The 57671-nt window shown below is 32.1% G+C and carries 56 protein-coding genes (2 of these 56 only partly in view); 28 read left to right on the top strand and 28 right to left on the bottom strand.

Going from position 1 to position 57671, the window contains the following annotated elements:
• Nucleotides 1-1552 carry the 5' portion of a leucine--tRNA ligase gene (locus ACP15M_RS08115; protein ID WP_425076691.1) on the bottom strand. Its footprint begins 1418 nt before the window's first position, so 1552 of the gene's 2970 nt are visible here — the first part of the coding sequence; the start codon lies at nt 1550-1552; the stop codon falls past the left edge of the window.
• Between the two features lie 225 nt (nt 1553-1777).
• On the opposite strand from ACP15M_RS08115, the gene ACP15M_RS08110 reads away from it, so the two are divergent.
• The 6 genes from ACP15M_RS08110 to ACP15M_RS08085 all read left to right on the top strand — a co-directional run bounded on the left by ACP15M_RS08110 (nt 1778) and on the right by ACP15M_RS08085 (nt 5830).
• On the top strand, nt 1778-2656 hold the full coding sequence (locus ACP15M_RS08110) for a cell division protein FtsX (RefSeq protein ID WP_425076690.1): 879 nt from the start codon (nt 1778-1780) through the stop codon (nt 2654-2656).
• 76 nt (nt 2657-2732) lie between these two features.
• A complete protein-coding gene (locus ACP15M_RS08105; protein ID WP_425076689.1) occupies nt 2733-3092 on the top strand; it encodes a hypothetical protein in 360 nt (119 codons plus the stop codon).
• 9 nt (nt 3093-3101) lie between these two features.
• Nucleotides 3102-3365, top strand: a complete 264-nt coding sequence (locus ACP15M_RS08100; RefSeq protein WP_425076688.1) for a DUF3098 domain-containing protein — start codon at nt 3102-3104, stop codon at nt 3363-3365.
• Nucleotides 3366-3421: 56 nt separating this feature from the next.
• Nucleotides 3422-4213: an undecaprenyl-diphosphate phosphatase gene (locus ACP15M_RS08095; protein WP_425076687.1), complete on the top strand. Its 792-nt coding sequence runs from the start codon at nt 3422-3424 to the stop codon at nt 4211-4213.
• A 4-nt stretch (nt 4214-4217) separates the two neighbouring features.
• Nucleotides 4218-4913: a tRNA pseudouridine(55) synthase TruB gene (gene truB / locus ACP15M_RS08090; RefSeq protein WP_425076686.1), complete on the top strand. Its 696-nt coding sequence runs from the start codon at nt 4218-4220 to the stop codon at nt 4911-4913.
• A gap of 164 nt (nt 4914-5077) precedes the next feature.
• Nucleotides 5078-5830, top strand: coding sequence for a hypothetical protein (locus tag ACP15M_RS08085; RefSeq protein WP_425076685.1), 753 nt, complete (start codon nt 5078-5080; stop codon nt 5828-5830).
• On the opposite strand, the gene ACP15M_RS08080 is transcribed toward ACP15M_RS08085, so the two are convergent.
• Nucleotides 5827-6447, bottom strand: a complete 621-nt coding sequence (locus ACP15M_RS08080) for a thioredoxin family protein (RefSeq protein WP_425076684.1) — start codon at nt 6445-6447, stop codon at nt 5827-5829. The genes ACP15M_RS08085 and ACP15M_RS08080 overlap by 4 nt on opposite strands.
• Nucleotides 6448-6589: 142 nt before the next feature.
• Here ACP15M_RS08080 and ACP15M_RS08075 point away from each other — a divergent pair, with 142 nt between their 5' ends.
• The 3 genes from ACP15M_RS08075 to ACP15M_RS08065 are packed head-to-tail and all read left to right on the top strand — an operon-like array spanning nt 6590 to nt 8391.
• The gene (locus tag ACP15M_RS08075) at nt 6590-7153 is read left to right on the top strand and encodes a DNA-3-methyladenine glycosylase I (RefSeq protein ID WP_425076683.1); all 564 of its coding nucleotides are present in this window, start codon (nt 6590-6592) and stop codon (nt 7151-7153) included.
• Complete coding sequence (locus tag ACP15M_RS08070) at nt 7119-7724, top strand: hypothetical protein (protein ID WP_425076682.1); 606 nt, start codon at nt 7119-7121, stop codon at nt 7722-7724. The genes ACP15M_RS08075 and ACP15M_RS08070 overlap by 35 nt, the downstream gene beginning before the upstream one ends.
• Complete coding sequence (locus ACP15M_RS08065) at nt 7705-8391, top strand: DUF2490 domain-containing protein (RefSeq protein ID WP_425076681.1); 687 nt, start codon at nt 7705-7707, stop codon at nt 8389-8391. The genes ACP15M_RS08070 and ACP15M_RS08065 overlap by 20 nt, the downstream gene beginning before the upstream one ends.
• Here the strand turns inward: ACP15M_RS08065 and aat are convergent.
• From aat to ACP15M_RS08050, 3 genes are all read right to left on the bottom strand, one after another.
• Nucleotides 8388-9014: a leucyl/phenylalanyl-tRNA--protein transferase gene (aat, locus tag ACP15M_RS08060; protein WP_425076680.1), complete on the bottom strand. Its 627-nt coding sequence runs from the start codon at nt 9012-9014 to the stop codon at nt 8388-8390. The two genes, ACP15M_RS08065 and aat, sit on opposite strands and share 4 nt — an antisense overlap.
• Nucleotides 9015-9098: 84 nt before the next feature.
• A complete protein-coding gene (locus ACP15M_RS08055) occupies nt 9099-9470 on the bottom strand; it encodes a DUF3127 domain-containing protein (protein WP_425076679.1) in 372 nt (123 codons plus the stop codon).
• Between the two features lie 37 nt (nt 9471-9507).
• On the bottom strand, nt 9508-10377 hold the full coding sequence (locus tag ACP15M_RS08050) for a flavin reductase family protein (protein ID WP_425076678.1): 870 nt from the start codon (nt 10375-10377) through the stop codon (nt 9508-9510).
• Nucleotides 10378-10508: 131 nt separating this feature from the next.
• Between ACP15M_RS08050 and ACP15M_RS08045 the strand changes: the two genes are divergently transcribed.
• The gene (locus tag ACP15M_RS08045) at nt 10509-11678 is read left to right on the top strand and encodes a sensor histidine kinase (RefSeq protein ID WP_425076677.1); all 1170 of its coding nucleotides are present in this window, start codon (nt 10509-10511) and stop codon (nt 11676-11678) included.
• Nucleotides 11679-11687: 9 nt separating this feature from the next.
• A complete protein-coding gene (locus tag ACP15M_RS08040; protein WP_425076676.1) occupies nt 11688-12044 on the top strand; it encodes a hypothetical protein in 357 nt (118 codons plus the stop codon).
• Here the strand turns inward: ACP15M_RS08040 and ACP15M_RS08035 are convergent, their stop codons facing one another.
• A complete protein-coding gene (locus ACP15M_RS08035) occupies nt 12045-12434 on the bottom strand; it encodes an HIT family protein (protein WP_425076675.1) in 390 nt (129 codons plus the stop codon).
• 113 nt (nt 12435-12547) lie between these two features.
• Nucleotides 12548-13021 (bottom strand): transcription elongation factor GreA, encoded by a 474-nt coding sequence (gene greA, locus ACP15M_RS08030; RefSeq protein ID WP_425076674.1) that lies wholly within the window; start codon nt 13019-13021, stop codon nt 12548-12550.
• 172 nt (nt 13022-13193) lie between these two features.
• On the opposite strand from greA, the gene ACP15M_RS08025 reads away from it, so the two are divergent.
• Nucleotides 13194-13622, top strand: coding sequence for a hypothetical protein (locus ACP15M_RS08025; protein WP_425076673.1), 429 nt, complete (start codon nt 13194-13196; stop codon nt 13620-13622).
• A 61-nt stretch (nt 13623-13683) separates the two neighbouring features.
• On the opposite strand, the gene ACP15M_RS08020 is transcribed toward ACP15M_RS08025, so the two are convergent.
• From ACP15M_RS08020 to ACP15M_RS07985, 8 genes are all read right to left on the bottom strand, one after another.
• On the bottom strand, nt 13684-15900 hold the full coding sequence (locus ACP15M_RS08020; protein ID WP_425076672.1) for a TonB-dependent receptor: 2217 nt from the start codon (nt 15898-15900) through the stop codon (nt 13684-13686).
• A 336-nt stretch (nt 15901-16236) separates the two neighbouring features.
• A complete protein-coding gene (gene arfB / locus ACP15M_RS08015; protein ID WP_425076671.1) occupies nt 16237-16644 on the bottom strand; it encodes an alternative ribosome rescue aminoacyl-tRNA hydrolase ArfB in 408 nt (135 codons plus the stop codon).
• A gap of 1 nt (nt 16645) precedes the next feature.
• The gene (locus ACP15M_RS08010) at nt 16646-18205 is read right to left on the bottom strand and encodes a DUF4301 family protein (RefSeq protein WP_425076670.1); all 1560 of its coding nucleotides are present in this window, start codon (nt 18203-18205) and stop codon (nt 16646-16648) included.
• Nucleotides 18202-18768 (bottom strand): AAA family ATPase, encoded by a 567-nt coding sequence (locus tag ACP15M_RS08005; protein ID WP_425076669.1) that lies wholly within the window; start codon nt 18766-18768, stop codon nt 18202-18204. Before ACP15M_RS08005 ends, ACP15M_RS08010 begins: the two co-directional genes overlap by 4 nt.
• Nucleotides 18729-19361: a nicotinamide riboside transporter PnuC gene (gene pnuC / locus ACP15M_RS08000; RefSeq protein WP_425076668.1), complete on the bottom strand. Its 633-nt coding sequence runs from the start codon at nt 19359-19361 to the stop codon at nt 18729-18731. Before pnuC ends, ACP15M_RS08005 begins: the two co-directional genes overlap by 40 nt.
• A complete protein-coding gene (locus ACP15M_RS07995) occupies nt 19345-19605 on the bottom strand; it encodes a thiamine-binding protein (RefSeq protein WP_425076667.1) in 261 nt (86 codons plus the stop codon). The genes pnuC and ACP15M_RS07995 overlap by 17 nt, the downstream gene beginning before the upstream one ends.
• Nucleotides 19606-19607: 2 nt before the next feature.
• Nucleotides 19608-20333 carry a geranylgeranylglyceryl/heptaprenylglyceryl phosphate synthase gene (locus tag ACP15M_RS07990; RefSeq protein WP_425076666.1) on the bottom strand — a complete coding sequence of 242 codons (726 nt, stop codon included), beginning with the start codon at nt 20331-20333 and terminating at the stop codon, nt 19608-19610.
• A complete protein-coding gene (locus ACP15M_RS07985; RefSeq protein ID WP_425076665.1) occupies nt 20334-20960 on the bottom strand; it encodes a 4'-phosphopantetheinyl transferase family protein in 627 nt (208 codons plus the stop codon).
• Between the two features lie 133 nt (nt 20961-21093).
• Here ACP15M_RS07985 and ahcY point away from each other — a divergent pair, with 133 nt between their 5' ends.
• The gene (gene ahcY, locus ACP15M_RS07980) at nt 21094-22410 is read left to right on the top strand and encodes an adenosylhomocysteinase (protein ID WP_425076664.1); all 1317 of its coding nucleotides are present in this window, start codon (nt 21094-21096) and stop codon (nt 22408-22410) included.
• 336 nt (nt 22411-22746) lie between these two features.
• Here ahcY and ACP15M_RS07975 read toward each other — a convergent pair whose 3' ends face one another.
• Nucleotides 22747-23517: a hypothetical protein gene (locus tag ACP15M_RS07975; RefSeq protein ID WP_425076663.1), complete on the bottom strand. Its 771-nt coding sequence runs from the start codon at nt 23515-23517 to the stop codon at nt 22747-22749.
• 55 nt (nt 23518-23572) lie between these two features.
• Here ACP15M_RS07975 and ACP15M_RS07970 point away from each other — a divergent pair, with 55 nt between their 5' ends.
• The 3 genes from ACP15M_RS07970 (at nt 23573) to ACP15M_RS07960 (ending at nt 26084) form a co-directional block, all read left to right on the top strand.
• The gene (locus tag ACP15M_RS07970) at nt 23573-24715 is read left to right on the top strand and encodes a methionine aminotransferase (RefSeq protein WP_425076662.1); all 1143 of its coding nucleotides are present in this window, start codon (nt 23573-23575) and stop codon (nt 24713-24715) included.
• A 64-nt stretch (nt 24716-24779) separates the two neighbouring features.
• Nucleotides 24780-25256 carry a hypothetical protein gene (locus ACP15M_RS07965; RefSeq protein ID WP_425076661.1) on the top strand — a complete coding sequence of 159 codons (477 nt, stop codon included), beginning with the start codon at nt 24780-24782 and terminating at the stop codon, nt 25254-25256.
• A 48-nt stretch (nt 25257-25304) separates the two neighbouring features.
• Nucleotides 25305-26084, top strand: coding sequence for an amidohydrolase (locus tag ACP15M_RS07960; protein ID WP_425076660.1), 780 nt, complete (start codon nt 25305-25307; stop codon nt 26082-26084).
• Here the strand turns inward: ACP15M_RS07960 and ACP15M_RS07955 are convergent.
• Both ACP15M_RS07955 and ACP15M_RS07950 read right to left on the bottom strand, forming a co-directional pair.
• Nucleotides 26071-27678, bottom strand: a complete 1608-nt coding sequence (locus tag ACP15M_RS07955; RefSeq protein ID WP_425076659.1) for an Ig-like domain-containing protein — start codon at nt 27676-27678, stop codon at nt 26071-26073. The two genes, ACP15M_RS07960 and ACP15M_RS07955, sit on opposite strands and share 14 nt — an antisense overlap.
• An 85-nt stretch (nt 27679-27763) precedes the next feature.
• Nucleotides 27764-28339 carry a ComF family protein gene (locus ACP15M_RS07950; RefSeq protein WP_425076658.1) on the bottom strand — a complete coding sequence of 192 codons (576 nt, stop codon included), beginning with the start codon at nt 28337-28339 and terminating at the stop codon, nt 27764-27766.
• Nucleotides 28340-28513: 174 nt separating this feature from the next.
• Here ACP15M_RS07950 and ACP15M_RS07945 point away from each other — a divergent pair, with 174 nt between their 5' ends.
• Together ACP15M_RS07945 and ACP15M_RS07940 are read left to right on the top strand one after the other, a co-directional pair.
• Complete coding sequence (locus tag ACP15M_RS07945; protein ID WP_425076657.1) at nt 28514-29398, top strand: hypothetical protein; 885 nt, start codon at nt 28514-28516, stop codon at nt 29396-29398.
• 63 nt (nt 29399-29461) lie between these two features.
• Nucleotides 29462-31003 (top strand): glycine--tRNA ligase, encoded by a 1542-nt coding sequence (locus ACP15M_RS07940; RefSeq protein ID WP_425076656.1) that lies wholly within the window; start codon nt 29462-29464, stop codon nt 31001-31003.
• Between the two features lie 132 nt (nt 31004-31135).
• On the opposite strand, the gene ACP15M_RS07935 is transcribed toward ACP15M_RS07940, so the two are convergent.
• Nucleotides 31136-34546 (bottom strand): hypothetical protein, encoded by a 3411-nt coding sequence (locus ACP15M_RS07935; protein WP_425076655.1) that lies wholly within the window; start codon nt 34544-34546, stop codon nt 31136-31138.
• Between the two features lie 135 nt (nt 34547-34681).
• Between ACP15M_RS07935 and ACP15M_RS07930 the strand changes: the two genes are divergently transcribed.
• From ACP15M_RS07930 to ACP15M_RS07920, 3 genes are all read left to right on the top strand, one after another.
• Nucleotides 34682-35440, top strand: a complete 759-nt coding sequence (locus tag ACP15M_RS07930; protein ID WP_425076654.1) for an exodeoxyribonuclease III — start codon at nt 34682-34684, stop codon at nt 35438-35440.
• 49 nt (nt 35441-35489) lie between these two features.
• Complete coding sequence (locus tag ACP15M_RS07925) at nt 35490-36449, top strand: OmpA family protein (RefSeq protein WP_425076653.1); 960 nt, start codon at nt 35490-35492, stop codon at nt 36447-36449.
• A 334-nt stretch (nt 36450-36783) separates the two neighbouring features.
• The gene (locus ACP15M_RS07920) at nt 36784-37821 is read left to right on the top strand and encodes an aldo/keto reductase (protein WP_425076652.1); all 1038 of its coding nucleotides are present in this window, start codon (nt 36784-36786) and stop codon (nt 37819-37821) included.
• 110 nt (nt 37822-37931) lie between these two features.
• Here ACP15M_RS07920 and ACP15M_RS07915 read toward each other — a convergent pair whose 3' ends face one another.
• Nucleotides 37932-39473, bottom strand: a complete 1542-nt coding sequence (locus ACP15M_RS07915) for an Rne/Rng family ribonuclease (RefSeq protein ID WP_425076651.1) — start codon at nt 39471-39473, stop codon at nt 37932-37934.
• 310 nt (nt 39474-39783) lie between these two features.
• Nucleotides 39784-40074 (bottom strand): HU family DNA-binding protein, encoded by a 291-nt coding sequence (locus ACP15M_RS07910; RefSeq protein ID WP_028870804.1) that lies wholly within the window; start codon nt 40072-40074, stop codon nt 39784-39786.
• A 134-nt stretch (nt 40075-40208) separates the two neighbouring features.
• Here ACP15M_RS07910 and mutY point away from each other — a divergent pair, with 134 nt between their 5' ends.
• The 4 genes from mutY to gldD all read left to right on the top strand — a co-directional run bounded on the left by mutY (nt 40209) and on the right by gldD (nt 43713).
• Nucleotides 40209-41255 carry an A/G-specific adenine glycosylase gene (gene mutY, locus ACP15M_RS07905; RefSeq protein WP_425076650.1) on the top strand — a complete coding sequence of 349 codons (1047 nt, stop codon included), beginning with the start codon at nt 40209-40211 and terminating at the stop codon, nt 41253-41255.
• 78 nt (nt 41256-41333) lie between these two features.
• The gene (locus tag ACP15M_RS07900) at nt 41334-41765 is read left to right on the top strand and encodes a single-stranded DNA-binding protein (RefSeq protein WP_425076649.1); all 432 of its coding nucleotides are present in this window, start codon (nt 41334-41336) and stop codon (nt 41763-41765) included.
• Nucleotides 41766-41783: 18 nt separating this feature from the next.
• A complete protein-coding gene (locus ACP15M_RS07895; protein WP_425076648.1) occupies nt 41784-43091 on the top strand; it encodes a gliding motility-associated protein GldE in 1308 nt (435 codons plus the stop codon).
• Between the two features lie 46 nt (nt 43092-43137).
• Nucleotides 43138-43713 carry a gliding motility lipoprotein GldD gene (gene gldD / locus ACP15M_RS07890; RefSeq protein ID WP_425076647.1) on the top strand — a complete coding sequence of 192 codons (576 nt, stop codon included), beginning with the start codon at nt 43138-43140 and terminating at the stop codon, nt 43711-43713.
• 59 nt (nt 43714-43772) lie between these two features.
• On the opposite strand, the gene ACP15M_RS07885 is transcribed toward gldD, so the two are convergent.
• From ACP15M_RS07885 to ACP15M_RS07855, 7 genes are all read right to left on the bottom strand, one after another.
• Nucleotides 43773-46319, bottom strand: a complete 2547-nt coding sequence (locus tag ACP15M_RS07885) for a TonB-dependent receptor domain-containing protein (protein ID WP_425076646.1) — start codon at nt 46317-46319, stop codon at nt 43773-43775.
• 110 nt (nt 46320-46429) lie between these two features.
• Entirely contained in the window at nt 46430-48076 is a 1647-nt protein-coding gene (gene pgi / locus ACP15M_RS07880; protein WP_425076645.1) for a glucose-6-phosphate isomerase, read from the bottom strand.
• Entirely contained in the window at nt 48076-49374 is a 1299-nt protein-coding gene (locus ACP15M_RS07875) for a peptidoglycan DD-metalloendopeptidase family protein (protein WP_425076644.1), read from the bottom strand. Before ACP15M_RS07875 ends, pgi begins: the two co-directional genes overlap by 1 nt.
• A gap of 9 nt (nt 49375-49383) precedes the next feature.
• Nucleotides 49384-50316 (bottom strand): tryptophan 2,3-dioxygenase family protein, encoded by a 933-nt coding sequence (locus ACP15M_RS07870; protein ID WP_425076643.1) that lies wholly within the window; start codon nt 50314-50316, stop codon nt 49384-49386.
• A gap of 7 nt (nt 50317-50323) precedes the next feature.
• A complete protein-coding gene (locus tag ACP15M_RS07865) occupies nt 50324-51103 on the bottom strand; it encodes a DUF3108 domain-containing protein (protein WP_425076642.1) in 780 nt (259 codons plus the stop codon).
• Between the two features lie 238 nt (nt 51104-51341).
• Nucleotides 51342-52502 (bottom strand): 4-hydroxyphenylpyruvate dioxygenase, encoded by a 1161-nt coding sequence (gene hppD, locus ACP15M_RS07860; protein WP_425076641.1) that lies wholly within the window; start codon nt 52500-52502, stop codon nt 51342-51344.
• Between the two features lie 158 nt (nt 52503-52660).
• The gene (locus tag ACP15M_RS07855; RefSeq protein WP_425076640.1) at nt 52661-53818 is read right to left on the bottom strand and encodes a homogentisate 1,2-dioxygenase; all 1158 of its coding nucleotides are present in this window, start codon (nt 53816-53818) and stop codon (nt 52661-52663) included.
• Nucleotides 53819-54231: 413 nt separating this feature from the next.
• On the opposite strand from ACP15M_RS07855, the gene ACP15M_RS07850 reads away from it, so the two are divergent.
• The 3 genes in view from ACP15M_RS07850 to ACP15M_RS07840 are tightly spaced (at most 31 nt apart) and all read left to right on the top strand, a layout consistent with a single transcriptional unit that may run on beyond the window.
• A complete protein-coding gene (locus tag ACP15M_RS07850; RefSeq protein WP_425076639.1) occupies nt 54232-54558 on the top strand; it encodes a hypothetical protein in 327 nt (108 codons plus the stop codon).
• A gap of 10 nt (nt 54559-54568) precedes the next feature.
• A complete protein-coding gene (locus tag ACP15M_RS07845) occupies nt 54569-55324 on the top strand; it encodes a GLPGLI family protein (RefSeq protein WP_425076638.1) in 756 nt (251 codons plus the stop codon).
• 31 nt (nt 55325-55355) lie between these two features.
• Nucleotides 55356-57671, top strand: partial view of a carboxypeptidase-like regulatory domain-containing protein gene (locus tag ACP15M_RS07840; protein ID WP_425076637.1) — the 5' portion only. Its footprint extends 321 nt past the window's final position; only the first 2316 of its 2637 coding nucleotides appear in the window; it begins with the start codon at nt 55356-55358; its stop codon lies off the right edge, out of view.

Here is a 57671-nt window from a genome sequence, read left to right as displayed (position 1 = left end):
AAACGATTGGTAAATACTTAGCATCTATCATTTTCGGCTTACCATTCACATAATATACTGGAAATGGTTCGCCCCAATATCGTTGTCTGCTAAATACTGCATCACGTAATCTATAGTTTGTTTTTCCTTCGCCTTGACCTAATTGCTCTAATTCATAAATGGCACGTTTGGTCGCTTTTTTATAATTCATTCCGTTAAGGAAATCACTATTTGCAATTTTCACATTGTCTTTAGATGCAAAGGCTTCTTCAGAAATATCGACACCTTCAAAAATGTTAGGAATCTCAATATTAAAATGCTTAGCAAAATCGTAATCACGTTGGTCACCACAAGGCACAGACATCACAGCTCCTGTTCCGTAGCCAGCTAATACGTAATCACCAATCCAAATTGGAATTGGTTTTTTAGTAAAAGGATGCTCTGCATAAGCTCCAGTAAACACACCAGAAATGGTTTTCACATCTGCCATACGATCACGTTCGCTACGTTTAGCAGTGGCTTCAATATAAGCTTCAACCTCAGCTTTTTGTTCTGAAGTTGTGATTTGAGATACCAATTCGTGTTCTGGAGCTAAGGTCATAAACGACACTCCGAAAATGGTATCAGGTCTGGTGGTGAAGACTTCGATTGCATTAGATTCTTCGCTGCGCTCTGAATAACAATTCGCATTTGGAATGACATTGAAGGTTACACTTGCACCAACCGATCTACCAATCCAGTTGCGTTGACTTTCCTTTAGTGAGTCGGTCCAATCTATGGTTTCTAAACCTTGAAGTAAACGTTCAGCATAAGCCGAAATTCGCATGCTCCATTGTGTCATTTTTTTTCTAATCACAGGATGACCACCACGTTCTGATACACCATTGACGATTTCGTCATTTGCTAAAACGGTTCCGAGAGCAGGACACCAATTCACTTCTGTTTCAGCTAAATACGTCAATCTGTATTGTAATAAAATATTTTGTTGTTCTTCCGAAGAAAAATGCTTCCAATCTTCAGCAGTAAACGTTTCAACATCGTCATCGCAAGCTGCATTAATTTTTGAATTTCCTTCGATTTCAAACACCGAAATTAATTCAGAAATTGGTCTTGCCTTATCTTCATCATTACAATAATACGATTCAAACAACTGAATGAAAATCCATTGTGTCCATTTGTAATACTCAGGATTACTGGTACGTACTTCTCTACTCCAATCGAAAGAAAATCCGATTTGGTCTAATTGTCGACGATAGGTTTTGATATTCGTTTCGGTCGTGATTGCTGGATGCTGACCTGTTTGAATGGCATACTGTTCCGCAGGCAAACCAAAACTATCATAACCTTGTGGATGCAACACGTTAAAGCCTTTATGACGTTTGTAGCGTGCGTAAATATCACTTGCAATATAACCTAAAGGATGACCAACATGTAATCCTGCTCCACTCGGATAAGGAAACATGTCTAACACATAGTATTTAGGTTTCTCACTCGTGTTTGATGCTTTAAACGTTTGATGCTCTGACCAATAATTTTGCCACTTTTTTTCTATGTCGTTGAAGTTGTATTTCATAATCTATACTTAAAATGCTTGTCATTGCGAAGCAAATAAAATTTGCTGTGGCAATCTTATATTCAAATAAATAACCAAAAGATTACCACGTCACTTCGTTCCTCGTAATGACATATTTAAGGTCGCAAATTTAAAGGTATTACAACACAATTAAAAGTTTAAGCGTTGTAAACATTATACAAAGCGAATAGTTTTATATTTTTACGCCATACAATGTTCTAACTTATGAGTTCATCTTTTGACAGATATCAAAAACGAAAATTAATAACCTCTTACTTTTCTGTAGTGATTAGTATTGCTTTGGTTTTATTTTTACTAGGCTGTTTAGGCTTATTAGTCTTAAATGCTAAAAAAGTAGCCGATCATTTTAGAGAGCAGGTTGTGGTAACGATTTACCTCAACGATTCAGCTAAGGAAGTTGAAGTCGATCAACTGCAGAACACCTTAGCAATGGCAGATTACACCAAAGCCACTGAATATGTTTCTAAAGAGCAAGCTGCTGAATTGATGAAAGCCGAAACAGGTGAAGATTTTATGGATTTTGTGGGTTATAATCCGTTACAGAATTCGATTGATGTGTATTTGAAGGCAGATTATGTGACTAATGAAACTTTAGATGGAATTACTGAAGAACTCGCAAATAAAAAATTTATTGAGGATATCACTTACGATAACGATTTGGTAGAACTGATGAACAATAATGTTAAAAAAATCACTTTTTGGGTGTTATTGCTTAGCGCTATTTTTACAGTTATTGCTGTGCTTTTAATTAACAGCTCTATTCGGTTGGCAGTGTATTCTAAACGTTTTATTATTAAAACCATGCAAATGGTTGGTGCAACTAAGACTTTTATTAGACGTCCTTTTGTTTTTAAAAGTGTGCAATTAGGCATTATTGGTGCTATAGTAGCACTTATAGGCATGGGAATTGTATTGCATTATTTAAACCAATTCTTCCCAGAGTTAGAATTACTTCAAAACCCAATTTTGGTTGTCTCGTTGTTTGTTGGTGTTTTCTTATTGGGCATACTAATTACCTGGATAAGTACTTTTATTGCCACACAACGTTTTTTAAATTTGAAAACGGATCAGTTATATTATTAGCTGTTAGCTGTTAGTAAATAATAAAGCAATTAACTCAACGTTATTAAATCATCTACTAACTAAAACTACATAAGTCATGAAAAGGCTATTTGTTATTTTCTTATTTGCTGCCATTTTCACATTGACATCTTGTATTATTAATAACCCAAAACCTGAAGATTGTGTTATTAAAACTGTAAAAATCATTAAAATTACCGAAGGTGGTGTAAATGATATTGTCTTTCATGATGATGGTACAGATTTCTACTACATAAATCGTGGATTAGAAAAAGGACTAAATTTAGATACTCTTAACGCAAAAGTTTTAAATAAAACTGTTACTTTGCATCTAGCTAAAGTTTTAGGAGGAATTACCTCTGAGCATATTTCGCAAATAACTTTAGACGACGATATTATTTATACGGAGTTTTCTTTTGTTACTTCTAAAGGAAACTAAACTAAAATTATGGGAGAACAAAAACGTAAAGAAACTGCTAAAAACGAATTCATTTTCGGAAAGAAAAACTATAAGTTTATGCTTATTGGCTTAGGATTTATAGCGCTTGGCTTTATTTTAATGTCTGGTGGAGGAAGTGATGATCCTAATGTTTTTGATCCTTCAATTTTTAGTTGGAGACGTATTAGATTGGCTCCTGCTTTAGTCTTAATTGGTTTCGGAATTCAGGTGTATGCCATTCTTCTAAATCCTAATAAAGATTCAAAATCTTAATTATAAATTTCACTACATTTTCGTATTTGGTATTTCTATTTTGATATTTTTGCCTCATGGATATCATCGACTCAATTATATTAGGAATAATTCAAGGACTAACAGAATTTCTACCTGTATCTTCTAGTGGTCATTTAGAATTAGGTAAAGCCATTCTTGGTGATGAATCTATTCCAAAAGAAAGCTTATTATTTACAGTAGTGTTACACTTTGCAACTGCTTTAAGTACCATTGTTGTATTTAGAAAAGATATATGGTCTATTTTAAAAGGCATTCTTAAATTTCAGTGGAATGACGATCTTAAATTTGCATCAAAAATTGTAGTATCTATGTTGCCTGCTGCTATTATTGGCTATACTTACGAAAGTGAATTAGCTGAATTGTTTGGTGGCAACATCAAGCTTGTTGGTTTTATGCTCATTCTTACTGCTTTATTGTTATATCTAGCAGATAAAGCCAAAGATACTTCAAAAAACATTTCGTTTAAAAATGCAGTAGTTATTGGGTTTGCTCAAGCTATTGCTATGCTACCAGGTATTTCACGTTCTGGTGCTACCATTTCTACTTCAGTTTTGCTCGGAAATGATAAAACTAAAGCGGCTCGTTTTTCATTTTTAATGGTGGTTCCGTTAATCTTCGGAAAAATCGCCAAAGATATTATTGGTGGAGAATTGACCTATGATAGCGGAAACTTTATGTCTTTAAGCATCGGATTTATTGCTGCCTTTGTTTCAGGTTTATTTGCCTGCACTTGGATGATTAGCTTGGTTAAGAAAAGTAAACTCATTTATTTTTCTATTTACTGTGTTATTGTTGGTTTAATAGCAATTTATATCGCTTCAAAATAATAGTATGCGTACAGCTGAAGATTATCTTTCCGGACAAGTTTTACTTATCGATAAGCCCTTAACATGGACGTCCTTTCAGGCAGTAAACAAATTGCGTTGGGAAATTAGACAAGCCTTCAACATTAAAAAAATAAAGGTTGGTCATGCAGGAACACTAGATCCTTTGGCTACTGGTTTGTTGATTATTTGTACTGGTAAAATGACCAAACAAATCAATACATTTCAAGGTCAGGATAAAGAATATACTGGCACTTTTGTTATAGGAAGCACAACTCCTTCCTACGATTTAGAAACTGAAATTAATGAGACGTTTCCAACAGAACATATTTCTAAAGCTTTAATTCGCGAAACTACTCAACAGTTTATAGGAAACATCGAGCAATTCCCACCTGTATTTTCAGCCATTAAAAAAGACGGAAAACGCTTATACGAATTTGCGAGAGCTGGTAAAGAAGTAGACATAAAATCACGAACGGTTCGTATTTCAGAATTTGAAATCACCAACATTGAAGGCAACAACATCAACTTTAGAGTGGTTTGTAGTAAAGGTACTTATATTAGATCGTTGGCTCATGATTTTGGAAAAGCACTAAACTCTGGTGCTCATCTTTCGGTTTTACGACGTACAAAAATTGGTGATTTTCATGTAGATAATGCCATGTCTCCTGAAGATTTTATTGCTGAGTTAGCTTCAGAATAATTTGAAAGCTACCTCAGTCGCTTGCTTCACAATGTAGTACTCTTAATCAAAATATATTTTGAGTCGAAGCATCTCTTTGAGTTTTCAGATATTGAAATGAGTTTAATCTAAATCATCGCTATTAACGTATATCTTATACAACCTAAAACTAAACATTGACCTATTTGAAACTCTTAGACCAACATAAGGCCTTACTCATTACACTTTTGATTTCTGGAACTCTAGTGCTTGCTATGTTTAGTTTTCATATTTCAAAAAACACTCAATTTATTTCTGAAAGCTACTACGAAATCGAGCCGCAAACCATTGAAGAATTAAAAGCTTTGGAACAGCAACTCAAAGCTGAAGAAGCTTCAAAAGCTTCAACCAATGAAGCTTATAATGAAGATGAAGAATTTAAAGAAATGATGAAGAATTTTAAATCGATGGCTTCTAACGATTTTGAAAAAACCACTCAAGAGCAAGAGAATATTTCTGAAGAAGTTTCAGAAACACTTGATGATGTAATAACTTCCACTTCAAATTACAACAGTTCTAAAAGTTATGCTATAAATGAAAAAGAGCGTGAATCATTTAATAAAGCGAAAGCTGTTTTAGCTACTCAAGCTAATAAGAAAACAGATAACACTAGAGCAAACCGAAACAGTACTGTTTCATTCTCTTTAAAAAACAGAACCAAAGTTAAATTGCCTCCTCCTGTATATTTGTGTGAAACTACAGGAAAAATTGTGGTTAATATTACAGTAGACAGCAACGGTTTGGTTACTGATACTTATATCAATTCGTCCTCGTCGTCTAGCAACCAGTGTTTGATAGATCATGCTTTGGAATATGCCCAAAACGCTATTTTTTCGGAAGATGCAAACACTAAAAGTCAGCTTGGTTCTATTACCTATTATTTTAAAGGAAAGAATTAAACATCAAGCATTGCTAAGATGTCATCAACAATATTCTGCCCTTTATTTTTGTTGTACCAAACCTGTAAGTCTTCTTTAAATTCTGGTGTTAAAGATCCATGTTTTGTTTTATAATCAATAACCATTTGCGTAGCTTCACTAGGTCTTGGCCCAAATGTATTGAGAACTTCGCCAGTTGCATTATCAATCATAATCAACTTCGCAATTGCTCGTCCACCATTAGTTAAAAACTGATCCATTAGTTCAGGATTTTCATCTCTAAACACTAATTTAAAATCGATGTTTTCAGATTGTTCGGCAATTTTATTAAGTACAGGAACTACATGAGCAGCATCACCACACCAACTTTCGGTGATTACTAACCAAGTCACATTGCCTTTAAAATTAGAAATGCGCTCTTTTAGGTCTTCAGAAAGTTTAATCGTTTTGTCCCAACGCTTCATTCGTCTATCATTAAGCATTGTATAATTAACTAAGGCTTCCGTTTTGTCATTTCCAGAAGTTGATTCCTTTTCCACTAAATCACGAACAAGATTTCGATAATCTTTGTATGAAATTCCTTTTTTTAAACTGTCGTTTATAATGTGTTGTATTGTTGTTGTTTCCAAAGTTGCCATAATATTTTTGATGCAATTTAATGTAATCCTTAAAAAATAAAACTGACTTTAATCATGTAAATTAAAGTCTGTCACTATTTATCGTCATATAAGACGACATTTTAATTTAAAACTTACTATTTTTAGAATTAAATAGAATTTTATGGAAAAACACAGATGTGGTTGGTGTGTTGGAGATGCGTTATATGAAGCCTATCATGATGAAGAATGGGGAGTTCCAGTATATGACGATGACACTTTGTTTGAGTTTTTAATATTAGAAACCTTTCAAGCTGGCTTAAGTTGGATTACTGTTCTTAAAAAACGAGAAAACTTCAGAAAAGCACTAGATAATTTCGATTATAAAAAGATTGCAACATACAATCAGAAGAAGATTGATAGTTTACTTCAAAACGAAGGCATCATCAGAAACAAACTTAAAATAAAAGCGACCATAACCAATGCTCAGGCTTTTATGGATATTCAAAAAGAATTTGGTTCTTTTTCAAAATACATTTGGGATTTTGTTGATGGCAAACCTATTAAAAACAGTTTTAAAGACTACAAAAAAGCACCAGCAAACACACCTCTAAGCGATGCCATTAGCAAAGATTTAAAAAAACGAGGCTTTAAATTTGTAGGCACAACTGTTATGTATGCGCACATGCAAGCCACAGGAATGGTAAACGATCATGAAGTTAATTGCTTTAGATATGATGAAGTTTAAAATTATTAGTGTTTTTTTATTTGTATTTTCCATAAGTTGCTTTTCGCAAACTAAAAATGAAAAGGAATCGAGAATTCGACTTGATGCGTTTCCTGAAGCTTCAAAATTAGTTATTACTCCAATCTTATCAAAAGTAAAACGCATTCGGTATTATCGTGAAACCGATGGTAATCGTTCGAGTTTTGAAAGCAAATTCAAATACCACAAGTATTGGTATAGTATTGAGTTTGACAATAATGGCATCTTAGAAGACATTGAAGTAACTGTTAAAGAAAAACAATTGGACACATCGATAAGACTGAAACTAAATGCGTATTTAAAGAGACGTTTTAAAACGTACAATTACTTAAAAATTCAAGAGCAATATGTGTCGCCTAAAACGTTTGATGATATAAACTATCTAACGCATATTTTAGAACACCGAAACACAATACCATCCAACTATGAAATTGTTGTTGCTGTTGAAACTCATGATAACTGGGAAATAAGAGAGATGACCTTTAATTATTTAGGTAAATTTCTAAATGAACGTACAATAAAACAAGATAGCTATGAGTACATTATGTACTAGAATAATCTTAGTAATAGTTATTTTGTTTTTGGGTATAGATATGAATGCTCAAAACGACACTGAAATCTTTAATGAAAATGCTATTGCTATAAGACATAATCTTAGCAATACATATAGCATAAATTTTGAACTTAGTAACCGAGCATTTGTCTATACCAATGAAAACATAATCTACCAAATGCGACAAGTTCAAGTTAGTCATTTCTCGACCTTGAAATTAGACTTGAAACAAAGTATTGCTTTTGGATTAATGTATAGAAATCGAGATGCTTTTGAAGACTCTAGTAACGAATTTAGATTAACTCAACAATACAACACGAAGTCAATTTTTAAAACTTTACGTCTTGGTCATCGGTTTAGAAGCGAACAGCGCTTTTATGACAATTACACTGCGTTTAGGTTTCGGTATCGACTGGCCTTAGATTTGCCTTTACAAGGTTTAAAACTTGATGTTGGAGAAACCTATCTAGTCGTTACAAACGAAGCATTATTAACCTGTGCAACAATACAAAAACCATCAATTGCATATCGTTTATCACCATCGTTTGGTATTTTATTATCTAAAGACTTGAACATTGAATTTGGTGTTGAACTTCGTTTAGATGACATTACCATCAAAACTGAAGATACTATTTTTTTGAACTCCTCAATAGAGCTTAAAATTTAACCTAAGTGCTTAAGAAACTCTTGCCTAGACATCTCTTCTGCTCCTAAACTCTCAAGGTGATTCGTATATACTTGACAATCTATAAGCTTGTAATTGGTATTTTGAACAAACGAAATAAAGCCTACCTTACTAGCATTACTCACTTTACTAAACATACTTTCGCCACAAAACACACCATTATTTAAATCGACACCATATAATCCTCCTACCAATTCATTATCTAACCATACCTCAACCGATTTAGCAAAACCTAATTCATGCAATTTGATATAAGCTTCTTTTAATTCATTGGTAATCCAAGTGCCATTTTGACCAGCCCGTTTAATTTTTGAACAGTTATCAATAACGGCTTCAAAATCTTCATTTACTGTAATTCTAAAGTCTGAATTTCTCATTACTTGCCTCATGCTTTTAGAAATTTTCAACTTTTCTGGGAACAACACAAAACGAGGATCTGGTGACCACCACAAAATGGGTTCATCTTCTTCAAACCAAGGAAATATTCCATTTTTATAGGCTTCTAAAAGGCGTTCTATAGACAAATCTCCTCCAACAGCTAAAATACCTTCTTTTGAGGCTTTTGAAACCTCTGGAAACACAATATCATCACCTAGTAATTCCATATAAAATGGTATAATTTTTTATTAAAATACAAAAAAAGGCCTCAATATATTGAAGCCTTTTTAAATGGTTTGCTTTTCTCTTTCTTAGAAAGGAAGGTCATCGTGATCTTCTTCATTTAAATTTGTTGCTGGTTCAAATGCTTCAGCTGGTGCAGTAGGTGGCATATTATCTTGAGCAGCTTGAAGGTTTTCAATTCTCCAACCTTGAACCGAATTAAAATATTTTGTTTCTCCCTGTGGATTTACCCACTCTCTACCTCTAAGGTTGATATTCACTTTTACATTTTGTCCAACTTGATAGCTGTTTAACAAATCGGTTTTGTCCTGAACAAATTCAACCAAAATATGTTGTGGATATTGCTCTTCTGTAGTCACTACCAATTCTCTTTTTCTAAACCCATTGCTACCAAAGGTTTGTGTTTCTCCAATCATTTTGATTTTTCCTTGTACTTCCATTCTCGTAATACTTATAATTAATTTTTTGTTGTTGTTTTTAAGATAGTAATAGTTTCCATGCACTATTTACATCACCATAACTTAAATAGTTTCTGGCGATTTTATGTTTTTGTCTATGAGACATTTCTCTAATATTTGGATAACGCTCACTTACAGTGTTTAAAAATGCTTCCACTTCTTCATTGGTTGGTAATGCTTCAACATTACCTAACATACCTAAATCATTACCAGTTAAAATCATACTGTTTTTAACTTCAGAAGGCATACTATCTACACCTATTCCTAAAGTTGAAATAGGTTTTGGTATTTCAAAAAAACCATTTTTAGCTCTATTGTAATAGCTTCCTCCTGCTCTAGCTACCAAATCTAACTTTTCTTGAACGATAACTTGATTATCATCTAAAACTGCATCATCAATATGAAATTTAAGCACTTCGCAAATGATTAAGTTTCCAGCTCCTCCTTCGGTTCCTAATTCAATAATATCATTCACTTTACATTCAAATTGCACTGGAGATTCTGCTACTCGAAATGGTTTAATCGTATCAGATTCTAACATGGTTAAACCAGATTTCTCAAATTCATTTACGCCTTTTGCATACTCTGTACTACTCAAAGACATTTGTTGCACAATCTCATAATTAACTACATTAATGACCACTTCTTTGGTATCATATACATTTTCTAAAGTATGTTTAGTAGTATTATTTCTAACACGACGTGCAGGAGAAAATATTAAAATTGGAGGGTTTGCACTAAAGACATTAAAAAAACTAAAAGGTGACAGATTAGGATTACCATCTGCATCAATTGTACTAGCAAATGCAATAGGTCTTGGTGCAACAGCACTTAATAAATAGCCATGTAGTTTTGCTGTTGAAATGTCTTTAGGATCAAAAGATACCATCTAAAGTTTAATTTTAATAATTCAGAATGCAAATGTAACCATAATGCTAAAGTTATGAAAATGATTTGCTTGTCCTTAAGACAATATTATTAACATAAATCCTTTATATTTAAAATTCAAAATTAAACTTGATGGCTCTACCTTTAAACAGAAATCAAATACGATGGATTATCATTATCATTTCTTTAGTGATTATATCATTAATACTTTGGAATACCTACTTGTTTTTTCAAAGTTTTAAAGCCGAACAGAAAATGAAAATGGACATTTGGGCTGAAGCACAATCTGAATTTCAAAAAGGTTTTTTAACAGACAATGTTAATCCGATTGTAGACAAAATTATTCTTTCAGATAGTTTAATCCCGAAAATAATGGTAACTAAAAATGGTGATATTGCTACTAGAAATATTGACGAAAAACGAATTAATGATACGACTTATATTAATAATTTGATTAGAGAATATGAACGTCAAAACACACCTATAGAATTGTCGTACATTGATCCTGATACTAATAACAAGGTTCATATTGGCAAATTGTATTATGGCGACTCAATTGTGTTGAGTAAACTCAAATATTATCCATTAGCGCTTCTGGTTATCATCTTTTTATTTGCTGCTGTTGCTTATTTCTTCTACAAAAGTTCAAAAACAGCAGATCAAAATAAACTATGGACTGGTATGGCTAAAGAAACAGCGCATCAAATTGGCACACCATTATCTTCTCTAGTTGGATGGACTGAAATTTTGCGTTCTGAGCAAGTAAATCCTGAGTATTTAGTTGAAATTGAAAAAGACATTTCAAGGCTACAAACAATCACAGATCGTTTTAGTAAAATTGGTTCCATTCCAAAACTTGAAAAAACAGATATTGTTAAAGAAACTTTAGACTCCTACGAATACTTAAAAGCACGATCTTCGAAGCTGATTGATTTTGAAATTGCTACTCCAAACGATATTATAATGGTTAATCTCAATCAACAATTATACAGTTGGACGATTGAAAATTTGGTAAAAAATGCTATTGATGCTATGAAAGGAAAAGGCACATTAAAAATTGCCATTGATAGTGATTCTAAATTTGTAAACATTAAAATATCTGATACAGGAAAGGGCATTTCAAAACAGCATTTTAACACTATTTTTCAACCAGGTTACACCAGTAAAAAACGAGGTTGGGGTTTAGGTTTATCGTTAGCCAAACGCATTATTGAAGATTATCATGATGGAAAGATAAAGGTTTTAAATTCAGAAATTGACAAAGGAACAACCATGCAAATTGCTTTAAAATTATTGTTTTAAATTTAAGGTATGAAAACGCAACAATACTTTACATTAAAAGGAGTACAGCTCAATAATAATTGTCCAGAATGTTATTCTAATGAAGGACTAGAATTGACTTTTAAGCAAAAGTTTGTTGAAAACATGTTTTATAAGGCCATAACCGAAAACACCAAATATGACATGCATTGTAACATCTGTAAAACTGATATTTTTCCTATTAGGTGGACAGATGATATTGAGCAAGTTGTAAATTATCAAAAACGAGCTGTAACACCCAAACCTAAATCTTTAAAACTTAAACAAGCTGGTTGGCTTTTTATAATTATTGATATACTCTTACTTATCACAGTAATCCTATTTGCAACTGGAGTTATTTCCTTTTAATTACAAATGCGAAGCTATACGATTTGCAATAGCATGAAACTCATCTTCACTTAATTGAGTTTTGCTTATAAATCTTGCATCTTCCATCGAATTTAGTGGAATTAAATGTACGTGAGCATGCGGAACTTCTAGTCCGATAACTGTCATCCCAACACGTTTACATGGTATTGCTTTTTCAATTGCTATTGCAACTCGTCTTGAAAACTCTAAAAGACCATGATATGCTGTTTCATCTAAATCAAATAGTTTATCGACTTCCTTTTTTGGAATGCACAATGTATGACCTTTAGCATTGGGATTAATATCTAAGAATGCTAAGTAATCTTCAGTTTCAGCAACTTTATAACATGGGATTTCGCCGGAAATAATTTTTGTGAAAATTGATGCCATAGATTGAATTGTTTAGAGTGTATGTAAATATAAAAAGATTCCTAGTGATTAGGAACCTTTTTTATTGTTTTCAATTAACACTACGAGCTAATGCAAAGCTCTAGATTAGATGTTTATCTTGAAATTTCTAAAACATCAAACTTCATAATACCACTTGGTACTTGAACTTCAGCAACTTCTCCAACAGATTTTCCTAGTAAGCCTTTTCCAATAGGTGAATTTACAGAAATTTTACCTGAAGCTAAATCGGCTTCTCCATCGGCAACTAAAGTATAGGTCATTTCCATACCATTAGTTTGGTTTTTTATTTTCACTTTAGATAACACCAACACTTTAGACGTGTCCATTTGTGATTCATCAATAACACGTGCTCCAGCTAAAGTTTCTTCTAGTTTAGAAATTTTCATTTCTAGCATGCCTTGAGCTTCTTTTGCAGCATCATATTCAGCATTTTCACTTAAATCTCCTTTGTCTCTTGCTTCAGCAATAGCTTGAGATGCTTTTGGTCGCTCAATATCTTTCAATTGTTTAAGCTCATCTCTTAACTTTTTTAATCCTTCAGCAGTATAATAAGATACTTTACTCATAATTCGTTCGTTTATTAATTATTATCTCTAGTATTCATCTAAAAAAGATCCCGAAACAAGTTCGGGACTAAAGAAAAAATCCCGTTCACACGAGATTTGTTATACAAAGATACAAAATATTTATTTCAACCTTAATTTATTGTAAATTGCCAACAAAAAATTAAACAAGCTAATGAAGAATACCATATTTGTTTTATCGCTCTTACTTTTAATGACTTGCAAAAAAAGTGACGATGATGCTATAAATAATTGTAATTTTTTACAAAATATTGGAGTTAACAGAACTATTAGTTTAAACTTACCGCAATACAGTCAGTTACAGTTTTCAACAGAATCTGTGTACATCGCTAATGAAGGAAATGCTGGAATTTATGTTGTAAATATAGGCGGAAATTTTAGAGCTTTTGATGCTGCCGATCCAAATCGAACAATTAGTAGTTGCTCTTTTTTAGTTAAAGATGGCACGAATGTTAGCAATACATGTGAAGATCAAAACACTTACAATTTACTTACTGGATTGTCTGTAGATGAACAACTGCCTTGTGCTTTACATGAATATAGAGTTACAGCAAATGGTAATGAGTTAACCATTTCAAACTAGTTTATTTTTACTCATAGAACAAAAAAGCTCCTTAACTTAAATTAAGGAGCTTTTTTGTGTTTTAAAATTTAAGCGTCGCACCAATTAAAAAATTCCTTGTGGCTTGTGGATAAAAACCTGCACCTTCAATTGTAGTTACAGTTCCAGGATTTGACCAATCGTCATCGTAAGTATAATAAAATCCATTAGAGATGTATTTTTCGTTAAAGATATTATTAACCAAGCCTGTAAGTGTAATAGTATCAAAAATAGATTTTGGAGTAATCGTATACGTAATATTAAAGTCGTTTATAAAAAAGCTATCTAACTTAGACATTTTGGCTTCAGTATTACTCATAAACTGTTCTCCAACAAACTTACTAAGTAAAGCCATTTGCAAGTTTTGAATTGGTTGATAAACAATAGCATTGGCAGCAATTAATTCTGGAGAAAATGCGATATCAGTCTTCCCAAGGTTAACAAATTCGCCATCAAATGAGATAATTGTTTCTTTATTTTTATTTGAACTCAATGTTGCATTAGGTTGTAAAGTTAATTTAGAAGACACTGGAATTGTTGCTTCTAACTCTAAACCTAATCTGTAGCTTTCACCACTATTTGTTCGGATTGGATTTCCTACATTATCAATATTTCCTGTTAATATTAACTGCTCATTATATAACATAAAATAAGCATTTGCATTAAAACTAAAGTTTCCTTTTTTATGACGCCATCCTAACTCGAAATCGTTAAGTTGCTCTGGCTCTACATTAGCGTTGTTTTCAAAATCATCACGATTAGGTTCTCTATTGGCTCTAGCATAAGAGAAATACAAATTGTTATTATGATTTAACTCATAGGTAATTCCTGCTTTCGGATTAAAAAATGTATAATTTTCATCCACATTAAAAGGAATTAAATCTGAATTGATTCCTGAAGTTTCATAATTTACATTTCTAACTTGTAAATCTGCATACAATTTAATTTTATCATTTAATCTAATATTGGCTTTAGTAAACACCGAAAAATCATTCTTTTTACCATTGCCTTCATAATAATGATCTCTAATCTCACTCTGGCTAGCAAATTCTGCCCAAATGATTTCTCCAAAATGATCACCATCATAATGACTAAATGAAGTTCCAAAAATCATATCTAGATTGTTGTTTTTATAATTTGCAGAAGCATTAAATACATAAAAATCGTTATCAAGCCAACGTCGTCTAATAAGATCTGTTTCATCAACAATTTCCCCATTAAAATCTAAAGGCTCTAAACCATACTCGTCAAAACTTTCGTCTTCTTTAAACTGCTCAAAATAACCGCGACCATACGTATAGTTCAACCCTATATTTGTAGACCATCGATTATTGTATCGTTGGTTCCAGTGCAATTGGTAATGATCTTGACTGTAGTTATCAACTTCGTTATCATAAAACCGAATATTTCCTTCGTCGTCTTCATACTCACCTGCTGTATTGTAAGTTCGATCATTTTTTAATTTATCTAAATCTTCTAAGCCATTCCAAGATTGGTACGTTACTTCTTTACCTCCAAATAAAACGGCTTTAATTAAAGTATTATCATCAACATAAGATCCTTGTAAAAAGTACGATTTTAAGTCTGTCGATGCTCTATCAATATAACCATCAGATACGATGTTAGACAAACGACCAGCAATTTCAAAATGATCGTTCATTAATCCTGTACTATACTTTACAGTATGTTTTCTCGTGTTGTAGCTTCCGAAAGAATTAGAAATTTCTCCATTGGCTTCTTTAGACACAGCATCTGTTAATACATTCACACTTGCACCAAATGCTCCTGAACCATTGGTTGATGTTCCAACTCCTCTTTGCAATTGTAAACTTTCAACAGAAGATGCAAAATCTCCTAAATTTACCCAAAAGGTTCCTAAAGATTCTGCATCATTATAAGGAATACCATTAATGGTAATGTTTGTAGATTGCGAACTCACACCACGAACACGAATACCTGTATAACCAATACCAGCTCCAGCATCTGAAGTTGTAACAACTGATGGCAAAAAATTTAACAACATAGGAATATCTTGCCCTAAATTACGTTTAGCAATTTGTTTTTTAGTAACATTAGAGTGTGTAATTGGTGCTTTTTCTTTTACACGTACAGATTTTACTAAAACTTCGTCTAGTTGTTCTACTTTGGTTGAATCTTGAGTTTTTTCTTGTCCATAAACAGAACAAATACTAAATAAAAAAATGAAAAGTGTTAATCTCTGTTGTTTCGTTTTTGAGAGATTGTTGAATAAAAATTTCATTACGACTATAAGTTTATAATCGAATAAAAAGAGGTCATTATTCTTTGGTTAATATTATTGAAAAAATATCGTAAAGCTTAGCTTCACTATTGCACTCGTTAAAAAGGTCTACTAGACCTTTATTAACACTCGCTTCCTAAACAGCATTACCTGTTCTAGGTTCAATGGGTATGATCTCAGCCTCTCGAAGTTAAAAGTTAAAAGTTGAACAGTTAAAAGTTTAAGAATACTGATAACTACTTACTGATGACTGCTAACTGAAAAGCACCCCTTTTTTGAGAACGCTGCAAAGATAGAATAGATTTATTGATTGCACATTAAAAAACTTTTTATTTTTTAATCGATTTGAGGTGGTTTACGATTGATTTTCTTCTCTGAGTTTCTCTTTTTATTAGCTAACCGTTTTTTAATTACTGTTTTAGGTATCTTGGTTGGAATTCGTTCTTTATCTTCAATCAAATTGTCTTTTAGTAGTTCTAAAAAACGAGTAGTAATAATCGATTTGTTTTTATGTTGGCTACGACTTTCTCCACATTGCAAGATCAACATCTTTTCTTTTGATAATCTTGATTTTAGCTGATTTGATAGTAATTCCTTTTGTGCTTCGTTAAGTACTTGCGAGTTTTGTAAATCGAATATCAATTCGACTTTTGAAGCCGTTTTGTTGACATGCTGTCCGCCAGCTCCAGAGCTTCTAATGGCTTTAAACTTGAGTTCTTTTATTAAGGCTTGTTCATCAAACATATTATTTAATTTGATGAGGTGCTTTTAGTAAATCGTTGACTGTTTTAACAGGATTAAACGTAATTAAAGGAACTTCAACAAAAATGGTATTCCAATTTGCCATACTACCATTCCAAAGACCAGGAAGTTCAAGTGCCTTGAGGTCTTTTCCTGTTTTAGTTTTCATTGTAATAAAAGCAGCTTTTGCATCTACAAAGGTTTTTAAGTCAAACTTTTCTCCTTTGTAGTTTTTTATTCCACAAACCAAATCAACAGGATTAAAATGTGTTGCTTTTTTTAAAATCTGTTTTTGGAGCTTACTCTTTTTATCGATTTGTGCAGATTCTACAATTTGAAGTGATACATTACCACTTTCATCTTTAACCCAAAATGGTCCACCTCCAGGTTCACCTTCATTTTTAACCATTCCACAAATACGAATCGGACGATTTAATTTTTCAGTTAAATATTCAATTTGATATTTTAAAGAATACTTTTCAAATTCTGAGCTAATCTTAACATTTAAAGTTTTAACCAAAAATTCTGCAATTTCAATAAGTTGTTGCTCAGAAATATCTTCCTTTTTATCTAATAACTCGTGATAATTAAACACCTGCTCTTGTACTTTTAAAAGCAATCCAGCCAACACTTTTTTATATTTAGCAACTTCGTCTTTATATTTATAGGTCACGACATTATCAATATTTTTTATAAAAATAATATCAGCATGTAAATCGTTTAAATTTTCAATTAATGCACCATGACCTGAAGGCCTAAACAATAACGATCCATCCTCTTCTCTAAAGGGTTTGTTTTTTGGTGTTACTGCTATGGTATCTGTAGATTCCTTTTGATATGAAAAGGAAATATCAAATTTAGATCCAGTTTGGGTTTCAACTTTTTTCTCTATACGAACAAACTCTTCATCAAACTTATGATTATGTTTTTCTGAAATGGTAAAATGCAATTTTGTAGGTTCATCGGTTGAAGAATACAAAGCAGATTCATATAAATGCTCTTCGAAAGCTGTAGATACTACTTGATTCTTATACTCATGAAAAGGCAGTAAACCTTTTGGTGAATTCCCAAAATCTAACTCATCCTTATCCAACATCATTTTAACAAACATGAAACGTTGTTCATCAACCGAAAGTGATTCAAAATTAGGATGAATGTTATGAAGTTTTTCTTTTACAGTATGATAAAACGGAAACTTATCTAAACCTATAAAAAACAACGACAAATCATTATTTTTATAATTATTAATATAGGCATTTATACTCTCTTTTTTTATATCATACTCTTTTAAAAAACGATATAAAAATTTAAACATACGTGTTGCTGCACCTGATGCTGGCACAAATTTTAAAATGGAAATCGAGTCTTTTTTAGATTCAAAACTAGAGATATACTGTTGTATTTCAAGTTCAGAAAGTTTTACAATTCCGTTATCTATGCTTGCTTCTTCAACTAGGTTTGCAAAAGGAACTCCTTGTTCAAAAAGTTTAATTTGTTGTTCAACCTTTTTTAAGGTAAGTCCTTTTTGTTCTATGTGTTTTATGTCTTTTTCTGAAAAAATCAATGTAATTTTTTTAAAAGATTATCAATTTGGGTTTTACAAGTATTAAATCGATCTTCAAAACTTCCTTTTACAAGGATATACTTTTTTTTAGAATCGATAAGTGCTTGCTCAAATGCTTGAAACATTTGGATTCTAGAATTGGGTTGATCCCGAATTCCATCAGCAATCCAAGGCGTGTCAATATAAGTTAAAAAATACAAATCGTAGGTGTTTTGATAAGCATATTTTGCAACTAACTCTGGGCAAAATCCGTTATAATAAAACTCAGAGTACACCATAGTTTCTAACAAATCTGTATCGCAAATTAAAAGATTATTCGCTTTTTTAAGTAGTTTATTTTCTAATTGCATCTGACCAATGGCAATAGGCAGTACATCACTTTCGGTTAAACCTTGATGTTGTTGTAATTTAGTTTCAGCATAACGACGCGAAAATTCTTCTACAAACACGGTATTAAAATGTTCTGCTAAGGCTTCGGCTAAAGAAGATTTTCCAGTAGATTCTGGACCATACAATACAACTTTTATACAGTTTGAAGGGTGTTGTTTAAGTGTTTCTTCCATGCTTTATAACCAAATATGGCAATAATAGTTAATACAATATAGAGCAGACTACTAAAGGTAAGACCTTTATAAAAATATAGTGGAACTGTTATGATATTACCTACAATCCAAAACAACCAATTTTCAATTTTACGCTTTGCCATTAACCACATTCCAGCAAAAAATATAGCTGTTGTAAACGTATCTACATAAGCTGTCCAACTATCAAACTTATTAAAAGTCATATAAATTAAAGCTATAAAAATTAAAGCTCCAATACCTAAAAGTAGTGAAATCCATTTTTCTTTAATAGTTGTTTCAGAAATCGGTGTCACATTAGAATCACTAACCTTCGTTGTCCAAACATACCAACCATACAAACTCATAATAAAATAATAGGCATTAATAATCATGTCGCCTAATAAATCCCATTTAAGTAATAGGTAAACAAAAATGGCTGTGCTAACCATTCCTGTTGGAAATACTAAAACATTATTTCTTTTTGAAAACCATACAGAGGCAATTGTAAAAACAACTGCAATTAGCTCTAAAACAATATCTAAAGTATCGTAAGTTTTATATTGACTAAATAAAAACTCAAAAATGTGGTTCATAATCGTAGCGATCTGATTTTACAATTTTCATGTGGAGCAAGCCTCTTTCAATAAGCTGAAAAGCATCTTTAATTTCAACGGTTAATATTTGCATTACTTCATCATATTCTCCATACACTTGAGTGCTTAAAGGATTTTCAAGAACTTTAAGATTTGAAGCTCGTAACTGTTTTATAAAATGAATAATTGCAGGTTCGTAATCATCATGCAAAGGTGTTAATGTAAGTTCTACAGAAATGTTCATAGTTATTTTTTTAATTCATCAAAAAAGGATTCGTCGTCTTCAAAAGCTGTTCCAATAACGACTACATCTGCACCAGCATTGTAAGCCGCTTCTAGTTGCTCTTTGCTTCTTATTCCACCACCAACAATTAACGGAATATTTAATTCTTGTTTAGCTTGCTTGATAATTTCTATTGATACAGGATGTAAAGCTCCACTACCAGCTTCGAGATAAATGAGTTGCATTCCTAAAAGTTCTCCAGCTCTAGCTGTGTCAACAATAAGTTGCACATTTTGTCTTGATAAAGGCTTAGTCTTAGTAACTTTTTCTACTGAAGTTTGTTTCCCATTTTCAATAAGCAAATAACCTGTTGGAATCACTTCTAAACTAGAGGATCTTAGCATTGAAACTGCTTCAATGTGTTTCCCGATTAAATATTCAGAATTTGTACCAGAAATAAGTGATAAAAACAATAAGGCATCTGCATGATTGGTTAGTTGAGTTACATCACCAGGAAATAAGACAACTGGAAGACTTGTGTGTTTTTTAATTTCTAAAACCAAGGTTTCGGTCGCATCATCATCAACTGTACTTCCTCCAATAAAAATGTGACTAGCTACTGACAGGTTTACCTTATGAATAAAATCAGATGCCATTTCAATGGCCATTTTATCTGGATCGATTAATACTGCCAAAAGTTTTTCACTTTTAGATACTGAATCTAATATGTTATTGTAAACTGCTTTCATTTAAGTCGTAACAAAAGCACACGTAAATCCTTCAAATTCTAGAAAATGTGTATTGTATCTATGTTTTTTGTTTTGGTAATCTATCCAAGCTACTGTTTCTTTATCTTCAAGCATAAACGGAATGACTAAAAAATGCTCTCTAAACAACATACCAGGAGTCGCAAACAACTTATACAACGATTCTTTTATACACCAAATAACCGTTAACTTATTAATGTAGTCGACATTATTTTCAGCTAAATAATTAAACTCATAATCTACAAACTTATGCGCAATGATTGTAATTTTTGGTCGCTGCTTTTCGATATCAATTCCTACTTCAGCATCACTAATTATCACTCCAGAAAAAATAAAAGAATGCGTAATAGAAATATGCTTTCCATCTTTTAAATATGGTTTTCCATTATCATCATAATATAAATCTTGATCTGTATAACCAAACTCACGAAGCAAATGACGCACACTTAAAAATCCGCGTTGATGCAATTCACTTTTCATTCCTAAAACTCGTTTCAAACTATTTGGTTTTAAATCTAATGGCTGCATTAAATCGTCATACGACTCTGCAATCTTCCAAATTTTAACAACAGTTTGTGAGTCAGGCTGTATAGTTTTATAAAGTGGCATTTAATTATCTGAAACTTAATGGTTATCTTTGCACAGCCTAAAGCTGATTTAGGAATTTTAAACAGGCGAATTTAGCCAAATTAAACACTAAAGCCAAAGGCGAATCTTAATAATAAATAAAGTTAAAATTTATATGAATACAAAAACATCAACTTACGTACCTTATAAAGTAAAAGACATGTCTCTTGCGGCTTGGGGAAGAAAAGAAATTGAATTGGCTGAAGCTGAAATGCCTGGATTAATGAGTCTTCGTGAAGAATACAAAGATTCACAACCTTTAAAAGGTGCTCGTATTGCAGGATGTTTGCACATGACCATTCAAACTGCAGTGTTAATCGAAACCTTAATTGCTCTTGGTGCCGAAGTAACTTGGAGTTCTTGTAATATTTTTTCAACACAAGATCAAGCTGCTGCTGCCATTGCAGATGCTGGAATTCCTGTGTATGCTTGGAAAGGTATGAATGAAGAAGAATTTGATTGGTGTATAGAACAAACCTTATTCTTTGGTGAAGATCGTAAGCCTTTAAACATGATTTTAGATGATGGTGGCGATTTAACCAATATGGTTCTAGATAAATATCCTGAATTAGCTGAAGGTATTAACGGACTTTCAGAGGAAACAACAACAGGAGTACATCGTTTATACGAACGTGTAAAAAACGGAACGTTACCAATGCCTGCGATTAACGTTAACGATTCAGTGACTAAATCTAAATTTGACAACAAATATGGTTGTAAAGAATCTGCAGTAGATGCGATTCGTCGTGCAACAGATGTGATGCTTGCTGGAAAACGTGTAACCGTTTGTGGTTATGGCGATGTTGGTAAAGGAACAGCAGCTTCTTTTAAAGGTGCTGGAAGTATTGTAACCGTTACCGAAATTGATCCTATTTGTGCTTTACAAGCAGCAATGGATGGTTTTGAAGTTAAAAAATTAGAAACGGTTGTAGGAAATTCTGATATTGTAATCACAACAACTGGAAACAAAGATATTGTTCAAGGACGTCATTTCGAAGCTTTAAAAGACAAAGCGATTGTTTGTAATATTGGTCACTTTGATAACGAAATTGATATGGCTTGGTTAAATGATAACCATGGTCACACTAAAAATACAATCAAACCTCAAGTTGATAAATATACAGTTAACGGAAAAGATATTATCATTTTAGCTGAAGGTCGTTTAGTAAATTTAGGTTGTGCAACTGGTCATCCAAGTTTTGTAATGAGTAATTCTTTTACAAACCAAACTTTAGCACAAATCGAACTATGGAACAATGCCGAAGCTTATAAAAACGACGTGTATATGTTACCAAAACACTTAGATGAAAAAGTAGCAAAATTACATTTAGAAAAAATTGGTGTTGAGCTTACCGAATTACGTGATGATCAAGCTTCTTATATTGGTGTTAAAAAAGAAGGGCCTTTTAAACCTGAACATTATCGTTACTAGATTATTAGATTTTTAGAGCGCTTCGCTTTTAGATATTTAGAAACCCTTGCAGACATGTAAGGGTTTTTTTTATGTCATTGCGAAGAATTTATCACGTTGTAATCTCTTGAGTTGTTATGGCAATTTTAATTTGGCTTTATACCAAATTAAACCACGCTTTACACTACTAGTTTTGCAAAACCTTATGTGGACGTTTTACAAAAGCTAGCCGTTACAATCGTTATTGCGAAAAACGTTATCGTCCACTTGAAGGATTTTTCTAAGTCGAAAAAATGTCACATTAAAGAGTTGCCACTTCGAGTGATTTTTGAGAAACGAAAAAATTGTATCGAGAAGCTAATAACCAGTAACCAACAATCGCCTTGCTCCATTTAATCCGCATTTTTGATAGTGATGATACGCTTTGGCTGCACGTTCACTTATTTGTATATCAGTTTCATTTAAAATCCAACCATCAATAGCCCATTTTAAGGTATAGGCTTCTGGAGCCATTAAACCTGTAGTCCAAACCAACGGATTGGCTTTGGTTTTACTCAAATATGGTTTAAAAAAATCCTTACTTATACAAGCTAAAATAATGGCATCACGTTTATTATTGTTTGTCGGTTCAAAATTCCCTTCTACATCAAATTCCATAAGTCCATCATGACCAATATATGATATCAACTGAGCATTACCTCCAAAAAACAAGTCTTGCTTTTGGTATTCAATTTTAACTGGATTTCGTCCTGCAGATGCCTCCAAAAAATCAATGGTGGTTTGCTTAATGTACTTTCCGTCATAAGCATCAGCTAAAAGATATGTATTGGTTGTTTTATGTTTAAATAAAACTCGTTCAAGAACATGGTTTCCGATATTTTTTTCCGAAGACAATAAAGTCCAATCCTTAGAGTTTTTAAAGTGAGTTTTGACACCATATAAGGCAGACCAGTATAAGTTTCCGTTAATATCTTGTCCATTACCTAATTTAGATGGCACAGGAACAATACCTTGATTAACATTATCACATAAAGCAACAAAAACATGAATGGTTTTAGCTTCTTGAGCATTCAAATTGAAAACACAAATTGAAAACACTATATAGATTGATGAAATTATTTTTTTCATAAAATGAATAACGACTCTATAGCAAAAATAGTATCTTTATAATTCAACATTTTATATGCAATTCACACCAAAACTTACCAACATAGAAACCTCAATTTTTTCAGTCATGAGTGCTTTGGCGAACAAGCACAATGCTATTAATTTATCGCAAGGGTTTCCAAATTTTAAAAGCGACCAAAAACTCATTGATGGTGTCACTAAAGCCATGAATTCTGGTTACAATCAATATGCTCCAATGGTTGGAAGTTTGGAACTCAGAGAAGCCATCTCTAAAAAATTTGAGCTTCTATACAACTCAAGTTATCATCCTGAAACCGAAATTACCATTACTGCTGGAGCCACTCAAGCTATTTTTACTGTGATTTCTACGTTTATAAAACCTGAAGATGAAGTTATCATTTTTAAACCAGCTTACGATAGCTACCAACCTTCTATAAAAGCTAATGGAGGAACAGCAATTGCTATTGCTTTAGAAGCACCTAATTATACCATTAATTGGGATTTGGTGAAACAAGCCATCACTTCTAAAACAAAAATGATTATAATCAATACACCTCACAATCCTAGTGGAACTGTATTGACAAAAAACGATATGCTAAAGCTTCAAGAGCTCACTCAAAACACTAATATTATTGTATTAAGCGATGAAGTGTACGAGCATATTATTTTTGATGAAGAACAGCATCAAAGTGTGTGTTTATTTTCAGATTTAAAACAACGCAGTTTCATTACAGCATCCTTTGGAAAAACCTTTCATAATACTGGTTGGAAAGTTGGCTATTGTTGTGCTCCTAAAGCATTAATGGAAGCCTTTAGAAATCTACATCAGTTTAATGTATTTTCTGTGCATCATCCTACTCAAAAAGCATTGGCAGAGTATTTACAAGAGCCAAATCACTATTTAGAGCTACCAAAATTTTACCAAGAAAAACGAGATGCCTTTTTAAACCTCATCAAAAATTCGAGGTTTAAGTTTACACCTTCAAAAGGCACTTACTTTCAAGTTTTAGACTATTCTGAAATTACAGGTATGAATGATGTTGAGTTTGCTAGACAATTAACTACTAAAAATGGAATCGCTTCCATTCCATTATCTGTATTTTACGACAACAAATTAGACCACAACGTGTTGCGCTTTTGCTTTGCTAAAACCAATGACACTTTAAAGCAAGCTGCAAACATTCTTAATAACATTTAACACTATCACAAGTGACTTTTAAGATGATTTTGTTTCTAATGTATTGAACATAAAATTTAATACAATGAAATACTTAGTAAGCATTTTTATCATCATGATTAGTTTATCTATAAATGCACAAGACATTGAAAAAAATGGAAAACTTTATCAAGTTAAAAATGAACGCATCTTTTTAGATGGAAAAGATGTTACAGATACTTTAAATCTTGAAGAAAAAACTGCAATTATAAAACAATCTCGTTTAATTGCCGAAAAAATAGAACTCAACGAAAAAGCTAAAAAACTAGAAAAAAACACTGAAAAAGCTGAAAAATCACAAAAAATAGCCGAAAAGAAGCAAAAAAAGGCAGAAAAAGAACTAAAAAAGAGATTAAAAGCTCAAAAGCAATTAGATAAAACCACAAAAAAATTAGAGAGTTCTCAAAAAAAATACAAAAAACTAAAACACAAAGGCAAGCTATCTCCTCAAGATGAAACTAAATGGTTAAAAAAGATTGAGAAATTAAATGCGAGTTTAGAAAAGGCTAAAAAGAAAGTCTGAGTCATAGTAATAAACTAGAGTTTATCTCAAAATTTGTAATTTTAGTTCATGAAAAATGAATTACAAATTGCCTTAGTCCAATCTAATTTAGTTTGGGAAAACCCAAAACAGAACAGACTAAATTTTAGTAAAAAAATTGCATCCATTTCAGATTCTGTAGACCTTATTATCTTACCAGAAATGTTTACTTCTGGTTTTACAATGAATCCTAATAATGTAGCAGAATCAATGACAGGAGAAACCATCTCTTGGATGAAAGCACTTTCCGAAGAAAAAAATGCAGCCATTACTGGAAGCCTTGTTATTAAAGAAAATGAAAACTTTTACAATCGTTTAGTATTTGTTCATCCTAATGGCAATATAGAAACTTACGATAAACGACATACCTTTACTTTGGCTGGCGAACATAAGGTTTACAAAGCAGGAGAAGATCAAATTATTATAAATTATAAAGGTTGGAAGCTAAAACCGCTTATTTGTTATGATTTACGATTTCCTATTTGGGCAAGAAACAAAGAAAACTACGACCTGTTATTTTATGTTGCCAATTGGCCAAAAGTGAGGATTAGTGCTTGGGATGCATTACTACAAGCACGAGCTATTGAAAATATGAGCTACTGTATTGGTGTTAATCGTGTTGGTCTTGATGGAAATAACCATGAATACTCTGGACATTCTGCAGCTTATGATGTTTTAGGAAAGCGAATAGATTCGATACCAAATGACAAAGAAGCTATCGAAGTTGTTTCTCTAAACAAAGAGCATATTGATACTTTCAGAAACAAGCTAGGATTCTTAAATGATAGAGATGAGTTTAATCTAGTGTAAACACTTCTTCTGGATAATCCCAACCTGCTCGTCCATCAATTATACCTTTAGCATAACTCACACGCTCTGGCTGACGTTGTAATAGGAAATTACCTGAATCCCATTTTTGATTTCCATTAGTATCGTAAATCACTCTAATATAATATTTGTTAGGATCTAAATTTTTGAAATCAAATAAACGTGCTTCTGTTGCAAATTGCTCGTACTTCACTTCTCCTTTTTCGGTTGTTAATTGAACAATTACAGGATATACAGCATTCTCTAATCGTACTCTAATATTGGTGTAATCTGCCAGCTTTTTTGTTCTTAGAGTAAAACTCAAAGTATCATTAACATTTCCAAAAAAATCTTCAAAGGTGTTTGGCAACATTTGAATGTTATAGTTTTCAGATTCTTTTTTTTCAAACTTAAAACTATACTTGTTTTTTAGTTTATCAAAACTTGTTGTAAAAGGCACTTCAATTGAATCTTTATCTAAAATAGTCACTTGATCTTGATCTATTGTATTAAAAGGCGTAGCACTTATAATCTCGAAATCTTCATTAAAATTTAGGGTTCCCAGTTGTAATGCGTTTATTTCTAAAGAATCTTTTTCAATATCTCTAAACTTATGAGTTAATGTATCAATAAATGTTTTGTTTCTAATAACAAAACGTGCTGAGTCTATTTCAATCTTTGGTTTATACCAATAGTATAATGTATCTTTAGTGTTGTCTTTAGTAATTCGTTTTTCAAAACCTTTAGGTGTATCTCCTAACATTTCAATTGTCATATCCTTATCATCACCTTGGTATCCAAAAGCAATTCTTTGTCCAGCAATTTGTTTAGGTCTAGCAACATCAAAATCTAATTCTTCTTTAAATAATTTTAGAGTATAGGTTGTATCGGTTGGCACAGAAACCACACCTTCATAAAAGCCTATTTTGTCACTCTTTTGTTGGTAGGTAAAGTTTCCGTTTTCATCTTTAAGAGCGATGAGTTTATACTGACCTTCTTTAATATTATCAATACTAAACTTAGTTAAACTATCTAATGTATTAGTAATGTATTTAGGTTTTTGTTTGTAAACTGTTGAATCTGTATAAGTAGAATCTAATTCATATAACATCACAGAAACAAAATTATCTGGTTTTAATTTTTCGGCATCAACAATAGTTCCTTTTACTGAAAGTGAGTCTATAACATCACCTGTTGAAAACACATATCTGTAATAATCGTATGGATTTTCTTCATTATTATCTACAATACTTTGTCCGAAATTAAAAGCATATGTGGTATTATCTTCAAGCGTATCATTAATAACGATCTTAATATACCTGCTAGCATTTCCTAAAGGTGTAATCGTAGGTTCAGTATCCATTGGAGGTGAAATAATAAGTTGCTTCTGCAAATCTTTTACCTTAATAAATTCGTTAAAATAAATACGAATTTCATTTCCTTTAAAGTTTGTAGAAAAATTTTCAGGAATGACTTTAGTAATCAAAGGTGGCTCCTTATCTATCGCTCCACCAGAAGGTCTACCTCTATTAGCACAAGTATAAAGCAAGCTTATGCTCAATACTAAAACTAAAATTCTAAACCATTTTGTACGCATTGTAAATTCTAAATTTTGAACAAATTAACAACTATTTCAACCATAGTCAAAACAATTAACGCGCTTTTGACACTCAAGCTATATTCTAATCTGTAATTGCCATTGTCGCGATACTCAATTTCAAATTATCTATTGTAAAAAGCACATTTGCACAAGCTTCTAGTGTGGCTCCTGTTGTAATAATATCATCTACCAACAATACATGTTTATTCTTTAAGGTTTCAAATTGTGAAATGGTAAAATTTGTTTGACTATTTGAGCTTCGTTTCAATCGGTCTTTAAATACTTGAGTTTTTGTTGCAGAAGTTTTTATAAGCGTACTCGAATCGTAATCTGCCTCTAAAGCCTTTGCTAAAGCACTTCCAAATTTATCTACTTGATTATAACCTCTCTGTTTTTGTTTTGATTTATGTAATGGCACAGGAACAACAACATCAATATTTTTGTAGGCATCAGAATGTTTAAGGGCTTCGCCTAACCATTCTCCAAGAACTTGACCAACAACCTCGTGTCCTCTATACTTTAAATTATGCATGAGTTGCTGTACAATTCCTTTTTTAGAAAAATGCAATAATGCTGTTGCTTCTTCAAGTTTAACACGTCCATACATTATTTTATGAACAGCATTAGACCTGTCAAAATGAAAATCTGTTAGTGGCAATTGATGTCTACACGTTGTGCAAATATGTAGTTCATTGTCGGTCAAATAGTTTCGACAACCCAAACAAACCTTCGGAAAAAACAAGTTTAACAAGTTTTTTATCATTTCATCGATTAAAATCAATTATCATATTCATATTCTCTAGTTTCGCATAGTAAAATAACAAAATTAATAATGATAGTTAACCCTCAATTATTTAACTATAGATTAATTATTGGTTCATTAATAGTTGCCGTAACGGTTTTAAGCGTTTTTAGTTACACTAATTATCAATCCATTGAAGCGCATCAACAATTTTTAGAACAAGAAAAGAAACTCGTTGAAAGTGAGTTGTCTCAAATGATAACAAGATACGATGAGGTTTCCGTTTCAAATGATTTAATCACATCACAACTTGAAGTTGCTAAACAAAATACTAAACTCGCTTTAGATTCGCTTAGTATGCTTAAAAGTGATCTTTCAGTTATTTCAAGATTTAAAACACAACTTTACGGTTTAAAACTAAAAAATAAAGATTTATTTAATACTATCGATTCTCTTAATCTAGAAAATCAAAATCTTAAGGAAGAAAAGTCAATTGCTTTTACCGAACTTGTTAAGCAACGAAAAGTTAATACGTCTCTATTAGAAGAAAACAAAAACCTAAACAAGAGTATAGAAAAAGGAGCTTTGTTAACAGCTAATTCATTCAAAGCTAAATCTTTCATTAAAGTTCTTGGAAAAAAACGAGCTTCAAACAACGCAAAAAAAGTAGACCAAATAGAAGTTTGTTTTACACTTGCTGAAAACACATTAACTGAGCAAGGAGAAAAGGAAATTTACATTCAAATTGTTAATCCACAAAACAATGTTGTGTCCGATAAAGGTGCAATTAGTTTTGGTGACACCTCACTAATTTATAGTTTGAAAAAAATTGTAGAATACAACAATGAAGTCCTTGATATTTGTTTAGATATTGAAGCTGATGTTGATGAAAGACCACTTACTGCTGGAACTTATTTTATTAATGTTTTCAATAAAGCTCGTAAACTAGGAAGCACTCAGGTAACATTAAATTAAATAACATTATATAATTTATTAAAAACCGCTCTGTAAATTGGAGCGGTTTTTTATTTTTGCACCATGGCAAACGACGATCAATTTAAAAAAGTAATCTCTCACGCAAAAGAGTATGGTTACGTGTTTCAAAGTAGTGAAATCTACGACGGATTAAGTGCAGTATATGATTATGCTCAAAACGGAGCAGAACTCAAAAAAAATATTCGTGACTATTGGTGGAAAGCCATGGTTCAAATGCACGACAATATTGTTGGTATTGATGCTGCTATATTTATGCATCCAACCACTTGGAAAGCTTCTGGTCACGTTGATGCTTTTAACGATCCATTAATTGACAACAAAGATTCTAAAAAACGTTATCGTGCAGATGTTTTAGTAGAAGACTATTGTGCTAAAATTGAAACCAAAATTGAAAAAGAAGTCAAAAAAGCAGCTAAACGCTTTGGAGATGCTTTTAATAAAGAAGAATTTGTAAGCACTAACGGAAGAGTTCTTGGCTATCAAGAAAAAATTGATACTATTCTTAAACGCTTAGGTCAGTCGCTTGAAAAAGAAGACCTTGCAGATGTTAAAGCCTTAATTGAAGAGCTTGAAATTGCAGATCCTGTATCTGGTTCTAAAAATTGGACAGATGTAAAGCAATTTAACCTAATGTTTGGAACCAAACTTGGTGCTAGTGCAGATAGTGCGATGGATTTATATTTACGTCCAGAAACTGCGCAAGGAATTTTTGTAAACTTCTTAAACGTTCAAAAAACTGGACGAATGAAAATTCCGTTTGGAATTGCGCAAACAGGAAAAGCCTTTAGAAATGAAATTGTTGCTAGACAATTTATTTTTAGAATGCGTGAATTTGAACAAATGGAAATGCAATTCTTCATTAAACCAGGTACACAAAAAGAATGGTTTGACTATTGGAAAGATACACGTTTAAAATGGCATAAGTCACTAGGATTAGGAGACGACAATTATCGTTTTCACGACCACGAAAAATTAGCACATTATGCAGATGCTGCTACAGATATTGAGTTTAAATTTCCATTCGGATTTAAAGAATTAGAAGGCATTCACTCACGTACTGATTTCGATTTGAAACAACACGAAGAATTCTCAGGAAAAAAACTTCAGTATTTCGATCATGAAGACAATGCAAGTTACACGCCTTATGTTTTAGAAACCTCTATTGGTTTAGATCGTATGTTCTTGGCTGTATTTTCTAATGCTTTAGAAGAAGAAACTCTAGACGATGGAAGCGTTAGAACTGTTTTAAAATTACCAGCTGTTTTAGCTCCAACAAAAGCAGCTGTTTTACCATTAGTTAAAAAAGATGGTTTACCAGACATTGCCAAACAAATTATTGACGATTTAAAATGGGATTTTAATGTCACTTACGATGAAAAAGATGCTGTTGGAAGACGTTACAGACGACAAGATGCTAACGGAACTCCATTTTGTATTACTGTAGATCATGATACTATTGAAGATAACACAGTAACCATTCGTCATCGTGACACTATGGAGCAACAACGTGTTAAAATTGACGATTTAAAAGACATCATTAAACAAGAAGTAGATGTCAAGCATTGGCTTCAGAAGATGAAATAATTTAGTTGAGTAAAAGTTAATCGTTCTGTCATTTAGAGCGAAATCGATAAATCTATATTAATGATTTTTAAGACATTTCGACTGTGATCAATGTGACAGGCATGAATTAATGGTAGTTCAAACAACCTATTTTTAAAAATACGCCTTTAATTGAATCGTTCCTGTGTGAATGGTTTTACTGGTTTCGGTTTTTCTTCCGAAGTAATTCAAATTCAAATCTAAAAACTTGGTCAGTTTCTTCTGTGCTAACAAACTCCATGTAAAATTGTTTCCAGGTTGTAAACCTTCTAAAATTTGATAGGCTACAGGTGTATTTAGATTGCCATCATATTCATTTTTAAAATAATTAACTTCACCTGTTAGAGCTATTTTTTGTCCGTTGTTATAGGTAAATGATAATCCAAAATTATTCTGAAGCAAACCTTCTTTATCACCTATTGTATTATCTTTAGTTGTGTATTGATAAAATACATCAAAACGCGCATTTTCATTAAAAATATAAGACAGTTTAGGCTCCATACGAATTTGATCTAACTCATAATTTCTAGACACAAAATTTTCATTGATACTCTCATGAATTTCAAAACTTGATTCAAAATTTATCAACCAACTTTTTGCAAACTTATGATTGAACTGAAGTTGATGACTCTGCAATTTGTTTTCTTGAAATCCTACAGACAAAACAGAGCGATTGGTATTGTTTAAAAATGTATACGACGTGGTATAATGCTGTTTCCCTCTGTTAAAGAACAAGACATTTCTCACACTTTTGTTAAGCGCTAATTGATTGTCGTCGTCTTTAGAAAATGGATTCAAATCAAAAGTATTGCCTTGTCGTTCATCTTTTCTATCAATTAAATAAGACGTCTGATTGTAAAAATGAGACCAAAACTTTTTAGACTTTTGATCTGAAGTTGACCATTGCTGCGGATTGATAGTTAACGTTTGACTCAATCTATTTTGATGAGTTCTCACAAAAACTTGATTAGGTAATAACACACGAATAAAACTGCCTTCGTCTGCAAATTGTGCCAATTCAAATTCGTCTAATTCTTGTATACCATTAGTATTATAGTCAACCCAAGTGTAAGCACCTTGTCCTGGTTCGACTTCTACATAAGTAAAATCTTGTCGTGGCAATGTTCCAGAATTGGTTTCAAAAACTGTATTCCAAATCACCATATTATTAAATAATTTTTGATTGAAGCTTAATCTAGAGTTTAACGATTGGTCATCTTCTAAGTTTGAATCCACTTGCTTTAATCGTCTGTAATTTGCAAAAAGGGCTAAATCTGTATGCTTGTTTTTTATAATTCTAGACTTTAAATAATAGGTGTTTGATGAATTTACTTTTTCAATACGATTTAGCCTTAAACTATCATTAACTCGTTGTTTAAAACCTATTTCAACAAATACGTTTGTACTATCTCCAATACCTGTAAACACTTCGTAAGACGTAAAACGCTGACTTAAATTTGTGAGTGAATCATTAGACCTTAAACGTTGCTCATTATCTTCCATCGCTAATTTTGTTCCTACCCATTGAGTTCCAAAATTATATACAATTCGGTTAAAGGAACGTAAAAATGTAGATTGCGAGTTACTACTTTTATTACTTAAATAACTTGATTCTGAATAAACATTGAATTGTTTCAACCGCAAATTAGCCATCAAATTATGACGATTACCATTAAAATTTTCAGAGTAGTTTAAGTGTTCAAATTTATAATTTGCTGTTCCTTTTTTGGGATGAACTAATTCTAATCCTGAAGAAAGTAAACTCTGATTTCCTAAGGGATTCTCTAAATTCCAATCACGATTAAATTCAGGTCTATACAAACGTTCAATGGTTCTAAAATCTTTCTGAATGATATCTGCATCACCAAAAGCATTCAAATTCCATAAACTATCTGTTTTAATAATTTGCTGTTTTACAGTTAATTTACCAGCAAAACCATCATTATCGCTATCATCAATATCAGAAAACAAATTCAAATCGTTTCTGCTACCAGCCAACTCAAATAAAATATCTGTTTTTTCTGAAGGTTTATAGCTTCCATTTACAACAGCAACTTGCAATTTTACAGGAGCAATCAATTGCACAATAGGCTTGTAACTTCCTTGTGGAACACCATTATCTGGTTCGACATATTCATAGATGTTTTCTATGGCATTACTATTTATCAACACATAATTTCCTTGACCTTCACCTACCAATGTGAAACGAACACTATACAATTCATCTTCCGGATTGTTTGAAAACACGAAAATTTCTTCTCCTCCAACAATCTCCTTTTTATATAAAATACGATTTTCATCAAAAGATTCTTCAACATCAGAAGGTGCTACCATTAGGTTTTGGTCATCACCAGCTTGAGAAAGAATTTCTACCTGTTCTGAAGACAAATTTTGCTGTAAGGGTTGATTTTTTGAATCAGATTCAGAATACACAGAAACACCGAGTTTTAATTTTTCAGTTTCATAATTGCCTCCTCCAAACACTGTAAAACGAGAAAAATTTCGTTCACTAAACTGATAATCGACAGTAATTCGCATTTCAGAAGTGATAGGAAATGAAGAATTGAAAATGATTTCACCAGCATTATAATCGATAATATAATCTTTGTTTTCGCCACGTTCAATGGCAATTCCATTCACATAAACGGTTTCACTTCCAGAGACAATAAGCACAAACAATTCACTATTTGGTCCGCTCAGTTTATATGGTCCTTGATTGCCTTCTTGAGCTGTAAACTGACTGCTCGTAAACTGCCCTCTTACAAGTGCTCCAGCAGCAAATAAATTGGTATCAGATTCCTCTTTATCAAAATCTACATTTACTAATAAACCTTGAACACGTTTGGTAAAAGCTGCAAAATAGCTCTCATCATTTACCAAATCGATATCACCTGCTCTTATGCTCCAAGAATCACTAAACAGTTCAATAAAAACCTGATCGAATTCATCTAATCGTTGCGAATAACCACTCTCTTGTAAAGGAATATTAGCATCTTGAATCGATGCTCTAAGCGACACTTTATCACTCAGCTTTCCTGAGATTTGCAAATCTAACTCACTATTTAAAACTGAATTTTGATTACTTCCTATCGTGACACCTCTAGAAATACTACCAGAAGTACTCAGTCCATCAAACGGTAAAAACGAACGTTTTACATTAGATTGGTTGAGCTTGTATAAGCGTTGCAAATTATCTGTATTTTCAACAATAATACGTTCATCTAATTGAAAATATGTTTTAGTTATAAAATCTGGATATCTTAAATAATCAATAACAATAGAATCTGTGTCTATCGATTTTTTGAAGGTTAATAGCGCTTTTGAGAAATCGACATTATAATATGTTGAGTCAATTATGGTATTATCTTTTCGTCTTAAAATGAAACTATTGGTATTGATGCTAACTGTATCAATTTTTATAGAATCTCTTACTGCTACTTTTTTGGTTCTGTAATTAGAGCTTGGCTCTTGCGCAAAAGCAGAACAACACATCATAAAACAGATAAAAGAAATAGCAATTTTCATCAAGTATATAAACTTCTAAAGCCGAAAAATATTTTATGGTTAAAACCTCCTTAAAATAATAGTGTAAAAGTACAGTATTATTTAATTTAGACCGATAATCAACATTTAACAAAAAACATCTAATAGATTTATAATATGAAAATAGTTTCTTATAATGTAAATGGTATTCGAGCTGCCATGAATAAAGGTTTTATCGATTGGCTAACCAGTGCAAGTCCAGATGTAATTTGCCTACAAGAAATTAAAGCCATGAAAGAACAAGTAGATATTGAAGCCATAGAAAATGCTGGCTACAAATACAATTATTGGTTTAGCGCTCAAAAAAAAGGTTATAGTGGAGTTGCTATTTTGAGTAAAATGAAACCCAATCATATTGAATACGGAACAGGTATAGAATCTATGGATTTTGAAGGTCGTAATTTAAGAGTTGATTTTGATGGTTTATCTGTGATGAGTATGTATTTACCCTCTGGAACCAATGATGCTAGATTAGCACATAAATTTGAATACATGGATATGATTCACGACTATTTGAATGATCTTCGAAAAAAATTACCAAACTTGGTTGTTTTAGGTGATTATAACATTTGTCATGAAGCCATTGATATTCACAATCCAAAAATGAAAGGTGTTTCTGGGTTTTTACCTGAAGAACGTGAATGGCTAGGAAACTTTATCAATAGTGGATTTATAGATTCGTATCGTTATCTCCATCCTGAAAAACAAGAATTTAGCTGGTGGAGTTACAGAGCCAATGCTAGAGCAAACAATAAAGGTTGGCGATTAGATTATGCGATGGTTAGCAAACCTTTACAAGAAAACATAAAACGAAGCGTTATCCTAACGGAAGCAGTGCATAGTGATCATTGTCCGATTCTAGTAGAAATAGACTAATTATTAATCGAAAATAAATCAACAACAAACCCAATAAACAATTAAACCTATGTTTAAAAAATTGTCTTTAATAGCATTAACTTTAATACTAACAAGCTCATGTGTTTCGAAAAAAATATATGAAGATTTAGAAGATAAATATGCCGAATTAAAAAAAGAAAACCGAAAGCTGTCTGATGACTATCAAAATCTTCAAGCTGCTTTAAATAGCGCTGAAATTGATTTAGAAAATCTTCAAAACGATTATGAAACCACATTAGCGCAACGCAACAAATTGCAAACCGATTATGATGCAACAAAAGCTAACCTTGATAATTTAAATGCTTCATATACTGCTTTAGAAAAAAATAGCTCTGCTGCAATTGCCGAAAATTCTAAGAAAAATCGTGAGTTATTAGCTCAACTTGAAGCCAAAGAACAAGCGCTTTCAGCCGAAAACGCAAGACTAGAAAAATTGAAGCAAGAACTAGAAGCACGTTCTCAACGTGTTGCAGAACTTGAAACCATGATTGCATCTAAAGATGCTGCTATGACCAAACTTAAAGATGCTATTTCTAGAGCATTAACCGATTTTGAAGGTAAAGGCTTAACTGTAGAACAACGCGATGGAAAAGTATATATTTCTATGGAAAATAAGTTGTTATTCCAATCTGGAAGTTGGGCTGTTGGTTCGCAAGGAAAACAAGCCGTAAAACAATTAGGTGAAGTCTTAGCTGAAAATCCAGACATTGCCATTTTAATTGAAGGTCATACAGATAATGTGCCATACAAAGGCAATACACAATTGAATGGCAACTGGGATTTGTCGGCAAAACGTGCCACTGCAATTGTTAGCATTTTGAGAGAAAACGAAGCGATTAATCCAGAAAATTTAACAGCAGCAGGTCGAGGAGAATTTGCGCCTGTTGCAAGTAATGATTCTGCTGAAGGCAAAGCTCAAAACCGTCGTATTGAAGTGATACTGACTCCAAAACTAGATGAGATTTCCAAGCTATTGAATGACATATAATAAATAATCTTTATAACCTGTATCATAATTATAGACTCTTCAATCGTGCCTCTTTCTAAATGACAACATTATCTTTTTTTGTCATTCTGAGCATAGCGAAGAATCTCCGACTAATTATAAAACTTAACATAGATTTAGACCTTACAGGTTTCTATAAACTGTAAGGTCTTCTTATATTTACAATCAATATTTGATTAAGGTAAATGTCGCACTGAGCATTACTGAAATGAAAATATATTTTCATTGAAAGTACCAAAGCAAAGCTTTTAAAAGTGTCTTTTCAATTATAAAATTATGTTCAATTAAAAAGATTCCTGCCTTCGCAGGAAATATTATGAGATATACAACACTACCAAAAACTGATATAAAAGTTAGCAAAATATGCCTAGGCACTATGACTTGGGGAAACCAAAACACACAAGACGAAGGTTTTGCTCAAATGGACTTGGCTGTAGATAAAGGCATCAATTTTTTTGATGTTGCCGAACTTTATCCTGTTCCTGCAACTGCCGAAACTTATGCTGAAACCGAACGTATTATTGGCAACTGGTTTGAAAAAACAGGTAAACGAGATCAAATCGTTTTAGCAACCAAAATTGCTGGACCAGGTGATTATACTGCTCATATTAGAACCAACGGTTTTAGTAAAGAAGCTCTAAATGAAGCTGTAGATAACAGTTTAAAGCGACTTAAAACCGATTATATTGATTTATACCAATTGCATTGGCCAGAACGACAAACCAATACCTTTGGTGTTAGAGATTATACACACAATCCAAACGACAGATGGACAGATAACTTTAATGAAATTCTCCATAATTTAGATGAGATTATTAAATCTGGAAAAATTCGTCAAGTAGGTATTTCAAATGAAAAAGCTTGGGGAACGATGCGTTATTTAGAAGAATCTAAAACTAACAATTTACCTCGAATGATCACCATTCAAAATGCATATTCCTTATTAAATAGAGTATTTGAAGGTGATATGGCTGAAATTTCTTTGCGTGAAGATATTGGCTTATTAGCTTATTCTCCAATGGCATTTGGTGTATTGTCTGGAAAATATATAAAAGGTATCGAAGCAGATAATGCGAGACTAAAATTGTTTCCAAGATTTGCAAGATATAGTGGTAACAAAGCTACTGAAGCGACGAAACGTTACCTACAAATTGCCGAAGATCACAACATGACCTTAGCACAAATGTCGTTAGCCTTCGTAACCGAAAGACCGTTTATAACAAGTAATATTATTGGAGCAACCTCTTTAGAGCAATTAGAAGAAAATATTGATAGCATTAATATTAATCTAAGTGATGAAATAATGACAGCCATTAATGCTGTACATGCAGAATTGCCTAATCCTGCACCTTAATCAAACTTATAATATTATGTCATTCCGACTGAAGTGGAGGAATCTATAGTAGATAAACCATTAATAAACAAAAACCCCTTTCCGTTACTACGAAAAAGGGGTTTTAGATATTATTTGATTTCCTTACCATTTTTGTCAAAAAAATGATATTCAAGATATGTGTAAGCATCTCTAGGTAAAACTTTTACCCATTTTTTGTGTTCTAAAAACCATTTAGAACGTACTGATGGAAACCCTTTGGTTAAAAAGGCTGCTATAAAAGGATGTGCATTTAAGGTAATCTTTTTATAGTCTTTTTTGAAAAGTCTTTCGAGGTCTTGGGTAATTTTTTGAACCACTTTAATTGGTGCTTCAATCTCATTACCTCCACCATTAGGATTCTCTTCTTTGGTTTTAATATTGCGTTCTGGGCGAACACGTTGTCTGGTAATTTGTACCAAACCAAATTTACTTGGTGGCAAAATTTTATGCTTTGCCTTATCATCATTCATTTCGTCACGAAGATGATTATACAATTTTTTTCGATTCTCTGCTTTTCCCATATCAATAAAATCGACGACAATAATTCCTCCCATATCACGTAAACGTAACTGACGAGCAATTTCTGAAGCAGAAATTAAATTGACTTCTAAAGCAGTGTCTTCTTGATTTTTTTCTTTGTTAGATCGATTACCACTATTAACATCAACTACATGCATCGCTTCGGTATGTTCTATTACCAAATAGGCTCCTTTTGCCATAGAGACTGTACGACCGAAAGATGTTTTTATTTGACGCTCAATACCAAACTTTTCATAGATTGGCACGCCATTTTTATACAACTTTACTATTGATTCTTTAGCAGGTGCAATTTCTTGCACATAATCTTTAATCTGTTCATAAAGCACTTCGTCATCTACTGTAATACTTGTGAATGAATCATCAAAAATATCTCTTAATATTGAAGAGGCTTTGTTCATTTCACTCAACACCTTACTAGGATGATGTGCTTTATTTATTTTTTTACACATTGCTGTCCATCTATTCAGCAAATTCTGTAAATCTTTGTCGAGTTCGGCAACTTTTTTGCCTTCTGCAACTGTACGAATTATAACACCAAACCCTTTAGGTGTTATGCTTCTTACCAAACGTTTTAAACGTTCTTTTTCTTCTTTAGATCCAATCTTTTGAGAGATTGAAATACGATCAGAAAATGGCACTAAAACAATATAACGACCAGCAATAGATAACTCGCTACTAATACGAGGTCCTTTGGTTGAAATGGGTTCTTTTACAATTTGTACTAATAGAGATTGATTTGATTTTAACACGTTAGCAATGCTTCCGTTTTTATCAATATCTTTCTCAAACTGAAAATTTTTCAGTAAAAAATCGGTATGTCTACCTGCGCTTACACGTTTAACGAATTTTAAAAGTGAAGGTAATTTTGGTCCTAAATCATGATAATGCAAAAACGCATCTTTTTCATAACCTACATTAACAAATGCAGCATTTAAGCCTGGAACTGCTTTTCGTATTTTGGCAATAAATATATCACCAACCGAAAAGTTGTTATCATCTTCATCTTTGTGTAACTCGATAAGTTTTCCATCTTTTAATAAGGCAAAATCAACAATATCAGAACTCGATCTTATAATCAATTCTTTTTCCATGTTGTTAATTTTAATCTATCTCGATTCATTTCGAAACAGATGGATTTTATTTTGACACAGGATGTTTAAATCCAGTAAATTCATGCATTACGAAGGTAAAACGTAATAAAAACTCATGAATTTTATATCAAAGAACGTTGTTTTTAAAAACCGAGAAAGTAGTTAAAAAACTACTTTCTCAATTTATTTCTTTTTGTGACGATTAGCGCGTCTACGTTTTTTACGCTTATGCGTCGCTACCTTGTGTCTTTTTCTTTTTTTACCACTTGGCATAAATAAGTCTTTTTAAATTAATATTTCTTTTAATGTTTTAGTTGACCTCAACATTGGTCTTAACACCTTCAACAAATACTTTTGCAGGTTTAAATGCAGGAATATTATGTGCAGGTATTTTTATTGTTGTATTTTTTGAAATGTTACGTCCAGTTTTTTCAGCTCTAGTCTTTACAATAAAACTTCCAAAACCTCTAAGGTACACGTTATCTCCTCCTTCTAATGAAGATTTTACTTCTTCCATAAATGTTTCAACCGTTGCTTGAACATCTCCTTTCTCAATTCCTAATTTATCAGAAATTTTAGCTACTATATCAGCTTTTGTCATTGTTATTAATTTTTAGGGTTATCTATTAATTATAAGGGATGCAAATATAGGTAATTTAATTTCAATATTTCAAGCGTAATTAATTAAAATTTAACCTTGTAAAGATTTATTTTTGCCTTAATTAAATAAATTCTATGGAATTTAAGAAAGTTTTAACTAATTGGTATTCAATAAATAAGCGAGTTCTTCCTTGGAGAAGCACCAAAAACCCATATCATATTTGGTTGTCGGAAATTATCATGCAGCAAACTCAAATTAAACAAGGATTACCTTATTATAATGCTTTTGTTATCAAATTTCCAACAGTTTTTGACCTTGCAAATGCTTCAGAGCAAGAGGTTTTAAAGCTGTGGCAAGGACTTGGTTACTACTCAAGAGCACGAAATTTACATGCTTCTGCAAAATATGTTGCAAGTGAACTAAATGGTGTTTTTCCTTCAACATATTCAGATCTCTTAAAACTAAAAGGTGTTGGTGATTATACTGCAAGTGCTATTGCTTCAATATGTTTTAACGAACCTACTGCTGTTGTAGATGGAAATGTGTATCGCGTATTATCACGTTACTTTGGAATTGAGACTGCTATAAATTCTACTCAAGGCATTAAAGCGTTTAAAACGCTAGCATCTTCACTAATAGACAGTCAAAATCCTGGTGATTATAATCAAGCCTTAATGGAATTTGGCGCAATACAATGCAAACCTAAAAACCCAAACTGTACTGAATGTCCTTTAAAAGATAGTTGTGTTGCGCTTCAAAAAAATAAGATTGATTTGCTTCCTGTTAAACTGAAGAACACTAAAGTTACTAAGAAACATTTCAATTTTTTAGTTCTTATCTCTTCAGAGAAGTACACCATTTTCGAAAAACGACATTCAAAAGGTATCTGGCAAAACTTATATCAATTTCCTTTAATTGAAACTGACCAAGAATTAGTTACTGATGGTTTCAAAACACATTCTAAAATTGATTCTTACTTTAAGAATATCAAGTTTGATTATAGTTTATACAACACCAAAGCGATTGTTCACAAACTTTCGCACCAGCATTTATATACTAAGTTCTGGATTATTGAGGTTGACAAACTTCCAAAACAAGGCATTCCTATTTCAGAAATAAAAACCTTTCCTACTCCAATTGTGATTGGAAATTTTATTGATGAATTTAATTTCCTTATTTAAAGAACTCACAAATTTTTCATACTTTTAATACTAACATTACAAATTGTTTAATTTTGTAATATTAAACTACAAATAACTATGTCTGGAACATTAAATAAAGTGATGCTAATTGGGCACTTAGGAGATGAAGTGAAAATGCATTATTTTGATGGCGGAAATTGTGTTGGACGATTTCCTTTAGCCACTAATGAAACCTACACCAACAAACAAACAAACGAGCGTGTTACCAACACAGAGTGGCATAATATTGTTGTAAGAAACAAAGCTGCAGAAATTTGCGAAAAGTACCTTTCTAAAGGTGATAAAGTCTATATTGAAGGCCGACTAAAAACTAGAAAATGGCAAGACGATAAAGGAAACGATCGTTACTCTACCGAAATACAGTGTACTGATTTTACATTTTTAACGAATAAAAATGAAGCTTCTGCTGGACAATCAAATGCTAATCAGCAAACGTCTAATACAACTTCGCAACCTATTGCTGAAGACAATGATGATTTACCATTTTAAACATTAAAATTATTTATTTTGGATCCTGAACCCTCGAGTTTTATACTTTTAATTTTATCTGGTCATTCAGCCTTAGTTTCTGGATTAATCTTACTTATCATTTTATTGTTTTGTTCTGCACTTATTTCTGGTGTTGAAGTGGCTTTGTTTTCGTTAACTAAATCTGATATTGACACAGGTTTAGAGGAACAGCCCAAAGCATTTTCAATCATATCAAAACTTTTAGAGCGTCCTAAAAAATTATTAGCAACCATTTTAGTTGCCAATAACTTTATCAATATTGGCATTGTTATTTTGTTTGCTTATTTAGGTGAGCACTTATTTCATTCTATAGAAGTAGCTTGGATGCGTTTTCTACTTGAAGTCGTTGTAATTACCTTCTTAATTTTATTGTTTGGTGAGATCATTCCAAAGATTTATGCCAGCCGAAATCGTGTTAAGTTTTCAATGTTTATGGCTTTACCTCTAAAGGTACTTGATGTTATTTTCTCACCTATTAGCATGCCTATGCGATTTGTGACGTTGGCTATTCATAATCGTTTAGGAAAACAAAAATCTAATATAAGCGTCGATCAATTGTCTCAAGCTTTAGAATTAACTTCTAATAGTGACACTACTATTGAAGAGCATAAAATTCTTCAAGGTATTGTGTCTTTTGGAAACACAGACACAAAACAAGTTATGCGACCTAGAATGGATATTTTTGCGCTTCATGAAGATCAAAAATTTAGTGAAGTTATTGAAGAAATTACCAAAAATGGCTATTCAAGAATTCCTGTATATAAAGATAATATCGATACAGTAACTGGTATATTATATGTAAAAGATTTGTTGCCACATATTGATCGTAAACAATTTGAATGGACCACTTTACTTCGTGAGCCATTTTTTGTACCAGAAAACAAGAAATTAGATGACTTAATGGTCGAGTTTCAAGATAAAAAAGTGCATTTAGCTGTTGTTGTTGATGAATATGGAGGCACTTCAGGATTGGTGTCTTTAGAAGATGTTATCGAAGAAATTGTAGGTGATATTAGTGACGAGTTTGATGATGACGATGTCATTTACACTAAAATAGATGATAAAAATTTTACGTTTGAAGGTAAAACAACGTTAAAAGATTTTTATAAAATTATAAATATTGAAGACGAATCGGTTTTTGAAAACCATAAAGGTGAAGCCGAAACGATTGCTGGATTTGTATTAGAAATTTCTGGAATATTTCCTAGATTGAGAAGTAAAATAAATTTTAAAAATTACGTTTTTACTATAGAAGGTATTGAAAGAAAACGCATCAAAGACATTAAATTTACCATCTTAGACTAATAAAATAGCGTTTAAATTCGTTTAGTTATATCTATCAAATCAACTTATGAAGAGATTACTTTTATTATGTATTATTTTATCGTGTGTAGCTTGCGGAAGCGATCCTATTCCGAAGCCAAAAGCCATGCTAAGATTAGATTATCCTGAACCAAAATATAAAGGTGTAGATATTAGACTTCCATTTACATTTGAAAAAAATGAATTAGCAGATCCTATTACAAAAATAAAACTTGATGGTGTTAATAACATTTATGCAGTAGACATCGAGTATCCGAAACTAAAAGGAACTGTATATCTCACGTATAAAAAAGTAAAAGAGAATAATCTAACAAACTTACTGCGAGACGCTCAAAATCTAACACAAAAGCACACCATGAAAGCCGATGAGATAGAAGGTGACATTTATGAAAACCCAAAGAAAAAAGTTTTTGGAATGTTTTATGAAGTTGGAGGAAATGCTGCTTCGCAATCTCAGTTTTATGTTACAGATAGTATCAACCACTTTTTAGTGGGTTCATTATATTTTTATGCCAAACCTAACTACGATTCTATTTATCCTGCAGCTGTATATCTAAAAAATGACATCAAGCATATTATGGAAACTATTGAGTGGAAAGAATAAAAAAACCTTCCTAATATTAAGGAAGGCTTTTCAAATCAACTTAACTAACTCAAATAAACTTAAAAATTATATCTTAAACTTACGTTCCAAGTTCTACCATAGCCAAAACGACCATTGTTACTAGTATTTACGCCTTTGTAATTTTCTTCTGGATTAGCAGACATTGGTGTATTACCCGAAACAGATTCTAAATACACCTCATCAAATACATTGTTTACATTCACTCTAAATTGCAATGATTTGCTTTTATCTTTTCCTAAAAGCATTTTATAGCTGAGTCCTGCATCAACTGTGTCGTATGACGGAAGAGCAATTGGGTCTACTGCTAAAGAACCCGTAGAGTAAAAATCGTTATACCAATTCCAGGTTCCATCAACACTAAATCTTGGTAAAAACTCATAGATAAAATTAGCACCTGCTGTTACTTGAGCTGCTCCACCAACTTTAAATCCGTCAATATCTAATTCCGTAGAACTTCCTATTTCGTTTCCGTCACCATCAAAAGTTCTTTGAGTTGCTTTATCTGCAAATTCCCACTGCCCTAAAGCAACATATCCATTAACCTTTAAATTTTCAAATGGTCTGGTAAACACTTCTAATTCGATACCTTGGTGTACTTGTTTAACTCCTTGAGTTTGGTATCCTTCGTAATCTGGAGACTCTTGTTCTTCACCATTATCACTTAATAGTGTTCTCTTATCCCAAATAGTATGATATAAGTTTATGTTTGCAGAAACTTTACTACCAGCAAATTGATATCCAGCTTCAAAACCAGTAATAGTTTGGTTCTCTACTTCTGGATTAATCAAATCGTTCGAGTTCCTAGTATTCACAAACAAATCATCATGAAATGGTTGACGCGAATAAAACCCTGCATTCACAAAAACCTTATGACTGTCATTTATTGCATAAGCTGCACCTGCCTTTAAATTGTAACCAATATTAGATACTTTTTTAGACTTTTCAGACACACCTTCTTCTTCAGTAAAAAAGAACTCTTCTCGTTGATGATCTTGATTAGATAAGGCACCTTGAAAGAATGCCGAAACCTTATTTTTAGAATATTCTAATTGGCCAAACATTCCATAATAAGTAATAACCTCTTCATAGTCTCTATCCATCCGTTGATCGTGATCTGTGTTTGGGTTAAAAACCATATTCCACGGGTTAATACCTCCAAAAGAGTCTGTAATTCTATACGTTCCTGAATAACCACTTGTCACTTCTACAGAAGTTGTAGAACCCACAAATTCATTTACACCTCTAAAGTGGATTCCGTTATAGGTACGAATATCTGCTCCAACATTTAAATTTAAAGTTTCTGAAAGCTCATTATTATAATTAGAAACTAAACCAAACCAATTGTGGTTGTTATATGATCCTCTTACATAACCATTACCATCACTATCAATTCTTTCAGAAGCAAAAGCTCCACGACCAATAGATCCATACAATACAGATGACAAAGATGATTTTTCATTAATGTTCCAATCCCAAGACAAGTTTGCTACTGGTTTATGGTAGATGTTACGACCTCCAGGGTAACGCTTACCTCTTGGTCCGTCTAAAGTGTTTGAACTATTCACATTACCTTGGTTCCAGCTGTTGTATTTTCTACCATTCTCTAAAAAGTCTTTAATTGTACCACTTCCTGCAGCGGCATGCCATTGAGGCGCTCCCGTCAACAAAAAGTTAAAGGTGTGTGATTCGTTTGGTTGGTATCCAACTGATAAAAAATAGGTTTGTCCTTGTCCATGTGTATAATTAACATAACCATCACCTTGCCAATGCCCTAACATCGCTGAGAAAGACCAACCTTTTTCATTCTTTCCTGTAGAATAATAAGCTGAAGTTTTTGTGTAATCATCATTAGCAATCATTTGTTGAAAGAAACCTCCTCTTTTGTTATCGATGGTTTTAGTAACAATATTTACTGTACCACCTACAGAAGAAATAGCTAACTTAGATGACCCTAAACCACGTTGAACTTGAATAGCATTAGCAACATCTAATACTCCAGACCAATTTGACCAATACATTTTTCCATCTTCCATTCCGTTGATAGGTTGACCATTTAGTAAAAATGCGGTGTTAGTTTGATCAAAACCACGTAAAAACATTTGACCATCTCCAAATCCACCAGATTTTATATTCTGAACTGAAGGAGTAGATTTTAAAACCTCAGGTAAATCCCAGTTTCCAGCTTTTTCTTGAATTTCTCCTCTTCTTATTGTCGAAACTGCAACTGGTGTTTTTCTATCTTCTGCTAAATCTATTACGCCAGAGCCAACAATTACAATTTCGTCTAATGCATTATCAGCTTCCAGTGTTAAAGTCCCAAAGTCTTTTGAACCATCAAAGTTTAAGGTAATACTTGTGAATCCAACATAAGAAATGACTATAGTCCCACTTTTAACTGTTGCTTGTAAAGTGAAATTCCCATCAAAATCAGTACTGGATCCATTTGAAGTTCCCTTTTCTACGATGTTAGCTCCTGGCAAGGGAAGACCATCAGCTACTACAACACCTTTAAGAGTTGTTTGCGCCATTACAGTTGTAGTTATGCATAATGCCACAAAACATAAAATCTGAGTAATTTTTTTCATCGTTATCGAATTTAATTTTTGCAAATTAACTTCGATATAATGACAAAAAGTTTACCGTAATGTTAATGAATTGAAAATATAGAGTTGTGTTTCTCTATGTTTTTAAACACTTATTTAACTGTTTTATAATGTTTCAATAATTGCTGAGTTGAGGCATCATGCGAATTAGAAATATTAGCTTCATTCAACTCCGTTAAAATGGTGTTTGCTAATTGTTTCCCTAATTCGACACCAAACTGATCGTAGCTAAAAATATTCCAAATAATGCCTTGCACAAAAATCTTGTGCTCATACATGGCAATTAGCTTTCCTAAACTTTCTGGAGTAAGTTTATCAATTAAAATTGTTGTCGTTGGCTTGTTGCCTTCAAATACTTTAAAAGGTATTAACTCTTTTATTTTCTCTTCGGAAAGGCCTTGCAATTTTAATTCTTGAACAACTTCGGCTTCAGATTTACCATTCATTAAAGCTTCGGTTTGAGCAAAGAAATTAGACATCAACTTATCTTGATGATCTTGATTTTTATGAAGGGATTGTGCGAAACCAATAAATTCAGCAGGAATTAATTTTGTGCCTTGATGAATGAGTTGAAAAAAAGCATGTTGCGAATTGGTTCCTGGTTCGCCCCAAATAATGGTTCCTGTTTGGTAGTTTATTTTATTTCCGTTTCTATCAATACTTTTTCCATTACTTTCCATAATCCCTTGTTGAAGATAGGTAGCAAACTGATTTAAGTATTGCGAATATGGTATTACTGCTTCACTTTCGGCATTAAAAAAGTTATTGTACCAAACGCTCAAAAGCGCAGAAATAACTGGAATATTTTTATTAAAATCTTCGGTTTTAAAATGCTCATCCATTTTATGAGCACCTAAAAGTAATTTTTCAAAATTATCAAAACCAATAGCTAAACTAATTGACAAACCTACAGCACTCCAAAGTGAAAATCGTCCGCCAACCCAATTCCACATCGGGAAAATATTAGCTTCATCAATACCGAAAGCTTTTACTTTTTCAATATTGGTAGATACTGCAACAAAATGTTTAGATATTGCTTCAGTTGGAGCATGTTTTAAAAACCATGTTCTAATCGTGTTAGCATTAGACAAAGTTTCTTGCGTTGTAAATGTTTTAGAAACTATGGCAAACAGTGTGGTTTCAGGATTTAGATTTTTAATGACTTCATTCACATGATCACCATCAACATTACTTACAAAATGCATGTTAAGATGATTTTTATAAAACGACAAAGCATCTACAACCATTGCTGGACCAAGATCTGAACCTCCAATTCCAATGTTTACTACATCAGTAAATGGTTGTAAGTTATAACTCTTTAACTCGCCATTAATAACTTTATTTGAGAAGTCTTCAATTTTATGTTTAACCTCATAAATTTCAGGCATGACGTTTTTTCCATCTACCAATACTTCGGCTGATTTTGGGTTGCGCAATGCTGTATGTAGTACTTCGCGACCTTCCGTTTTATTAATAATTTCGCCATCAAAATACTGCTTTATTGCATCTTTTAAATCGACTTCATTTGCCAAATCAATTAATAAGTCAAGTGTTTCTTCAGAAATACGATGCTTTGAAAAATCTACAAAAAAATCTTCCCATTGTAAGGTCAAGTCATTTGCTCTATTGTGATTTTGAGCAAATAAATCTTTTATATGTGTGTTCTCAATAGATTTAAAATGCGCCTGCAAATTAGTCCAAGCCTTAGTTTTCGTTGGATTGATCGTTTTTAATGCCATTATTGAATTTTGGAAGTTAACACATCATCTTCAGAAGGAATCGTTATAGCATTGTCTTCAAATTGAATGTTATCTAACCGTTCTTTTATTGGCTTGATAAATTCTAAGTATTTTACTTTTAAACTATCTGAAATAGGTTCGGCTTCTGGTAATTTTTGTTTAAATGGATCTACTTGTTTTCCATTTTTCCAAAAACGATAGCACACATGAGGTCCACCAGTATTGCCTGTCATTCCAACCCAACCGATCACATCGCCTTGCTTTACAAAATCTCCTTTTTTAACGTTTTGAGCTTTCATATGAAGGTATTGTGTACTGTAAGTCGCATTATGTCTTATTTTTACATACTTACCATTTCCTCCACGACGAGTTGACTCTGTTACAGTTCCATTTGCGGTTGCTAAAATTGGAGTTCCTATTGGAGCGGCAAAGTCGGTTCCTTTATGAGGTCTCAATTTATAGCCATAATACTTAATACGTCGATTAAGATTGTATCGAGATGAAATTCGACTAAACTGAACTGGAGCTTTCAGGAAAGCACGTCTTAGATTTTTTGCTTCTTCGTTGAAATAATCTTTGATACCTTTTACAGAATCTGTTTCAAATTCAAAAGCGTAAAACGCATCCTTATTATGTTCAAAATAAACGGCTTTTATTTCATTAACACCTGTATAAATTGAATCATCAATATATTTATCAGTATAAATCACTTTAAATCGGTCGCCTTCTTGAAGTCTTCTAAAGTCAATCGTCCAAGCATAAATTTCATCAGCCATTTTATATGCAAGTCTAGGACTAAGTCCTTTTTCTTCCATAAGCATAGAAATACCACTTCCTTTTGGAATTATGCCAGTTGCAACTTTCTCAACAAATTTAATAGGCTTTCGACTAGTGTATGCATGAATAGAATCTTGAAAATTAATAACCACATAATCTTCTAATGAAGGTTGATAAATAAAACACTGTGGTGTTTGTAATGAATCGTTAGCACAAAGTAAAGTATAAGGTTTACCAACTTGCAATCTTCTAATATCGAAACTGTCTTTTGCTTTTTCGGCAATATTAAATATACGTGGATAACCTATATGATTACGTTCTAAGATTTCTCCAAAGCTATCGCCTTTTCTTATGGTGTCTTTTTTAACAATATAATCTTCTAAAACAAAACCAAATTCTTTTAACGGTTCAGGTTCGACAAAGGTTTGTAAGTTTTCTTTTTCTGTTTTTTTATCGGCATCTTTACAAGACCATAAACCAATACAGATAAAAAGTGCTATTAATAGTTGTTTTGGTTGCATTAATTAGTTCTATAAATTTTCTCCCCAATTTTTTAGTTCATCTTCGCTCCAAAGTTCAGGAAAAAATATTCGTCTTTGATATTTAGGATGCATGTATTTTTTCCAATCGCTTCCTCCTGTAGCTTCGCCATCACCAAGACCACTTTCAATATAATGCTTTGCAGCGTTATAATGTGCCATTACCCAAGTGATATTAACTGTGTAATCATAATGCCTCATTGCTTTTACTAAATCGGCATCTTTTTGATCAGCTTCGGGAAGCTCCTTAAAACGTGTCCATAAATTTTTAGTATTGTAGGTTTGCATGAATCGAATAAAGTCGCCTTTATATCGTTTTTCAAAATTTACAAGGAGTGTAGATTTCTTACCAGTTTTATAATCTTTTCCTGCGGCTTGCCAATACAAATGCTCAAAGGCATGCTCGAATGGTGTATTTCTGTCTATGGTTGCTCTAAATCTAAAATCGATGAGATTGATTAGCTCAGTTGAGGCAAATTCAATCATTCTATATTGTGCGCTTTGAAATCCGCTAGCTGGTGTAAGTGTATAGCGAAATTTCATATACTGTTCAACTTCCATACCATGTTGCATGATATTAAATGATGTTGTCAACATATCAAAATAACGACTAATACGCATCAATTTATTTTCAAAAAACTCAGCACTTAAATCTTCTTTTTCAGCCACTTGTTGAATTTCCCAAAGAATCATTTTAAACAACAACTCATTTATTTGATGGTAGGCAATAAATACCATTTCATCAGGAAGTGTCGTACGTTGTATTTGAAGATTCAGCAATGCATCTGTTTGAATATAGTCCCAATATGTAATTGGCTTGCTGTAAAGCAAGCCATATAAATGATCGTCTGTGTCTTGGTCTATTTTTGTATACTTATCTTGTATTTGCTTAAGTATATCATCAAACTTGTTAATGTCGTCCATATTTTAGTTAGTCAAATTGAATTTGAAACGAATGTTTTAAACCTTTAAAAGCTTCGAGGTTTGCTTGAAGCGAACCAACAGCTAAATCTGCTTTAATCTTTAAAGGAATTTTATTTTTGTCTGCGCTTACCCAAAGGGTTAAACTTTCTTGTTCTTTAAATACACGACCTGCCATTACATAAGGACGAAATTTTAAAGTTTTTATTCTTCCAAATTCAGTATCTATAGTTTCTCTTCCTAAAAACTTTAATTTGAAATTGTAATTTTCTTCATCAAAAAACATATTTAATTTAACAATCTCTCCTTCTTTAATAGATTCTGTATCGTAATTGTTTCTTAAATAATAAAAGGCAGACACCATGTCTTGAACATCTTGCTCAGTAGCTATCGTTTTTTTTGTTTTTCGTTTTTTGTCTTCAACAAAGGCTTCTTGTTTTTCGTGATTGAAATCAATTTCTATGTCTTTAATATGACCTCCTTCATTTATTTTTCTAATAAACTTGTAAGGCATTCCTGTTTCCATATCAATATAACTCTCATACCTATCTTTTACTTTGAAAAACCACTTAATTGCTCCTGTAGTCCAGCCTTTACCTACGATATGAAATACAGGTTTCCCGTTGAATGTTGATTCTTTAACTTCTAAAGTTGCATTTCCAGCTTTTAAGAAATTGCTATAGCTCATTTCAAACTTAAACCATTCTCCCTCTTGGAAAGCAGTTTCTTCTTGAGGAGAAGAAAATTGCAATCCAAACAATAATCCAGCAATAAGTAGTATGTTTTTCATTTTTATAATTGTTAAGAACGTAATTTTAATATTACTTCATGGTATTCTTTATGGAGAATTACAATTACTATTCCAAAAATATAAAAAAACTCGAAATCATTATAAATACTCGTGTTATAGTTATGTTAGAGTTATATGCCATTCAGAAAGAATTTAGTGATTGAATACTCTTTATTTTTGAGATTTTTCACTTCGTTTCGCTCTGAATGACACTCTTTTTTCTAATAATTTATTTACACTACAACGTTCCTCGTTTTGCTTGTTCACGTTCTATAGACTCGAACAAGGCTTTAAAGTTTCCTGCTCCAAATCCTTGAGCTCCCATGCGTTGAATAATTTCGAAGAATAATGTTGGTCTATCTTCAACAGGTTTTGTAAAAATTTGAAGGAGATAACCTTCTTCATCAGCATCGACAAGGATTGATAATTTTTGAAGTTCTTTGATATCTTCTTTCATCATATCCATATGCACTCCAAGGCGCTCAGGAATCATATCGTAATAGGATTGTGGTGGAGGTGGCAAAAACTCTACACCACGAGCTTTTAATTGCGCTACTGTTTTTATAATATCATCGGTTGCTACTGCTATATGCTGTACTCCTGAATCTTCATAAAAATCTAAATATTCTTCAATTTGCGATTTTTTTGCTGCTTTAGCTGGTTCGTTTATTGGAAATTTAATGCGACCATTACCATTACTCATTACTTTACTCATGAGTGCCGAATATTCGGTGTGGATTTGCTTATCATCAAACGATAAGAAGTTTACAAATCCCATAACATCTTCATACCATTTTACCCAAGTATTCATTTGTCCCCAACCTACATTACCTACCATGTGATCTATATATTTTAAACCAACAGGTTCTGGGTTATAATCTGATTTCCATTCTATAAAACCAGGCATAAAAGTTCCGTTGTAATTTTTTCGCTCAACGAACATGTGAACCGTTTCTCCATAGGTGTAAATACCAGCACGAACAACTTCTCCATACTCATCGGTTTCGACCGTTGGTTCCATATAAGATTTAGCTCCTCTTTTTGTGGTTTCTTCGTACGATTTACGAGCATCATCAACCCAAAGCGCTACAACTTTTACACCATCACCATGTTTTACAATATGATCGTTAATAGGTGACTTACTATTTAAAGGTGTGGTTAACACCAAGCGGATTTTATCTTGCTTGAGTACATAACTTACGGAGTCTTTAGAACCCGTTTCTAAACCTTTATATGCATAAGATTGAAAGCCGAATGCTGTTTTATAGAAATGTGCCGATTGTTTTGCATTTCCTACATAGAATTCTACATAATCTGTTCCTAGTAATGGTAAAAAATCTTGAGCTCCATCAAAGATTTTTTCTAATCCGTAATTAACACTTTTTACTTCTTTTGCCATGATATTATTGTTGATTCGTTTGTTTATTTTTTGTTTATAGTTTTAGCCCTGATTAAGGCATTTGTTGAAGCTCTTTTTTTTTGAATTTCGCATCGTTGTGCGAAATGACAACAAAAAAAGCGACTGCCGAAAGCAGGAATTAGCTCCTCATTATTATTTTACTCTAACCAAGACTTAAAGTAGTCTTCATCTGCAATTTTCATTGCTTCTTCGGTTAGCATTAAAGGCTTAAAGGTATCGACCATAACAGCTAACTCTTCGGTTTTTTCCTTACCTATACTTCGCTCTGTTGCTCCAGGATGTGGTCCATGAGGAATGCCTGCAGGATGCAACGAAATATGTCCAGCTTCGATATCGTTTCGGCTCATAAAATCACCATCGACATAATACAAGACCTCATCACTATCGATATTGCTATGATTGTAAGGTGCAGGAATACTTTCTGGATGGTAATCGTACAATCGTGGTACAAAACTACATACTACAAAAGCGTCTGTTTCGAAGGTTTGATGAATTGGAGGAGGTAAGTGAATACGTCCTGTGATGGGTTCGAAATCGTGAATTGAAAAGGCATACGGATAATTGTAACCATCATAACCAACCACATCGAAAGGATGTGAAGCATAAACCATTTCGAAGATATCGTCTTGTTTTTTTATCTTCATTAAAAACTCTCCAGATTCATTATAGGTTTCTAGTTCTTGTGGCTGACGAATATCACGTTCGCAAAATGGTGAATGTTCGAGTAATTGACCAAACCAATTGCGATAGCGTTTTGGCGTGTAAATTGGTCGTCGTGACTCGACGATAAATAGCCTATTGTCTTCGGTATCGAAATCTATTTTGTAAATAATTCCTCGTGGGACAAGCAAGTAGTCACCATATTTAAAATCGAGGTTTCCGAGATGTGTTCTAAGTTTTCCAGTGCCTTTATGAACGAATATCAGTTCGTCGGCATCTGAGTTTTTATAGAAATAATCTTTGGTTGATTGTTTTGGTGCTGCTAAAATGATGGTACAATCGCTATTGGTAAGTACAGCTTTTCTACTGTCTAAATAATCGTTTTCAGGTTGAACTTGAAATCCTCTTAACCTATACGATTGAATACTATTTGTTTTGGCAATTTTTGGCGCTACACTGTATTGCTTTTTGATGTCTTTAACTTGTGTTGGTCGTTGTTCGTGGTATGAGTTTGTTGACATTCCGTCAAATCCAATGGTGCCAAATAGTTGCTCGTAATACAAGCTGCCATCTTTTTTTCTGAATTGTATATGTCGTTTATGTGGAATGTGTCCTAGCTTATGATAAAAAGGCATTTTTTAAAGTTTAAAAGTTGAAATATATATACGATAAATCGTATAAATTAAAGTGTTTTAAAGATACAAAAAATGCTAGCTTATTCTGGGTTTCTTTTGATAAGAAATTTTAATAGAAGTAATATATTTTGCCAAAAGACTTTCATTGTGTTACAAATATCGTTGAATTTGCTAAAAGATAAAAATAAAATTTTGTAGATTATTTTCTATAGTTAAAATTTTTTTCTATATTTGTGAAACTAAATCTTCTACTTTAGGCAATTTAAGAAGTCTCCTAAGGTAATTGAATAGTATGTTGCAACTTTATAACAAGTACTTGTTTTTAATGACTTCTTAAATTTTAGACTTCTTAAAAAATTTGTTTATTAACCAACTTATACAAATACTGTTATAGGTTTAAAATTTAGTAATTTATGAAAAAAATAGTTTTTATTCTGTGTGCATCAATAAGTATTTTAACTGCATCTGCAACAGAAACAGAAAGTGACAACAAAGAATCTGTTACTATAGAATTAGAATCATCGAGTATGAAACTAGAAAACAATTCTAATAATGTTTTTTTTGCTAGAATGTGTTGTAGAAGAACTGTTAGAAATGCTGAAGGTGAATCTTGGACAGCTAGAAGATGTGTGACTCATGACGATGGGCATATTGCTATGGGAAGAGCGTGTCAACTAGCATTAGAAGATGCGCAACAAGCACAACAACAAGCACACTCATATACTTTAATTAAAAATTAAAAAATCCCTTATGTTTTCCATCAAAAAATTAAATAGCAATCCAATCTTAAATTTCATTTTAATTGTTTTCATAATTAATATGTCATTTTCTCAAAGTCAAACACTAGAAGTTGATTACAACTCTATTTTACTAGATGAGAATGATGACTATGGTTCCTGTAACTTTTTTGATGGAAAACTAATTACAAATGGGATTAAAAGTGTTTATACAATTTCGGCGAAAGATACAATTGCTGATACTGAATATTTTGGACTTATCGACAATACCAATTTTAAATTTTCAAAATCTCATTATAAAAATTTAAAACATCATGTGATTTATTATAAAGAAAAAAAAGGTTTAGAAAAACCTAAGCTAATTAAAGATCAATACAACATTAAGTGGGAAGTTAAAGATGAATATACAAGTGTTTTAGGTTTTCGTTGCCAAAAGGCAGTATGTGAATTTCGAGGTAGATCTTTTGAAGCATTTTTCACTTCTGAAATCCCATATAATGATGGTCCATACAAATTTGATGGACTTCCAGGTTTAATTTTAAAAGTAAAATCCTTAGATGGAGCGCTAGAAATAAAAGCCAAAATGATTACAAATGTGGAAGAAGATGTTCCTAATAATCCATACGATGGTCTTGAACATACCATAAGTTTTGACGATTATAAAAAGCTATATAAAAAGTACTTTAATAATATAACAGGCTATAGAGCTGATCTTGATTCAGAAATTTTTGTACCTAATAGATACATAGAATTTTTAATTGATGAGTAATTATAAGTGTTTGTTGAATAAGAGAAAAACTATGAAAGCATATTTCTTCATAGTTTTTTTTCTTTTTATAACCTTAAATTTAGTCTCTCAAACTATAAAAGGCACTGTTAACGATAGTTTAGGTCAACCCGTTTATGCCAATATCTTACTTAAGAAAAACGAAACAACTAAAAATGTCATACAATATACCATCACAGATGATAATGGAAAATTTAACTTACAAATAGACCAACCCTTAGATTCGATTAGTATTGAAATCAGCTCCTTAGGCTATAAAACGCTTTACGAATCAATTAATTTTTTAAAATCGAATAAAAAGAAATATACTTTTGATTTTGTTTTAAAGGAAGAACTCAATCAACTAAATGAAGTTGTTTTAAAAACCAATAAACGAATTCAAGTAAAAAATGACACAACCACATATAACCCAAATGCATTTAAAGATGGTACCGAAAAAACCGTTGAAGATTTATTAAAAAAACTACCTGGAATTGAAGTTAAATCTAATGGAGAAATAAAATTTAAAGGAAAAAGTATAAAAAAGTTAATGCTAGATGGAGATGATTTATTTGGAAGTAACTACACACTTGGCTCAAGAAACATTAACGTTGATGTTATAGATAAAATACAAGGGTTAGATAATTTTGAAGACAATCCATTACTTAAAGGTTTAAAAGACTCAGACAATGTAGCCTTAAACATTGTCTTAAAAAAAGGAAAATCCGATTTTTCAGGAAACACTAATTTAGAATATGGTACAAAAAACAGATCTAATTTATATACTTCTGGACTCCTTGTTAATAAAAAATATAAAACATTTGGATTTCTATCTTATAACAATATTGGTTATAACAATTCTATTTACAACCTAAATTCTGAAATACTGATTAAGGATATTGACAAAGCTCATTTAGAAGCCAAATCACTTTTATTTGAAGGAAATTTTGAATCTATTCTTGATGACAGTTTTCACAGCATAAATAGCTCTTTTTTTAGTAGTATTAATAACATCTTCAAGGTGTTCAAGAAATCGTCTATAAAACTAAATTCTGGATTCTATACCAACAAATTAAGAAGAGTTAATGAAAATCTAACAGAAGTAAATGATGGTCTAAATCAAATTGATTTTTTTAACACTCAAAAACTAACCAAAACTCCGAAACTATTTTCAAGTCAAATTTTATTTTCAAACAAAGAGCGTGACAGCTTACATTGGGAATACAATGGCACTATTACTATTAAAGACACCAAGTTTACTAATAAAAGTAATAACAATTCAATACAGCAATTAGGACGTTTACATAGTGAGTCTTTAAATACATTTCATAATTTAAGTATGACTTCAAGAGTTCATAAAAGTATGGCTTTAGAAGCGATCTTTCTTTATAATTATAGTAAAGCTCCTCAAGTATTGACGATAAATCCTGGAACAATATTTAATAGCGATTCTAATATTGAATTAGAATCTCAAAACATTGAATTTCAAAAACATAGCTTGCAATCTAAAATTGAAATTATAGGTGCTAAAAAATGGTTTAAATACAATATAAGCACTGGTTATAATTATTATGACACTAAATTAAATTCGGCATTATTATCTAATTCAAACACCTATAATGCAAGCTTCAATAACAATGTGGACTATTTGGTAAAATCGTTATATGCTTATCCAAAAGCTTCCATAAGTGTTAGTAAAAAAGCAATGCTTAAGTTTGGAATTAATCTTCAACACAACTCATTAATTTATAGAGATAAAATAAATGATTCAGAAATAGACAGAACAGATTTTATTTTGTCACCAAACCTAAGTTTCAAATATGGGTTTTCAAAAAAGTTTAGTGGTTTTATGTCATACTCTCTCAATCAATTACTTCCCGAAGAAGATAGATTATATCCTAATATTATTCAAAATAACTTTAGGCTGTTTTCCTCAAATATTGTTGATTTAAGATACATTAAAACAAATCAAATACGTGCACGATTTAAGTATTATAATTTTTATAAAAGAACAACCATTTTTTTAGAAGGCAATTACCTATTTAACAAAGGCAATTATTTTGATCAATCTGTAATAAATCAAGATATCACTATAAATTCAAGTTTTTACAATCCTGCAAACAACAAAAGTTATAGTCTTTTATTATCATTTGAAAACTATTTTCATTTTATAAGAAGCACTTTAACTTTTAACACATCGTATACAATTGCCTTAGATAAAAATATAATTAATGGTTCTGAATTAAGAGATCTCAAAAACAAAAATTTACAATTTTCATTTACCATTCGCTCAGGACTTAAATCTAAATTTAACTTTGAAAATATAAGTAATTTAGAAAATAACACCTTT

This window comes from Psychroserpens sp. S379A, from assembly GCF_049800755.1.
GTDB lineage: Bacteria > Bacteroidota > Bacteroidia > Flavobacteriales > Flavobacteriaceae > Psychroserpens.
The sequence above is the reverse complement of the archived record's forward strand: the minus strand, read 5'-3'. Positions and strand labels throughout refer to the sequence as shown.

Excerpts from the sequence above, each read along its gene's own strand:
- ACP15M_RS07910 (WP_028870804.1), bottom strand. The coding sequence starts at position 40,074 with ATGACAAAAGCTGATATAGTAGCTAAAATTTCTGATAAATTAGGAATT.
- mutY (WP_425076650.1), top strand. The coding sequence starts at position 40,209 with ATGGAATTTAAGAAAGTTTTAACTAATTGGTATTCAATAAATAAGCGA.
- arfB (WP_425076671.1), bottom strand. The coding sequence starts at position 16,644 with ATGTTTGATGAACAAGCCTTAATAAAAGAACTCAAGTTTAAAGCCATT.
- aat (WP_425076680.1), bottom strand. The coding sequence starts at position 9,014 with ATGGAATTACTAGGTGATGATATTGTGTTTCCAGAGGTTTCAAAAGCC.
- ACP15M_RS07975 (WP_425076663.1), bottom strand. The coding sequence starts at position 23,517 with ATGAAAAAAATAATTTCATCAATCTATATAGTGTTTTCAATTTGTGTT.
- ACP15M_RS08055 (WP_425076679.1), bottom strand. The coding sequence starts at position 9,470 with ATGGAAGTACAAGGAAAAATCAAAATGATTGGAGAAACACAAACCTTT.
- pnuC (WP_425076668.1), bottom strand. The coding sequence starts at position 19,361 with ATGAACCACATTTTTGAGTTTTTATTTAGTCAATATAAAACTTACGAT.
- ACP15M_RS08105 (WP_425076689.1), top strand. The coding sequence starts at position 2,733 with ATGAAAAGGCTATTTGTTATTTTCTTATTTGCTGCCATTTTCACATTG.
- ACP15M_RS08020 (WP_425076672.1), bottom strand. The coding sequence starts at position 15,900 with ATGAAATTTTTATTCAACAATCTCTCAAAAACGAAACAACAGAGATTA.
- ACP15M_RS07970 (WP_425076662.1), top strand. The coding sequence starts at position 23,573 with ATGCAATTCACACCAAAACTTACCAACATAGAAACCTCAATTTTTTCA.
- ACP15M_RS08005 (WP_425076669.1), bottom strand. The coding sequence starts at position 18,768 with ATGGAAGAAACACTTAAACAACACCCTTCAAACTGTATAAAAGTTGTA.
- ACP15M_RS07920 (WP_425076652.1), top strand. The coding sequence starts at position 36,784 with ATGAGATATACAACACTACCAAAAACTGATATAAAAGTTAGCAAAATA.
- ACP15M_RS08050 (WP_425076678.1), bottom strand. The coding sequence starts at position 10,377 with ATGGTATCTTTTGATCCTAAAGACATTTCAACAGCAAAACTACATGGC.
- ACP15M_RS07935 (WP_425076655.1), bottom strand. The coding sequence starts at position 34,546 with ATGAAAATTGCTATTTCTTTTATCTGTTTTATGATGTGTTGTTCTGCT.
- ACP15M_RS07845 (WP_425076638.1), top strand. The coding sequence starts at position 54,569 with ATGTTTTCCATCAAAAAATTAAATAGCAATCCAATCTTAAATTTCATT.
- ACP15M_RS07870 (WP_425076643.1), bottom strand. The coding sequence starts at position 50,316 with ATGGACGACATTAACAAGTTTGATGATATACTTAAGCAAATACAAGAT.
- truB (WP_425076686.1), top strand. The coding sequence starts at position 4,218 with ATGCGTACAGCTGAAGATTATCTTTCCGGACAAGTTTTACTTATCGAT.
- ACP15M_RS07885 (WP_425076646.1), bottom strand. The coding sequence starts at position 46,319 with ATGAAAAAAATTACTCAGATTTTATGTTTTGTGGCATTATGCATAACT.
- ACP15M_RS07875 (WP_425076644.1), bottom strand. The coding sequence starts at position 49,374 with ATGCAACCAAAACAACTATTAATAGCACTTTTTATCTGTATTGGTTTA.
- ACP15M_RS08040 (WP_425076676.1), top strand. The coding sequence starts at position 11,688 with ATGAAAACGCAACAATACTTTACATTAAAAGGAGTACAGCTCAATAAT.
- ACP15M_RS07915 (WP_425076651.1), bottom strand. The coding sequence starts at position 39,473 with ATGGAAAAAGAATTGATTATAAGATCGAGTTCTGATATTGTTGATTTT.
- ACP15M_RS08035 (WP_425076675.1), bottom strand. The coding sequence starts at position 12,434 with ATGGCATCAATTTTCACAAAAATTATTTCCGGCGAAATCCCATGTTAT.
- hppD (WP_425076641.1), bottom strand. The coding sequence starts at position 52,502 with ATGGCAAAAGAAGTAAAAAGTGTTAATTACGGATTAGAAAAAATCTTT.
- ACP15M_RS07965 (WP_425076661.1), top strand. The coding sequence starts at position 24,780 with ATGAAATACTTAGTAAGCATTTTTATCATCATGATTAGTTTATCTATA.
- pgi (WP_425076645.1), bottom strand. The coding sequence starts at position 48,076 with ATGGCATTAAAAACGATCAATCCAACGAAAACTAAGGCTTGGACTAAT.
- ACP15M_RS07960 (WP_425076660.1), top strand. The coding sequence starts at position 25,305 with ATGAAAAATGAATTACAAATTGCCTTAGTCCAATCTAATTTAGTTTGG.
- ACP15M_RS08075 (WP_425076683.1), top strand. The coding sequence starts at position 6,590 with ATGGAAAAACACAGATGTGGTTGGTGTGTTGGAGATGCGTTATATGAA.
- ACP15M_RS07930 (WP_425076654.1), top strand. The coding sequence starts at position 34,682 with ATGAAAATAGTTTCTTATAATGTAAATGGTATTCGAGCTGCCATGAAT.
- ACP15M_RS07940 (WP_425076656.1), top strand. The coding sequence starts at position 29,462 with ATGGCAAACGACGATCAATTTAAAAAAGTAATCTCTCACGCAAAAGAG.
- ACP15M_RS08070 (WP_425076682.1), top strand. The coding sequence starts at position 7,119 with ATGAAGTTAATTGCTTTAGATATGATGAAGTTTAAAATTATTAGTGTT.
- gldD (WP_425076647.1), top strand. The coding sequence starts at position 43,138 with ATGAAGAGATTACTTTTATTATGTATTATTTTATCGTGTGTAGCTTGC.
- ACP15M_RS07925 (WP_425076653.1), top strand. The coding sequence starts at position 35,490 with ATGTTTAAAAAATTGTCTTTAATAGCATTAACTTTAATACTAACAAGC.
- ACP15M_RS07955 (WP_425076659.1), bottom strand. The coding sequence starts at position 27,678 with ATGCGTACAAAATGGTTTAGAATTTTAGTTTTAGTATTGAGCATAAGC.
- ahcY (WP_425076664.1), top strand. The coding sequence starts at position 21,094 with ATGAATACAAAAACATCAACTTACGTACCTTATAAAGTAAAAGACATG.
- ACP15M_RS08025 (WP_425076673.1), top strand. The coding sequence starts at position 13,194 with ATGAAGAATACCATATTTGTTTTATCGCTCTTACTTTTAATGACTTGC.
- ACP15M_RS07865 (WP_425076642.1), bottom strand. The coding sequence starts at position 51,103 with ATGAAAAACATACTACTTATTGCTGGATTATTGTTTGGATTGCAATTT.
- ACP15M_RS08100 (WP_425076688.1), top strand. The coding sequence starts at position 3,102 with ATGGGAGAACAAAAACGTAAAGAAACTGCTAAAAACGAATTCATTTTC.
- greA (WP_425076674.1), bottom strand. The coding sequence starts at position 13,021 with ATGAGTAAAGTATCTTATTATACTGCTGAAGGATTAAAAAAGTTAAGA.
- ACP15M_RS07850 (WP_425076639.1), top strand. The coding sequence starts at position 54,232 with ATGAAAAAAATAGTTTTTATTCTGTGTGCATCAATAAGTATTTTAACT.
- ACP15M_RS07900 (WP_425076649.1), top strand. The coding sequence starts at position 41,334 with ATGTCTGGAACATTAAATAAAGTGATGCTAATTGGGCACTTAGGAGAT.
- ACP15M_RS07855 (WP_425076640.1), bottom strand. The coding sequence starts at position 53,818 with ATGCCTTTTTATCATAAGCTAGGACACATTCCACATAAACGACATATA.
- ACP15M_RS08110 (WP_425076690.1), top strand. The coding sequence starts at position 1,778 with ATGAGTTCATCTTTTGACAGATATCAAAAACGAAAATTAATAACCTCT.
- ACP15M_RS07995 (WP_425076667.1), bottom strand. The coding sequence starts at position 19,605 with ATGAACATTTCTGTAGAACTTACATTAACACCTTTGCATGATGATTAC.
- ACP15M_RS07945 (WP_425076657.1), top strand. The coding sequence starts at position 28,514 with ATGATAGTTAACCCTCAATTATTTAACTATAGATTAATTATTGGTTCA.
- ACP15M_RS07985 (WP_425076665.1), bottom strand. The coding sequence starts at position 20,960 with ATGCCACTTTATAAAACTATACAGCCTGACTCACAAACTGTTGTTAAA.
- ACP15M_RS08095 (WP_425076687.1), top strand. The coding sequence starts at position 3,422 with ATGGATATCATCGACTCAATTATATTAGGAATAATTCAAGGACTAACA.
- ACP15M_RS07990 (WP_425076666.1), bottom strand. The coding sequence starts at position 20,333 with ATGAAAGCAGTTTACAATAACATATTAGATTCAGTATCTAAAAGTGAA.
- ACP15M_RS08045 (WP_425076677.1), top strand. The coding sequence starts at position 10,509 with ATGGCTCTACCTTTAAACAGAAATCAAATACGATGGATTATCATTATC.
- ACP15M_RS08065 (WP_425076681.1), top strand. The coding sequence starts at position 7,705 with ATGAGTACATTATGTACTAGAATAATCTTAGTAATAGTTATTTTGTTT.
- ACP15M_RS08080 (WP_425076684.1), bottom strand. The coding sequence starts at position 6,447 with ATGGCAACTTTGGAAACAACAACAATACAACACATTATAAACGACAGT.